Annotated in this window: 58 protein-coding genes, 1 tRNA gene and 1 riboswitch (1 of these 60 running past the window's edge); of the genes, 52 read left to right on the forward strand and 7 right to left on the reverse strand. The window is 62.6% G+C overall.

The features are described from left to right. The 3 genes from ccsB to msrQ all read left to right on the forward strand — a co-directional run. Positions 1-663 (forward strand): c-type cytochrome biogenesis protein CcsB (gene ccsB / locus P3T21_RS28550; RefSeq protein WP_429259309.1); only part of this gene is annotated, 663 nt, incomplete at its 5' end. A gap of 167 nt (positions 664-830) precedes the next feature. After that, positions 831-1,826: a protein-methionine-sulfoxide reductase catalytic subunit MsrP gene (gene msrP, locus P3T21_RS28555; protein ID WP_429259310.1), complete on the forward strand. Its 996-nt coding sequence runs from the start codon at positions 831-833 to the stop codon at positions 1,824-1,826. 11 nt (positions 1,827-1,837) lie between these two features. Beyond that, positions 1,838-2,551, forward strand: coding sequence for a protein-methionine-sulfoxide reductase heme-binding subunit MsrQ (msrQ, locus tag P3T21_RS28560; RefSeq protein WP_429259311.1), 714 nt, complete (start codon positions 1,838-1,840; stop codon positions 2,549-2,551). Positions 2,552-2,570: 19 nt separating this feature from the next. Here msrQ and lysA read toward each other — a convergent pair whose 3' ends face one another. Further along, positions 2,571-3,833 carry a diaminopimelate decarboxylase gene (gene lysA / locus P3T21_RS28565; protein WP_429259312.1) on the reverse strand — a complete coding sequence of 421 codons (1,263 nt, stop codon included), beginning with the start codon at positions 3,831-3,833 and terminating at the stop codon, positions 2,571-2,573. A 9-nt stretch (positions 3,834-3,842) separates the two neighbouring features. After that, positions 3,843-4,205 (reverse strand): LPS translocon maturation chaperone LptM, encoded by a 363-nt coding sequence (gene lptM / locus P3T21_RS28570; protein ID WP_429259313.1) that lies wholly within the window; start codon positions 4,203-4,205, stop codon positions 3,843-3,845. A 35-nt stretch (positions 4,206-4,240) separates the two neighbouring features. On the opposite strand from lptM, the gene cyaY reads away from it, so the two are divergent. Next, a complete protein-coding gene (gene cyaY, locus P3T21_RS28575) occupies positions 4,241-4,558 on the forward strand; it encodes an iron donor protein CyaY (RefSeq protein WP_429259314.1) in 318 nt (105 codons plus the stop codon). Positions 4,559-4,715: 157 nt separating this feature from the next. On the opposite strand, the gene P3T21_RS28580 is transcribed toward cyaY, so the two are convergent. After that, positions 4,716-7,112 (reverse strand): penicillin-binding protein 1A, encoded by a 2,397-nt coding sequence (locus P3T21_RS28580; protein WP_429259315.1) that lies wholly within the window; start codon positions 7,110-7,112, stop codon positions 4,716-4,718. A 241-nt stretch (positions 7,113-7,353) separates the two neighbouring features. Here P3T21_RS28580 and pilM point away from each other — a divergent pair, with 241 nt between their 5' ends. The 7 genes from pilM to P3T21_RS28615 all read left to right on the forward strand — a co-directional run bounded on the left by pilM (position 7,354) and on the right by P3T21_RS28615 (position 14,574). Then, entirely contained in the window at positions 7,354-8,328 is a 975-nt protein-coding gene (pilM, locus tag P3T21_RS28585) for a type IV pilus biogenesis protein PilM (RefSeq protein ID WP_429259316.1), read from the forward strand. Between the two features lie 5 nt (positions 8,329-8,333). Beyond that, positions 8,334-9,032, forward strand: a complete 699-nt coding sequence (locus P3T21_RS28590; RefSeq protein ID WP_429259317.1) for a fimbrial assembly protein — start codon at positions 8,334-8,336, stop codon at positions 9,030-9,032. Positions 9,033-9,035: 3 nt separating this feature from the next. Then, positions 9,036-9,932, forward strand: a complete 897-nt coding sequence (locus P3T21_RS28595) for a hypothetical protein (protein ID WP_429259318.1) — start codon at positions 9,036-9,038, stop codon at positions 9,930-9,932. Continuing rightward, positions 9,929-11,581, forward strand: a complete 1,653-nt coding sequence (locus P3T21_RS28600; RefSeq protein ID WP_429259319.1) for a type IV pilus secretin PilQ — start codon at positions 9,929-9,931, stop codon at positions 11,579-11,581. Before P3T21_RS28595 ends, P3T21_RS28600 begins: the two co-directional genes overlap by 4 nt. Before the next feature lie 95 nt (positions 11,582-11,676). Continuing rightward, positions 11,677-12,228 carry a shikimate kinase gene (locus P3T21_RS28605; protein ID WP_429259418.1) on the forward strand — a complete coding sequence of 184 codons (552 nt, stop codon included), beginning with the start codon at positions 11,677-11,679 and terminating at the stop codon, positions 12,226-12,228. 8 nt (positions 12,229-12,236) lie between these two features. After that, complete coding sequence (aroB, locus tag P3T21_RS28610; RefSeq protein WP_429259320.1) at positions 12,237-13,313, forward strand: 3-dehydroquinate synthase; 1,077 nt, start codon at positions 12,237-12,239, stop codon at positions 13,311-13,313. Between the two features lie 52 nt (positions 13,314-13,365). Then, complete coding sequence (locus P3T21_RS28615; protein WP_429259419.1) at positions 13,366-14,574, forward strand: deoxyguanosinetriphosphate triphosphohydrolase; 1,209 nt, start codon at positions 13,366-13,368, stop codon at positions 14,572-14,574. 148 nt (positions 14,575-14,722) lie between these two features. On the opposite strand, the gene P3T21_RS28620 is transcribed toward P3T21_RS28615, so the two are convergent. Next, entirely contained in the window at positions 14,723-15,106 is a 384-nt protein-coding gene (locus P3T21_RS28620; RefSeq protein WP_429259321.1) for a DUF883 family protein, read from the reverse strand. Positions 15,107-15,381: 275 nt separating this feature from the next. Then, positions 15,382-16,104 carry an OmpW/AlkL family protein gene (locus tag P3T21_RS28625; RefSeq protein ID WP_429259322.1) on the reverse strand — a complete coding sequence of 241 codons (723 nt, stop codon included), beginning with the start codon at positions 16,102-16,104 and terminating at the stop codon, positions 15,382-15,384. A 188-nt stretch (positions 16,105-16,292) separates the two neighbouring features. On the opposite strand from P3T21_RS28625, the gene P3T21_RS28630 reads away from it, so the two are divergent. From P3T21_RS28630 to thpR, 4 genes are all read left to right on the forward strand, one after another. After that, positions 16,293-17,000 carry a transposase gene (locus P3T21_RS28630; RefSeq protein ID WP_429259323.1) on the forward strand — a complete coding sequence of 236 codons (708 nt, stop codon included), beginning with the start codon at positions 16,293-16,295 and terminating at the stop codon, positions 16,998-17,000. 294 nt (positions 17,001-17,294) lie between these two features. Further along, positions 17,295-21,998 (forward strand): glutamate synthase-related protein, encoded by a 4,704-nt coding sequence (locus P3T21_RS28635; protein WP_429259324.1) that lies wholly within the window; start codon positions 17,295-17,297, stop codon positions 21,996-21,998. Between the two features lie 123 nt (positions 21,999-22,121). Next, positions 22,122-23,591 carry a glutamate synthase subunit beta gene (locus P3T21_RS28640; protein WP_429259325.1) on the forward strand — a complete coding sequence of 490 codons (1,470 nt, stop codon included), beginning with the start codon at positions 22,122-22,124 and terminating at the stop codon, positions 23,589-23,591. A gap of 219 nt (positions 23,592-23,810) precedes the next feature. Then, the gene (thpR, locus tag P3T21_RS28645; RefSeq protein ID WP_429259326.1) at positions 23,811-24,344 is read left to right on the forward strand and encodes an RNA 2',3'-cyclic phosphodiesterase; all 534 of its coding nucleotides are present in this window, start codon (positions 23,811-23,813) and stop codon (positions 24,342-24,344) included. 100 nt (positions 24,345-24,444) lie between these two features. Here the strand turns inward: thpR and P3T21_RS28650 are convergent, their stop codons facing one another. After that, positions 24,445-26,184 (reverse strand): ABC transporter ATP-binding protein/permease, encoded by a 1,740-nt coding sequence (locus P3T21_RS28650; protein WP_429259327.1) that lies wholly within the window; start codon positions 26,182-26,184, stop codon positions 24,445-24,447. A gap of 261 nt (positions 26,185-26,445) precedes the next feature. After that, positions 26,446-26,571, forward strand: a riboswitch (TPP riboswitch). 197 nt (positions 26,572-26,768) lie between these two features. On the opposite strand from P3T21_RS28650, the gene P3T21_RS28655 reads away from it, so the two are divergent. The 29 genes from P3T21_RS28655 to tatC all read left to right on the forward strand — a co-directional run bounded on the left by P3T21_RS28655 (position 26,769) and on the right by tatC (position 48,748). Beyond that, on the forward strand, positions 26,769-27,902 hold the full coding sequence (locus tag P3T21_RS28655) for an FAD-dependent oxidoreductase (protein ID WP_429259328.1): 1,134 nt from the start codon (positions 26,769-26,771) through the stop codon (positions 27,900-27,902). 36 nt (positions 27,903-27,938) lie between these two features. Then, positions 27,939-28,136, forward strand: coding sequence for a sulfur carrier protein ThiS (gene thiS / locus P3T21_RS28660; protein WP_429259420.1), 198 nt, complete (start codon positions 27,939-27,941; stop codon positions 28,134-28,136). A 57-nt stretch (positions 28,137-28,193) separates the two neighbouring features. Next, positions 28,194-29,021 carry a thiazole synthase gene (locus tag P3T21_RS28665; RefSeq protein ID WP_429259329.1) on the forward strand — a complete coding sequence of 276 codons (828 nt, stop codon included), beginning with the start codon at positions 28,194-28,196 and terminating at the stop codon, positions 29,019-29,021. Then, complete coding sequence (locus tag P3T21_RS28670; RefSeq protein ID WP_429259330.1) at positions 29,018-30,127, forward strand: thiamine phosphate synthase; 1,110 nt, start codon at positions 29,018-29,020, stop codon at positions 30,125-30,127. Before P3T21_RS28665 ends, P3T21_RS28670 begins: the two co-directional genes overlap by 4 nt. A gap of 101 nt (positions 30,128-30,228) precedes the next feature. Further along, positions 30,229-31,050 carry an ABC transporter ATP-binding protein gene (locus P3T21_RS28675; RefSeq protein ID WP_429259331.1) on the forward strand — a complete coding sequence of 274 codons (822 nt, stop codon included), beginning with the start codon at positions 30,229-30,231 and terminating at the stop codon, positions 31,048-31,050. Beyond that, positions 31,047-31,814, forward strand: coding sequence for a lipid asymmetry maintenance ABC transporter permease subunit MlaE (gene mlaE, locus P3T21_RS28680; protein ID WP_429259332.1), 768 nt, complete (start codon positions 31,047-31,049; stop codon positions 31,812-31,814). Before P3T21_RS28675 ends, mlaE begins: the two co-directional genes overlap by 4 nt. An 88-nt stretch (positions 31,815-31,902) precedes the next feature. Beyond that, positions 31,903-32,493, forward strand: coding sequence for an outer membrane lipid asymmetry maintenance protein MlaD (gene mlaD / locus P3T21_RS28685; RefSeq protein ID WP_429259333.1), 591 nt, complete (start codon positions 31,903-31,905; stop codon positions 32,491-32,493). An 11-nt stretch (positions 32,494-32,504) separates the two neighbouring features. Continuing rightward, positions 32,505-33,518, forward strand: coding sequence for an MlaA family lipoprotein (locus tag P3T21_RS28690; RefSeq protein WP_429259334.1), 1,014 nt, complete (start codon positions 32,505-32,507; stop codon positions 33,516-33,518). A 124-nt stretch (positions 33,519-33,642) separates the two neighbouring features. After that, complete coding sequence (locus P3T21_RS28695; protein WP_429259335.1) at positions 33,643-34,272, forward strand: MlaC/ttg2D family ABC transporter substrate-binding protein; 630 nt, start codon at positions 33,643-33,645, stop codon at positions 34,270-34,272. Then, positions 34,269-34,577: an STAS domain-containing protein gene (locus P3T21_RS28700; RefSeq protein ID WP_429259336.1), complete on the forward strand. Its 309-nt coding sequence runs from the start codon at positions 34,269-34,271 to the stop codon at positions 34,575-34,577. The genes P3T21_RS28695 and P3T21_RS28700 overlap by 4 nt, the downstream gene beginning before the upstream one ends. A gap of 158 nt (positions 34,578-34,735) precedes the next feature. Beyond that, on the forward strand, positions 34,736-35,662 hold the full coding sequence (locus tag P3T21_RS28705) for an ABC transporter ATP-binding protein (RefSeq protein ID WP_429259337.1): 927 nt from the start codon (positions 34,736-34,738) through the stop codon (positions 35,660-35,662). Next, entirely contained in the window at positions 35,659-36,423 is a 765-nt protein-coding gene (locus P3T21_RS28710) for an ABC transporter permease (RefSeq protein WP_429259338.1), read from the forward strand. Before P3T21_RS28705 ends, P3T21_RS28710 begins: the two co-directional genes overlap by 4 nt. A gap of 13 nt (positions 36,424-36,436) precedes the next feature. Then, positions 36,437-36,676 carry a BolA family protein gene (locus P3T21_RS28715; protein WP_429259339.1) on the forward strand — a complete coding sequence of 80 codons (240 nt, stop codon included), beginning with the start codon at positions 36,437-36,439 and terminating at the stop codon, positions 36,674-36,676. Between the two features lie 111 nt (positions 36,677-36,787). Continuing rightward, entirely contained in the window at positions 36,788-38,050 is a 1,263-nt protein-coding gene (gene murA, locus P3T21_RS28720; protein WP_429259421.1) for a UDP-N-acetylglucosamine 1-carboxyvinyltransferase, read from the forward strand. Next, positions 38,047-38,745, forward strand: a complete 699-nt coding sequence (gene hisG / locus P3T21_RS28725) for an ATP phosphoribosyltransferase (protein ID WP_429259340.1) — start codon at positions 38,047-38,049, stop codon at positions 38,743-38,745. Before murA ends, hisG begins: the two co-directional genes overlap by 4 nt. Before the next feature lie 106 nt (positions 38,746-38,851). Continuing rightward, entirely contained in the window at positions 38,852-40,174 is a 1,323-nt protein-coding gene (hisD, locus tag P3T21_RS28730) for a histidinol dehydrogenase (protein ID WP_429259341.1), read from the forward strand. A 103-nt stretch (positions 40,175-40,277) separates the two neighbouring features. Continuing rightward, the gene (gene hisC / locus P3T21_RS28735) at positions 40,278-41,348 is read left to right on the forward strand and encodes a histidinol-phosphate transaminase (RefSeq protein ID WP_429259342.1); all 1,071 of its coding nucleotides are present in this window, start codon (positions 40,278-40,280) and stop codon (positions 41,346-41,348) included. A 62-nt stretch (positions 41,349-41,410) separates the two neighbouring features. Beyond that, a complete protein-coding gene (gene hisB / locus P3T21_RS28740) occupies positions 41,411-41,998 on the forward strand; it encodes an imidazoleglycerol-phosphate dehydratase HisB (RefSeq protein ID WP_429259343.1) in 588 nt (195 codons plus the stop codon). Between the two features lie 44 nt (positions 41,999-42,042). Beyond that, a complete protein-coding gene (locus tag P3T21_RS28745) occupies positions 42,043-42,663 on the forward strand; it encodes a MarC family protein (RefSeq protein ID WP_429259344.1) in 621 nt (206 codons plus the stop codon). Next, complete coding sequence (gene hisH, locus P3T21_RS28750) at positions 42,660-43,301, forward strand: imidazole glycerol phosphate synthase subunit HisH (RefSeq protein ID WP_429259345.1); 642 nt, start codon at positions 42,660-42,662, stop codon at positions 43,299-43,301. The genes P3T21_RS28745 and hisH overlap by 4 nt, the downstream gene beginning before the upstream one ends. Positions 43,302-43,493: 192 nt before the next feature. Beyond that, the gene (hisA, locus tag P3T21_RS28755; protein ID WP_228882551.1) at positions 43,494-44,246 is read left to right on the forward strand and encodes a 1-(5-phosphoribosyl)-5-[(5-phosphoribosylamino)methylideneamino]imidazole-4-carboxamide isomerase; all 753 of its coding nucleotides are present in this window, start codon (positions 43,494-43,496) and stop codon (positions 44,244-44,246) included. Between the two features lie 135 nt (positions 44,247-44,381). Beyond that, complete coding sequence (gene hisF, locus P3T21_RS28760) at positions 44,382-45,158, forward strand: imidazole glycerol phosphate synthase subunit HisF (protein ID WP_429259346.1); 777 nt, start codon at positions 44,382-44,384, stop codon at positions 45,156-45,158. Continuing rightward, on the forward strand, positions 45,155-45,562 hold the full coding sequence (hisI, locus tag P3T21_RS28765; RefSeq protein ID WP_429259347.1) for a phosphoribosyl-AMP cyclohydrolase: 408 nt from the start codon (positions 45,155-45,157) through the stop codon (positions 45,560-45,562). Before hisF ends, hisI begins: the two co-directional genes overlap by 4 nt. Further along, entirely contained in the window at positions 45,559-45,942 is a 384-nt protein-coding gene (locus P3T21_RS28770) for a phosphoribosyl-ATP diphosphatase (RefSeq protein WP_429259348.1), read from the forward strand. Before hisI ends, P3T21_RS28770 begins: the two co-directional genes overlap by 4 nt. Positions 45,943-46,013: 71 nt before the next feature. Then, positions 46,014-46,409, forward strand: a complete 396-nt coding sequence (locus P3T21_RS28775) for a DUF4870 family protein (RefSeq protein ID WP_429259349.1) — start codon at positions 46,014-46,016, stop codon at positions 46,407-46,409. A gap of 45 nt (positions 46,410-46,454) precedes the next feature. Further along, positions 46,455-46,823 carry a histidine triad nucleotide-binding protein gene (locus tag P3T21_RS28780; RefSeq protein ID WP_429259350.1) on the forward strand — a complete coding sequence of 123 codons (369 nt, stop codon included), beginning with the start codon at positions 46,455-46,457 and terminating at the stop codon, positions 46,821-46,823. Between the two features lie 306 nt (positions 46,824-47,129). Beyond that, positions 47,130-47,366, forward strand: coding sequence for a Sec-independent protein translocase subunit TatA (gene tatA / locus P3T21_RS28785; protein ID WP_429259351.1), 237 nt, complete (start codon positions 47,130-47,132; stop codon positions 47,364-47,366). A 37-nt stretch (positions 47,367-47,403) separates the two neighbouring features. Continuing rightward, complete coding sequence (gene tatB / locus P3T21_RS28790) at positions 47,404-47,931, forward strand: Sec-independent protein translocase protein TatB (RefSeq protein ID WP_429259352.1); 528 nt, start codon at positions 47,404-47,406, stop codon at positions 47,929-47,931. A 34-nt stretch (positions 47,932-47,965) separates the two neighbouring features. After that, the gene (gene tatC, locus P3T21_RS28795) at positions 47,966-48,748 is read left to right on the forward strand and encodes a twin-arginine translocase subunit TatC (RefSeq protein WP_429259353.1); all 783 of its coding nucleotides are present in this window, start codon (positions 47,966-47,968) and stop codon (positions 48,746-48,748) included. A gap of 10 nt (positions 48,749-48,758) precedes the next feature. Here the strand turns inward: tatC and P3T21_RS28800 are convergent, their stop codons facing one another. Beyond that, positions 48,759-49,979 carry a Do family serine endopeptidase gene (locus P3T21_RS28800; protein ID WP_429259354.1) on the reverse strand — a complete coding sequence of 407 codons (1,221 nt, stop codon included), beginning with the start codon at positions 49,977-49,979 and terminating at the stop codon, positions 48,759-48,761. A 21-nt stretch (positions 49,980-50,000) separates the two neighbouring features. Here P3T21_RS28800 and P3T21_RS28805 point away from each other — a divergent pair, with 21 nt between their 5' ends. The 8 genes from P3T21_RS28805 to P3T21_RS28840 form a co-directional block, all read left to right on the forward strand. Then, positions 50,001-50,750 (forward strand): Nif3-like dinuclear metal center hexameric protein, encoded by a 750-nt coding sequence (locus P3T21_RS28805; protein ID WP_429259355.1) that lies wholly within the window; start codon positions 50,001-50,003, stop codon positions 50,748-50,750. A 218-nt stretch (positions 50,751-50,968) separates the two neighbouring features. Beyond that, entirely contained in the window at positions 50,969-51,589 is a 621-nt protein-coding gene (gene petA, locus P3T21_RS28810) for a ubiquinol-cytochrome c reductase iron-sulfur subunit (protein ID WP_429259356.1), read from the forward strand. Next, positions 51,590-52,969, forward strand: coding sequence for a cytochrome b (locus tag P3T21_RS28815; RefSeq protein WP_429259357.1), 1,380 nt, complete (start codon positions 51,590-51,592; stop codon positions 52,967-52,969). It begins immediately after the preceding gene. A 21-nt stretch (positions 52,970-52,990) separates the two neighbouring features. After that, positions 52,991-53,746, forward strand: a complete 756-nt coding sequence (locus P3T21_RS28820) for a cytochrome c1 (protein ID WP_429259358.1) — start codon at positions 52,991-52,993, stop codon at positions 53,744-53,746. 91 nt (positions 53,747-53,837) lie between these two features. Next, positions 53,838-54,449 carry a glutathione S-transferase N-terminal domain-containing protein gene (locus P3T21_RS28825; RefSeq protein ID WP_090537322.1) on the forward strand — a complete coding sequence of 204 codons (612 nt, stop codon included), beginning with the start codon at positions 53,838-53,840 and terminating at the stop codon, positions 54,447-54,449. A gap of 75 nt (positions 54,450-54,524) precedes the next feature. Further along, complete coding sequence (locus P3T21_RS28830) at positions 54,525-55,067, forward strand: ClpXP protease specificity-enhancing factor (protein WP_429259359.1); 543 nt, start codon at positions 54,525-54,527, stop codon at positions 55,065-55,067. Between the two features lie 19 nt (positions 55,068-55,086). After that, positions 55,087-55,162 (forward strand) — tRNA-Thr (locus P3T21_RS28835). Positions 55,163-55,568: 406 nt separating this feature from the next. Then, positions 55,569-56,915, forward strand: partial view of a pyrroloquinoline quinone-dependent dehydrogenase gene (locus tag P3T21_RS28840; protein WP_429259422.1) — the 5' portion only. 336 nt of this gene lie beyond the right edge of the window; 1,347 of the gene's 1,683 nt are visible here — the first part of the coding sequence; its start codon is at positions 55,569-55,571; its stop codon lies off the right edge, out of view.

The raw sequence follows: 56,915 nt of genomic DNA on the forward strand, positions 1-56,915 counted from the left end.
CTGATCGGCGCGGACGTCGGCCATATTCCTGTCTCGAACCTGTACGAAGTATTCGTGCTGTTCAGCCTGATCACGGCGCTCTTCTATCTGTATTACGAAAAGCACTACAACACGCGCGCGCTCGGCGCGTTCGTGCTGCTCGTGATCAGCGCGGCCGTCGGTTTCCTGATGTGGTACTCGATCGCCCGCGATGCGCAGCAGATCCAGCCGCTCGTCCCTGCGCTGCAAAGCTGGTGGATGAAGATTCACGTGCCGGCGAACTTCATCGGTTACGGCAGCTTCGCGCTGTCGGCGATGGTCGGTGTGGCGTATCTGATGAAGGAGCACGGCGTGCTGGTGGACCGCCTGCCGACGCTCGACGTGCTCGACGACGTGATGTACAAGTCGATCGCCGTCGGTTTTACGTTCTTCACCATCGCGACGATTCTCGGTGCGCTGTGGGCCGCCGAAGCTTGGGGCGGCTACTGGAGCTGGGACCCGAAGGAAACGTGGGCGTTGATCGTCTGGCTGAACTACGCCGCATGGCTGCACATGCGGCTGATGAAGGGCCTGCGCGGCCATATTGCCGCCTGGTGGGCGCTGACTGGTCTGCTGGTCACGACTTTCGCCTTCCTCGGCGTGAACATGTTCCTGTCGGGGCTGCATAGTTACGGAAAGCTGTAAGATTCGCCGCTTTCCGCCGACTGATAACCGCCGGGTGCTTCGCACCGGCGGTTTTTTTATGGCGATGCGGAATTTTCGCGAATCCAGACTGTTTGTCAGAGCAGGACATAGGCAGGCAAGGTCGAACGATCATCAACGTGGCCCGGACGGCCATCGAGGAGCAGCACATGTGGGTCAAGCGAAGCGACAGGATTCAGCTCGGCGGTGACGATATCCCGCGCAGCGAAATCACGCCGCGTCCGATATTCGAGAACCGGCGGCGCGTGTTGCAGGCGGCCGGGGCTGCGGCGATGGGCAGCCTGATCGGCGTCAATGGCGAAGCGCTTGCAGCGTTCGCGGCGCCCGACAACAAGGCGCAGAAGCTCGCCGCGACGACGAACGCGAAGTTCGTTGCCGCCGACAAGGTCACGCCGTTCAAGGACATGACGACGTACAACAACTTCTACGAATTCGGCACCGACAAGGACGATCCTGCGCGCAACGCGGGCACGCTGCGGCCGCGTCCGTGGCGCGTGAGCGTCGAGGGCGAGGTGAAGAACGCGAAGGTCTACGATATCGACGAATTGCTGAAGCTCGCGCCGCTCGAAGAGCGCGTGTACCGGCTGCGCTGCGTGGAAGGCTGGTCGATGGTGATTCCGTGGATCGGCGTGCCGCTCGCGGAGCTGATCAAACGCGCGCAGCCCACTGGCAATGCGAAGTACGTGGAGTTCGTCACGCTGGCCGATCCGTCGCAGATGCCGGGTCTGTCGACGCCGATTCTCGACTGGCCGTATTCCGAAGGTCTGCGGATGGACGAAGCGATGAACCCGCTGACGCTCCTGACGATGGGCGTCTACGGTGAAGTGCTGCCGAACCAGAATGGAGCGCCGGTGCGCATCATCGTGCCGTGGAAATACGGTTTCAAGAGCGCGAAGTCGCTGGTGAAGATCCGCTTCGTCGACAAGCAGCCGAAGACCAGCTGGAACACATACGCACCGTCGGAATACGGCTTCTATTCGAACGTGAATCCGAACGTCGACCATCCGCGCTGGAGTCAGGCGACCGAGCGGCGTATCGGCGAGGACGGTTTCTTCCAGCCAAAGCGCAAGACGCTGATGTTCAACGGTTACGGGGACCAGGTTGCGTCGCTGTATCAGGGCATGGACTTGAAGAAGAACTTCTGAGCATCGACGATATGGCTTCCGATACACAGGGTGTTTCTGGTTCCTCGACGCGACGCGGCGGGGTTGCGGCTTCGACTTTGACTTCGACGCGCAGGCCCGTCGCCGCTGCGGGCAACGGCTGGATCGTGCCCGCAAAGATCGCGGTGTTCGTCGCGGCGTGGTATCCGCTCGCGCGCATCGTGTTTTTCGGATTGACCGATCGTCTCGGCGCCAACCCGATCGAGTTCATCACGCGTTCGACGGGTCTGTGGACGCTCGTGTTTCTCTGCATCACGCTGGCCGTGACGCCGCTGCGTCGATTGACCGGCATCAATCCCGTGCTGCGTTTTCGGCGCATGCTCGGTCTTTTCGCGTTCTTCTACGCGACGCTGCATTTCACAACCTACATCTGGTTCGACAAGTGGTTCGACGTAGCTGAAATCCTGAAGGACATCGGCAAGCGGCCGTTTATCACCGTCGGCTTTGCTGCGTTTGTGCTGCTGATTCCGCTGGCGGTCACGTCGCCGAAAGCGATGGTGCGCAAGCTGGGGCGTCGCTGGCAGGCATTGCACCGCGCGATCTATGCAATTGCCGCGCTCGCGATCCTGCACTTCTGGTGGATGAAGGCCGGCAAACACGACCTGGTGCTGCCGAAGATATACGGCGCGATCGTTATCGCGCTGCTGGGCTGGCGACTACTCGTGTGGCTGCGTGGACGCGTGGTGAAGCGCGAGGTGCAGCGGTAACGCTGACGCGCTGTCGCTCTCAATCCGGCAGCAGGGACTCGCCGGCGAAAAGCTGCTTCACCTCTTCACGTGCTCGCGCGACGTGCACCTTGTCGCCGTCGACCATCACTTCAGCGGCGCGCGGACGCGTGTTGTAGTTCGAGCTCATCGCAAAACCGTACGCGCCTGCCGAACGGATCACGAGCAGATCGCCAGGCTCGACAGCAAGCGGCCTGTCGCGGCCAAGCCAGTCACCGCTTTCGCAAACCGGGCCGACGACGTCATACGAGTGAACCTCTCCATTGCGCTTCACGGCCGGATCGATCTGGTGAAACGCCTCGTACATCGCGGGGCGCGCCAGATCGTTCATCGCAGCATCGACGATCGCGAAATTCTTCTCCGCGCCCGGCTTCAGGAATTCAACGCGCGTGAGCAGCACGCCCGCGTTGCCGACCAGTGACCGACCCGGCTCGAAATACACTTCGCGATGACCATGGCCGCGCTGCGCGATGCGATCGAGCAGCGTGCGCACGAAGTCGCCGATGTCCGGCGGCGTCTCGTCGTCGTAGGTGATGCCAAGGCCGCCGCCCACGTCGATGTGGCGGATTTTCACGCCGTCCGATTCGATCTGGTCGACGAGTTCGAGGAGCTTGTCGATCGCGTCGAGATACGGCGCGATTTCGGTGATCTGCGAGCCGATGTGGCAGTCGATGCCGATGACGTCGAGGTTCGGCATTGCAGCGGCGGCGCGATATGTGGCGCGCGCGTCATCGAAAGCTACGCCGAACTTGTTCGACTTGAGACCGGTGGAAATGTACGGATGCGTCTTCGCATCGACGTCCGGATTCACGCGCAGCGAGACCGGCGCCTTCTTGCCCATCGATCCGGCCACTTCGTTCAAACGGTCGAGTTCGGGAATCGATTCGACGTTGAAGCATTTCACGCCGGCCGCGAGCGCTTCGCGCATTTCAGCGGCGCTTTTGCCGACGCCCGAGAACACGACGTTTTCCGCCTTGCCGTCTGCAGCGAGCACGCGGGCGAGTTCGCCGCCCGACACGATGTCGAAGCCCGCGCCGAGGCGAGCGAACACGTTGAGGACGGCGAGATTGCTGTTCGCCTTCACCGCGACGTGAACCTTCGCGCGACGTCCAGCGCATGCGCCGGCGTAGGCTTGCCACGCATCGGTGAGCGCTGCGCGAGAATAGACATAAAGCGGCGTGCCGAACTGTTCGGCAAGCGAAACGACGGACACGCCTTCAGCGTGGAGTACGCCGTCGACGTAGGTAAAGGCGGATGAAGTCATGCGAAAGTCTTATTGATCCGAGGACGCGCCAGAAGCCGGACGCGTTGTTGCGGGCGACGCGCCCTCATTGGGTGCCGTGCGAAGTTCGCTATCCGGTGACAGCGAAAGCGGCTTGCCCGACGTATCGGGTACTGTGCCGCTTATGCCCGTCGATGCCGGCATGTCGCTCGATGCGGTTTCTGCGTCAGGACGGACTTCATCGGGCGAAGGCGGTTGCGTTTGCTCGTTGGGTTTTGCCGGTAATGGCGGTACCGTAGGCAAGTAGAGCGGGCCGCGTTGTCCGCAGCCGCCGAGTGTAGCGCCTGCGAAAATTGCCAAAGCCGCTACAATCGCGCGGGGCGCCGCCGCGCTCATCCTGAATGCGACTCGCATGACTGTCCCTGAATGATTAATCGCTGGAGTTTAGCATGTCCGACAGTGAATACCTGACCCGCGCCGAGGCCGTTCTGGCCGCCGTGGAGCGTGCCGTCGACGACACCGATGCCGATATTGAATTCGAACGAAGTGGCAATGTTTTGACGCTCGAGTTCGAGAACAAAACGAAGATCATCGTGAACCTTCAGCCGCCGATGCGTGAAATCTGGATCGCCGCGAAAGCCGGCGGTTTCCATTTCCGCTTCACCGATAACGCATGGCGCGATACGCGCAATGGCACCGAGTTTTTCTCCGCGCTGTCGGACTATGCGACGCAGCAGGCGGGTGAGACGGTGACGTTTAACCCTTGAGTGTTCGCGCGCTGGCGATGGCGGTTGGGTTTGGAATGCGCCGTTTTGCGCTTGCCGTGAAATGAGAAAAGCCGCCGCACCGTCTGGTGCTGGCGGCTTCTCGAACCAGGCCAGACTTCGCGACGGCGGACGCGCCGCGAAGTCGCCAGCGCAAGCGCTAGTGTCCCTTGAACAGGTTCATGATGTCCTGCTTTTCCTTTTCGCCAACCTGCTCAGGCGCGGCACCCGACGCGCCGCCTGCTTCATCGAGCGTCGCCTGACTGACGCCAACGGTCGAAATAAACCCGTGCCCCGGCGTGAAGTCGTCGAAGTACAGTTCGTCGCCGATGGAGACGACGTCGTCCGGCATCGGCATCTTGTACTCCGGCACGCCCTTCAGCGCCCGGCCCATGTAGTCGATCCACACCGGCAACGCGAGGCCGCCGCCCGTTTCCTTGTCACCGAGACTGCGCGGGTTGTCATAGCCGATCCATGCAACTGCGGTCAGCGTGTGCTGGTAGCCGCCGAACCACGCATCGCGTGAATCGTTCGTCGTCCCTGTCTTGCCGGCGAGATCGGTGCGCTTCAGGACGTTAGACTTCGCGCCGGTGCCACGCTGCGCGACGCTCAGCAACAGGCTGTTCATCACGTAGGCATTACGCGGTTCGATGGCGTGCGGCGCGCTCTGTCCGGCAACGAGCGGCTGGGCGTGTGCAACGACGATGCCACGCTGATCGGTGACTTCAGCAATCAGATACGGGTTGATCCGATACCCGCCGTTTGCGAACACCGAGAATCCACCAGCCATCTGCAGCGGCGTAACCAGTCCTGCGCCAAGCGCCATCGGCAGATACGCCGGATGTCGATCGGCATCGAAACCAAAGCGCGTGATGTACTGCTGCGCGTACTTCGTGCCGATGTTGTTCAGGATGCGGATCGACACAAGGTTCTTCGACTTCTGCAACGCAGTGCGCATGGTCATCGGGCCATCGAAGCCGCCGCCGTAATTCTTCGGCTCCCACGCCTGACCGCCCGTTTCGGCCGCGCTGAAGAAGAGCGGCGCGTCGTTGATGACGGTAGCCGGGCCCAGTCCCTTTTCGAGCGACGCCGAGTAGATGAACGGCTTGAAGCTCGACCCCGGCTGACGCCACGCCTGGGTGACGTGATTGAACTTGTTCTTGTTGAAGTCGAAGCCGCCGACGAGCGCGCGGATCGCGCCATCCTGCGGAATCAGCGAGACGAACGCGCCTTCGACCTGCGGCAACTGCGTGATCGACCAGCCGTCGTCGTCGTTCCTGACCACGCGGATGATCGCGCCCGGCCGCACGCGCTGGTTCGGCTGCGCGCGCGTGCCGAGTGCAAACGACGCAAAACGCAGGTTGTCGCCCTCAATCGTGATCGAGTTGCCGTCGATGAACGTGGCCTGCACCTGCTTCGGGCTCGCCGACGTGACGACAGCCGCGATGATCTCACCGTTGTCCGGATGTTCGAGCAACGCGTCGTCAATGGCCTGTTCGCGGTCATCGGCGTCGGACGGCAACTCGATGAACGCTTCCGGCCCGCGATAACCGTGGCGCCGTTCGTAGTCCATCAAACCTTTCCGGAGCGCGTGATACGCGACATCCTGATCTGCGGAATCGATCGTCGTGACGACATTGAAACCGCGTGTGTACGCTTCTTCGCGATACTGCGCGTACATCATCTGCCGCACCATTTCCGCGACGTATTCAGCATGCACGCTGAATTCCTTGCCTGCGCCTTTCACGATGAGCGGCTGTTTCGCGGCCTGGTCGTACTGCTCCTGCGTGATGTAGCGCAGTTCGAGCATGCGCGTGAGGATATATTCCTGGCGCACCTTGGCGCGCTTCGGATTGACGACCGGGTTGTACGCTGACGGCGCTTTCGGCAGACCCGCAAGCATCGCCGATTCAGCGAGCGACAGGTCTTTCAGGTCCTTGCCGAAATACACACGCGCGGCGCTCGCGAAACCGTACGCGCGCTGACCGAGATAGATCTGATTCATGTAGACCTCGAGAATCTGATCTTTCGACAACTTCGACTCGATCTTGTACGCGAGCAGCATCTCGTAGATCTTGCGCGTGTAGGTCTTCTCGCTCGACAGAAAGAAATTGCGCGCAACCTGCATCGTGATCGTGCTCGCGCCCTGCGTGGCATGCCCATTCGACAGCGCGACGAAACCGGCCCGCGCGATACCGGCGAGATCGACGCCGCCGTGATCGTAGAAGCGCGCGTCCTCGATGGCGAGCACCGCTTTCTTGAGACTGTCCGGCACGTCCTGAATGCGCACGATGTCGCGCCGTTCCTCGCCGAACTCACCGATCAGCACGTGATCAGCCGTATAGATGCGCAACGGCACCTTCGGCCGGTAGTCGGTCAGCGCTTCGAGCGACGGCAGGTTCGGCGTCGCGACGACGAGCGCATAGCCCAGCACGAGCCCGGCACTGACGATGCCCGCAACGATGAGACCCACGAAGCCGAAGATGATCTTGAGCCACAGCGGACGTTTGCGCTTTGGCGGGACGGGTGGCGGGGACACAGGCGACGAAGATTGCATATGAATACCAGAAAACAGTCCCGCGATTATAGCCGCCCGGGCAGGCAGCTTTCGGCGTGCTTACGCCCGGACGGCGCGCCGCGCAGGGGATGATCTAACTTTAGCCGTTTTGCCTGCGAGCGGGTGGCGCGCCACGCCACGTTAGCCATCTGGCCGAATATCGCCCACGTTGGTCGCTGAGCAGAATCCCTCCTGTCGTCGCGTCCGAATGGTTCGGCGCACGGTTCTGAAGGGAGGCGTCATGGCGCTCAGAAATTCGTTGATGTCGGCGGTACGCCGTTTCGCAGCCGGCATCGATATTGGTCAGCAGGAAGTCAGGCTCGTCACATTGAGCCAGCGGGTACGGAGCGGCGGCCCGGTACGGCTCGAATGTGTTGCGATCGAACCGTTGTTCGCGGGTGCGATGGCGGGCGCCGAGATCGTCAACCGTGGCGCGGTCGGTTCAGCGCTGCGGGCGCTCTTCGCGCAACTGCCTCGCGAGTGCCGGACGCACGTGCTCCGCTGTGCAATGGCCATGCCTGCGTCGGCCACGATGACGATTTCGATACCGATGGCACAACTCGCTTCGACCAGTCGTTCCATCGCTGGCGATCATGCGCTTGCCGCGCTCGAGCCGGCCGTCATGGCCGAAGCGGAGCGCGTGGCGGGCATCGAGCGGCATGCGCTCGCGGTCGACTGGTTCATCGAGGAATCGCCGCGATGCAGCGGCTGCGTGACGATAGCGGCAACGACGAGGACGCATCTTGAAGCGCGTATGGAGTGTGCGGCCGCGGCGGGCATCACGCTCACCGCGATCGATGGCGAGCCGCATGCTGCGTTGCGCGCAATGCGACACGCGGCGTCGCTAGAACTCGACGTACACGAGCCTTATGCCGCGATCTGGGTGGGCGACGACGGCGTGTACGGCTGGCGCATCGCTGACGAAGTGGTTGTCGGGGACATGCGTTATCCGGCGCCCGAGCATGCCGATCTGGCCGACGCACTTCGCGACCTGGCCGACGACGGCGTGGGATGCGTGGTCCTGTGCGGTCAGGTAGCGCTGCTCGAAAGCGTGGGTTTTACGGCCGCTGATATCGGTGATCTGCTGGGCTGCCTGGTGCTGCCGTTCGAATGTGCACTTCACGGCGATGGAGGGCATCCGCTGCGGAACGATCTGCTGTGTGAGCCCGCGCTTGCTGTTGCATTCGGTCTGGCATTGCGCGGTCTCATGGAGTGATGTCCGTGCGCTTTCTTCAGATCTTCGTTGCGCAGCATCCCGTCGCGCGACGCGGGAAGCCAGGTGGCTTCAATCTGTTGCCGTATCGCGAGCGCGACAGGCGGCGCGCGAGACAACGCTGTGTCCTCGAATGGATCGGCGCGGTTTTCGTCGGTGGAATTGCTGTGCTGATGCTGGCGGGCTGGCAGACATTTCAGGGCGCGCGGCTCGAAGCGGAGCGAGCGACGATCGAACATTCGCTGGCGCAGTTTGCAGGGCCGCTTGCAGAACAGGCGACGCTTCTGCGCGATGCAAAAGAGCGTGAGGCGCGCGCGGCGCAGGCAGGGGTTTCATCCGCGTCGCTCACGCATCTGCTTGCTCTGATGGAAGCGTTGAGCGAAGACGACGCGGCCGACAGTGGTGGCGTCGTCTTGCAGGAAATGCGACATCGTCCGCACGAAACCGAATTTCGAGCAATGGCCGGCGATCACGTTGCGCCCGCTGCGTGGCTCAAGCGGCTTGCCGCTGTACCGGGTGCAGGGAACGTGGAGATGAGCGAACTGCATCGCACGCAGCCTGGCATTGCGCAGCCGGCCTCATCGCCCGCGCGCGGCCAGGTGGAATTCGCTGCGCGCCTGCGTTGGGCGGGAGCTTCGGACGAGCCGAAACGACCGCCTGTCCCGGCGGGTACGCGCTCAACGCAGGCAAACAAACAGGCGAGGTAAAAGATGAATGGTGCGATTGCTGGCCGAATGGCCGGAATGGATGGAGGCGGTATTGTGGCGACGTTGCTCTCGCACGCGCGCGTGCCGCCTGAAGTATGGAGCGTGCGGCGTCGGTTCGCTGTCGCGTCCGTTATCGCGGTTGCCGTTTTCGTCGCGGGTGACAACGCATGGCTCGCGGCCGATCTGGGCGGCGTGCAGGCGAGCCGCACGCGACTGGAGGAAGCGCGACGACATCTGGCCGACGCCCGTCAGGCCGTCGCGCGATTGCCCGCGTTGCGCGGTGCGGCCGCGAAGGCACCCGCGCTGCGTGATGCAACGAAATGGACAACCGCGGACGATCTGCACGCCGTATCGCAGCTAGCGGGCAATCACGGGGTCGAATTGTTGACGCTTGCGCCCCAGCCAGCGAGCGGAACCGGGACGACCGCAATGCGACCACTCCGTCTCACGGCACGTGCTGATTTCGCGGAGTGGCTGGGATTTCTCCGTGGCTTGCCGAGCCTGCCCACGCTTGTCGTTCCGGCCGACGTGACGATCAGGCGGCAGGGCGGAATGCTGACCATCAACGCGACGCTTGACTCCTTTTCCGCATTGCATCCCGCGCCGACACAGGTTGCCGGGACGTCGAGTCGTGACGAGGACGAAGACATCCTGTTCTTCGACCCTTTTTCGCCTGTGAATCCACCGATCCTGTCAGATGATGCTTCGTTGCGCCTCGTCGGCCTGTTGCGCGATTCTTCGCGCGGTCTTGCGCTGGTCGAGACGCCGGATGGCGTTGCCGCTGTGACGGTCGGCGAGCGCCTTGGCGCGGAGCGTGTGGTACGTATCGATCCGCTGGGCATCTCGCTGACGGGAAACGACCGCACGCACACGCTGATGCTTGCCGAGGTGGCGTCATGATCGCGAGGGCGCCGGTGCGCGGCGTGCTTCGCTGCGTCTGCCTGTGTCTTTGCCTCGGTACGACGCTGGCGCAGGCGTCTTTGCCGCCGTTACCAGAGCGCATGCCGATCGATGACACGTTGACGCCATACGGCTTGCCCCCTTTGCCTCGCAGCGCGAACGCTGACATGGTTAATCCGCCCGACGACGGGGCTGCGACGGGAAACCCGTCATCGGCGGATACGGGAGAAGCGTCCGTAGCCGGGGCACTGTTGAACGAAAAGGGGCCCAATGGCGAGGCATCGGAAGAAACGGCAGCCACGGGCAATCAGCCGTCGGCTGCGACATCGTCGCCCGTCGAAGCCAGTTCTCACGCAACGCTGGAAGGGCCACCGGTCCCACTCGCGCCGCAGCAGCGGATGAGCGGCCCGACGCTCGCCTATCAGGGGGACGCCGAAGAAGCCGTTCGCCCGATCACGCTCAACTTCCAGCACGCTGAACTCGGCGCGGTACTGAACGCGTTTGCGCAGTTCACGGGGCTCAATATTGTCGCGAGCGAGCGCGTACGGGGCTTCGTTTCGCTTAGGCTCAACAAGGTGCCGTGGCGCGCCGCGTTCGATACATTGCTCGACGTCAACGGACTCGCGATGGAGCGGCGCGGCAACGTGATCTGGGTCGCGCCGTTGGCCGATCTCGCCGCACGCGAAAAGCAGCGCTTCGAAGCGCACGCGAGAGCCGCGGACCTGGAGCCGCTCGCGAGCCGCATGTTCGAGTTGCACTACGCGCACGCCGAAGACATCCGCAAGCTTTTGACCGCTTCCGGCACGCAGCGCGTGCTGTCCAAACGCGGAGCGGTGATGGCCGATCCACGCACGAATCTGCTTTTCGTCACCGACATCGAGGGGCGCCTCGCGCAGATCGCCGACCTGCTGGCGTCGCTCGACCGGCCCACGCGGCAGGTGTTGATCGAGGCGCGCATCGTCGAAGGCGAGCAGGGCTTTTCGCGCAATCTGGGCGTGCGGCTCTCGATGAACGCCACCAACACCGATGGCACCTCGCGTGGATTGAGCGGCGGCAAGGAGGGCGCCGTCTACGACCTGTCCGCGCGACCGATCGCGGGTTTTGACGCGGCGACCGCCGGACTGACGTTGTTCGCCGCTCACGCTACCCGCCTTCTGAACATCGAGTTGAGTGCGCTCGAGGCTGAGGGGCGCGGGCAGATCGTCTCGAGCCCCCGCGTGGTGACGGCGGACCGCATGAAGGCGGTTGTCGAACAGGGAACCGAGTTGCCGTATCAGGCTAAAGTCGGGCAGGGCGTCTCCGGCGTGCAGTTTCGCCGCGCGACGCTCAAACTGGAGGTCGAACCGCAGATTACGCCCGACGGCCGGGTGATCCTGGACCTCGACGTCGCGAAAGACAGCGTTGGCGAGCAAACCGATGCAGGTCCCGCGATCAACACCAAACACGTGCAGACGCGGGTCGAAGTGGAGGACGGCGGGACGGTGTCGATCGGCGGCATTTACGCGTCCGACGACCGCAGCGATGTGACGCGGGTGCCGCTCCTGGGCAAAATACCGCTTTTGGGCGCACTTTTTCGCCATACCGCGCACCGCGACCAGCGCAGCGAACTGGTCGTTTTCATCACGCCGCGCGTTGTGCAGACAAATTGAAGGTCTGCCGAAGCGTCTGGCCGCAGGCTCGACAAGGCAGTCGCTTTGCCTTTAAGCTGCGGCACGAACCATACCGGAATAGCCAGAGGACACCGTTGCAACCGCGGGACGCAAACGCCAATGTATTTTTTGTAGGGCTCATGGGGGCGGGTAAAACCACCGTGGGCCGGGCGGTGGCGCGCCGGCTGGACCGCCCGTTCTTCGATTCGGACCACGAAATCGAGGCGCGCACGGGCGCGCGCATCGCCACCATCTTCGAACTCGAAGGTGAAGCGGGTTTCCGCGACCGCGAAGCGCACACCATCGCCGAACTGTCCGGCCGTGACAATATTGTGCTGGCTACGGGCGGCGGCGCGGTTCTGCGCCCCGAAAACCGGGAACTGCTGAGCAGTCGCGGCCTCGTCGTCTATCTGCGGGCCAATCCGCACGATCTGTGGCTGCGGACCCGCCGCGACAAGAATCGCCCGCTTTTGCAAACCGAAGATCCGAAGGGGCGGCTGGAAGCGCTGTATGCCGTGCGCGATCCGCTTTACCGCGAATGCGCCGATTTCGTGATCGAAACGGGGCGGCCATCGGTCAACGGGCTCGTCAATATGGTGCTGATGCAACTCGAGATGGCCGGCGTCGCCAGACATCCTGCGTCATAATGGCAAGCATGATTACCGTTAACGTTGAACTGGGCGACCGCGCCTATCCCATCCATATCGGTGCCGACCTGATCGGCCAGACTGCGCTTTTCGCGCCGCATATCGCGGGTGCGTCCGTCACGATCGTTACCAACACCACTGTCGATCCGCTTTACGGCGATGTGTTGCGCCGCGCACTGGCGCCGCTCAGCAAACACGTTTCGACGGTCGTTCTGCCGGACGGCGAAGCGCACAAGAACTGGGAAACGCTCAACCAGATTTTCGACGCGCTGCTTACCGCGCGCGCGGATCGCAAAACGACGCTGATCGCACTTGGCGGCGGCGTGATTGGCGACATGACGGGTTTTGCCGCTGCCTGCTACATGCGCGGCGTGCCGTTCATTCAGGTGCCGACAACGTTGCTGTCGCAGGTTGATTCGTCGGTTGGCGGCAAGACGGGCATCAATCATCCGCTCGGCAAGAACATGATCGGCGCGTTCTACCAGCCGCGGGCTGTGATCGCGGACATCGGCGCGTTGCGTACGCTACCGGCACGCGAACTGGCGGCCGGTGTCGCTGAGGTCATCAAGACGGGCGCGATTGCCGACGCCGCGTTCTTCGACTGGATCGAAGCGAACATCGACGCGCTCAACCGGTGCGAACCGCAGGCGCTCACCGAGGCGGTCAAACGTTCGTGCGAAATCAAGGCATCCGTGGTGGCTGCCGACGAGCGCGAAGGTGGCCTGCGCGCGATCCTCAACTTTGGTCACACGTTCGGCCATGCAATCGAGGCGGGCCTTGGCTACGGCGAATGGCTGCACGGTGAAGCGGTTGGCTGCGGCATGGTGATGGCGGCGGATCTGTCAGTGCGCCTCGGCCATCTCGACGCGTCCGCGCGCAAACGTCTTGTGGATGTCATCGTCGCTGCGCACCTGCCGACCCGCGCCCCGGCGCTCGGCGATTCGCGCTATATCGACCTGATGAAGGTCGACAAGAAAGCGCAAGCCGGTGCAATCAAATTCATCCTGCTGAAGCGTTTCGGCGACACGCTGATCAGCGAGGCACCTGACGACACCGTCCGCGCAACACTCGCGGCGGCAGTCTGACCGCCGCCCGCGTGGGCTTGCAACGCGGTCGTCCATGAATATGGAGAAACCGGTGAGCGAAACGCGCAGCGATAGCCTGACCCATCCCCGCGGCACCCAGGCGGCGGACGGGGCGTCGATTCCCTCGCTTGCTGCGCTCGAACGCCATCTTGCGCCCTACGCGGCGCATTCGGCGCAGTCGCGCGGACGTCGCCATCCTGAACCTCCGCCCAGCGCGCGCACCGAATTCCAGCGCGATCGCGACCGGATCGTTCATTCCACTGCGTTCCGCCGCCTCGAGTACAAGACACAGGTTTTCGTGAACCACGAAGGCGACCTGTTTCGCACCCGTCTCACGCACAGCCTTGAAGTCGCGCAGATCGCGCGCTCGGTCGCGCGCAACCTGCGCGTGAACGAAGATCTGGTCGAGGCCATTTCGCTGGCGCATGACCTCGGGCACACGCCGTTTGGTCACGCAGGTCAGGACGCGCTCAACGAATGCATGCGCGAGCATGGCGGCTTCGAACACAACCTGCAAAGCCTTGCTGTCGTCGACGACCTGGAAGAACACTACGGCGCCTTCGATGGCCTCAACCTCTGCTTTGAAACACGCGAAGGCATCCTGAAGCATTGTTCGCGCGAGAACGCGCGCAAGCTCGGCGCGCTCGGCGAACGTTTTCTCGAAGGGCGTCAGCCGTCGCTCGAAGCGCAGATTGCAAACGTGGCCGACGAGATCGCGTACAACAATCATGATGTCGACGATGGCCTGCGCTCCGGCCTGCTGAGGATCGCGCAGCTCGCTGAAGTCGCGCTATGGCAAACACACTACGAAGCGGCGCGGGATGAGTATCCGGATATCGAAGGCCGGCGGCTCGTCCACGAAACGGTTCGCCGCATCATCAACACACTGATTGTCGACCTGATCGACACTACGACGCGCAATCTCGCTGAGCATTCGCCCAGTTCGCTCGATGATGTGCGGGCAGCGCCGCCGCTGGTTGCGCACAGCGAGCCCGTCGCTGCGCAGGCGGCCGCTCTCAAGCGGTTCCTGTTCAGGAATCTGTATCGTCACTATCGCGTGATGCGGATGGCGAACAAGGCGCGTCGCGTCGTAGCCGGCCTTTTTGATGCATTCACTGAAGACCCGCGCCTGCTACCACCGGCGTACCAGGCGAAGAGCGAGGCGATGCAGCCGCGGCTGATCGCTCACTACATCGCGGGCATGACAGATCGCTACGCGTTGAAGGAATATCGCCGGTTGTTCGTGATCGACGATAACTAGGCGGCAGGGCGTCGCTGCCTCTAGCTGCCTCGGTCAGTGCCACGAGCCCGATCAGCTGGCGGACATTGCGGACCAGTCCGCAGTGAGAGTTGTCACGATGCGGTACACGCGACCTGCCAGGCCGCGGGCCCAGCGACTCAGCCTGGTTCTAGCGGCTATTGCTCCTTCCGAGCAACGCGCCCGCGATGAGCGCGATCGCGCCGACGATCACAATCGTCTTCCACGCGTTTTCGTGCACGTAGTCGTCGGCATCGGCCATCATGACTTCGGCGCGTTCGCGGACGGCTTCGCGCGTGCCGTCGAGGCGGGCGCGTGCCGCGTCGAGCTTCTTGCGCATTTGCGTGCGTAGCGCCGCAGCATCCGCCGACGTGCCTTCGGCCAGTGCTTCTTCAAGTTCCGACATCAGTAAGCGCAATTCGGTGGCAATGTCTTCAGCAGCATGGCGACCGTGCCGCGCGATGCGTCGCGCCCGGCGGCCCGTCGAGTTCAGCGAATCTCCAATGGCGTCTCGCGTATTCGGTAGTGCGTTCATTGTGGCTCCCTCGATGTGGATTGGCAGAAACCCGCTCCTTCGTGCGGGAAATACCATGTCACGCAACTTCGGTGCCAAACGGCGGAACGCCTTCCCGCAGACGATTTCCTGAATAAACAGAAAGCGGATTCGGGTCGACACTGCACGGCGCCAGTCAAAATTACAAACCCTGCGGCTGCACGCCAGGCCGTTGATCATGCAAACAAAAAACGCCGTCACGTATAAATCGTGACGGCGTTCCTTGTTCAAGCCCCCAAATCTCGACTACGCTTAGCCTAGAAGCGGTAGCCGACGTTGATGTACGTAACGATCGGGTTCAGCTTGATTTTCGTTTCCGAAGTGACGTTGAGCTTGCCAACTGGCGTGTTGGCCACCGTATTGAGCTTGGCGGTGGTGGTCAGCGGCACGTAGGAGATCGAGACGCCCGCGAACCAGTGCTGGTCGATGGCGAACGTAAAGCCGGCATTGAACACAGGTGCCCACGAACTATCCGTAGTAACCGATGTCGGACCATGCAGCACGGTTTGTTCGAACTGGGCATTCGTGATCTGCTCGTTGGTGAACCAGGTGCGGGTCACGCCGAGCCCGAGGTACGGACGGAACCTCGACTCAGGCGCCCGGAAGTAGTACTTGAAGAGCAGCGTCGGGCTCCATTGTTTCGCGTCACCGAGTTTGCCGAAGCCTGCAAACTGTCCCGTACCGTTCAGGTCGAATTTGGGCGGAATGCCCATGACCAGTTCGGTCGCGATGTGGTCGGTGACGAAGTAACCGGCGGTGAAGCCTGCTGTGTCGGCGTCGCTAAGGCTGGCGCCTGTGTTAGGAATTTCGATGCTGACGGGACGGCCACCAATACTTGTCTCCTTAAGCGGATTACTGCTGTCTTGAGGTGCGAGGTGAAACCAACCCGTTGTGACGTAAAAAGTGCCGGCCGATTGCGCATGTGCTGTTGTGATGCAGGCAAGCGCAGCCATCCCCGTTATGGCTTGTTTTAATTTCATCTGTGCTCCTCCTGAAAAAGCCCGCTCATTATGACCACAACGTTTCAAACAAACCATATGCGCCAGTTAGAGGCTTCTCCCTAAGCGCCGCGCGGTTTCTGCCTGAGCCGCGCTGCGCCGAACCCCGCGCCTGTGCGGCTTTACGGACCCCTCGGGTAATCACCAACGCGTCTAATGGATAATCCAGCATGGCACGGCTAGCACGTCTTTATGTCCCCGACCAGCCGCAGCACGTGATCCTGCGCGGACTCGACCAGCAGCCCGCATTTGTCGACGACCAGGACTACGAGCTCTTTATCGATTGCCTCAAGGCAGCGTCGCGCGATCATCGCCTCGCGATACACGCGTACGTCCTGATGCCGGGCGCGGTGCAACTGCTCGTCACACCTTCGGAAGAGTCGAGTCTGCCGAAGGCGATGCAGGCAGTCGGTCGCCGCTACGTGGCGCACTTCAACCGTCGTTACGCGCGACGCGGCACGCTGTGGGAAGGCCGCTATCGCGCGACCGTCATCGAAGGCGAGCGATACTTTCTGCTCGCGAGCCGCGTCGTGGAAATGTGCCCGGTACGCATGCAGCTGGTGAGCGCGCCAGAGGACTATCGGTGGTCGAGCTACCGGCATCACATCGGTCTGACGCTCGACAGTCTCATCACCGATCACCCGTTGTACTGGTCACTCGGCAACACGCCGTTCGAACGGCAGCGCGCGTATCGCGAACTGTGTGAACAACCGCTCGATGAACGCGAGACGAACCAGCTTCAACAGGCCACGTTGAAGGGCTGGGTGCTCGGCAGCGAGACCTATCGCGAGTGGGCGGCGCGCGCGGCTAACCGACGTGTTTCGCCGTTGCCCCGAGGTCGGCCACGCAAGGTCCGCGAAACGCCGCAGACGCAATAAGCCTTTCGGATCAATGCTCTGCAAAACCGACGGCATCTTCGCATGCCGTTTTCTTTTGCACCTTTATGATATGGCACCAATAAAAAAGCATCGCAATGCACCAATCTGATAATAGGGGTCTTACCATCGTGTTTTATTTGCTATTCCTTTGATTCGTCGCGTATATTTCGATTTCCGGCGATTCCCGAGCGTGCACCACTCTGGAAACTCGACCGGCCACGCGGTTGCAGTGCACACCGCGGGCAACAGAAAAATGGTTAAACGGCCGATCGGCCCCCTACAGACGGTGTCCCCATGAACGACCACCTGCAACCGACGTCTTCGGTTCCCGCCGCGCAAGGTCTCTACGACCCGCAAAACGAACATGACGCCTGCGGCGTCGGCTTCGTCGCCCACATCAAGGGCAAGAAAAGCCACGAGATCGTCCAGCAAGGCCTGAAGATCCTCGAGAACCTCGATCACCGGGGCGCCGTCGGCGCCGATCCGCTGATGGGGGACGGCGCGGGCATTCTGATTCAGGTGCCGGACGGTTTCTATCGCGAGGAAATGGCAAAGCAGGGCGTGACGCTACCGCCGGAAGGCGAATACGGCGTCGGCATGATTTTCCTGCCGAAGGAACATGCGTCGCGCCTCGCGTGCGAACAGGAACTCGAACGTACGGTGAAGGCGGAAGGCCAGGTCGTGCTGGGCTGGCGCGATGTGCCGGTCGACCACACGATGCCGATTTCGCCCACCGTCAAGGCGAGCGAGCCGCTGATCCGCCAGATCTTCATCGGCCGCGGCAAGGACATCATGGTGACCGACGCGCTGGAGCGGAAGCTGTACGTGATCCGCAAGACCGCGAGCCACCGCATCCAGGCGCTCAAGCTCAAGCACGGCAAGGAATACTTCGTGCCGTCAATGTCGGCGCGCACGGTGGTGTACAAGGGTCTGCTGCTGGCGGGCCAGGTCGGTGTGTATTACCGCGACCTGCAGGACGACCGCACGGTTTCGGCGCTCGCGCTCGTGCACCAGCGCTTCTCGACGAACACGTTCCCGGCATGGGAACTGGCGCACCCGTACCGGATGATCGCTCACAACGGCGAAATCAACACGGTGAAGGGCAACGTCAACTGGCTGAACGCCCGTACCGGCGCGATCGCGAGCCATGTGCTCGGCGACGACCTGCCGAAACTGTGGCCGCTGATCTATCCGGGTCAATCGGATACGGCTTCGTTCGACAACTGTCTCGAACTGCTCGTGATGGCCGGCTACCCGCTCGTCCACGCAATGATGATGATGATCCCGGAAGCGTGGGAACAGCACACGTTGATGGACGACAACCGCCGCGCGTTCTACGAATACCACGCCGCGATGATGGAGCCGTGGGACGGCCCCGCTGCAATCGCATTTACCGACGGCCGCCAGATCGGCGCGACGCTCGATCGTAACGGTCTGCGTCCGGCGCGCTACATCATCACCGACGACGATCTCGTGATCATGGCGTCGGAAGCCGGCGTGCTGCCGATTCCTGAATCGAAGATCGTCAAGAAGTGGCGTCTGCAGCCGGGCAAGATGTTCCTGATCGACATGGAACACGGCCGCATCATCGACGACAAGGAACTGAAGGACAACCTCGCGAACGCGAAGCCGTACAAGAGCTGGATCGACGCCGTGCGCATCAAGCTCGACGAAATCGAGCCGAAGGCCGAAGACGTCGTCACGGAACGCCGCGAACCCGCTGCCTTGCTGGATCGCCAGCAGGCGTTCGGCTACACGCAGGAAGACCTCAAGTTCCTGATGGCGCCGATGGCGCAAGCCGGTGAAGAAGCCGTCGGCTCGATGGGCAACGACTCGCCGCTGGCCGTCATGTCCAACAAGAACAAGACGCTCTACCACTACTTCAAGCAGCTGTTCGCGCAGGTCACGAACCCGCCGATCGATCCGATCCGCGAAAACATGGTGATGTCGCTGGTGTCGTTCGTCGGTCCGAAGCCGAACCTGCTCGACACGAACAACATCAACCCGCCGATGCGTCTCGAAGTGTCGCAGCCGGTGCTCGACTTCCGCGACATCGCGAAGATCCGCGCGATCGATCAGTACACGGGCGGCAAGTTCAGTTCGTATGAACTGAACATCTGCTATCCGGTGGCATGGGGCAAGGAAGGCATCGAGGCGCGTCTCGCGTCGCTGTGCGCAGAAGCAGTCGACGCCGTGAAGTCCGGCTACAACATGCTGATCGTGTCCGATCGCCGCACCGACCGCGACAACGTCGCGATTCCGGCGCTGCTGGCTACCGCCGCGATCCATACGCACCTCGTGCAGCATGGTTTGCGCACGAGCACGGGTCTCGTCGTCGAAACCGGTTCGGCGCGTGAAACGCACCACTTCGCGCTGCTCGCGGGCTACGGCGCGGAAGCCGTGCACCCGTACCTCGCGCTGGAAACGCTCGCGCAACTCGCACAGGGTTTGAAGGGCGACCTGTCGGCGGATAAGGCGATCTACAACTTCACGAAGGCAGTCGGCAAGGGCCTGCAGAAGGTCATGTCGAAGATGGGCATTTCGACGTACATGTCGTACACCGGTGCGCAGATTTTCGAGGCTGTCGGCCTCGCTGAAGATCTGGTGCTGAAGTACTTCCACGGCACGTCGTCGAAGGTCGGCGGCATTGGTCTCTTCGACGTGGCTGAAGAGGCGATCCGCCTGCATCGCGAAGCATTCGGCGACAGCCCGGTGCTCGCGACGATGCTCGATGCCGGCGGCGAGTACGCGTACCGCGTGCGCGGCGAAGAACACATGTGGACGCCGGACGCGATCGCGAAGCTGCAACACTCGGCGCGCAGCAACTCTTATCAGACGTACAAGGAATACGCGCATCTGATCAACGATCAGACGAAGCGTCACATGACGTTCCGCGGCCTGTTCGAGTTCAAGTTCGATCCGACGAAGGCGATTCCGCTCGACGAAGTCGAATCGGCGAAGGACATCGTCAAGCGCTTTGCAACGGGCGCGATGTCGCTCGGCTCGATCTCGACCGAAGCGCACGCCACGCTGGCGGTCGCGATGAACCGCATTGGCGGTAAGTCGAACACCGGCGAAGGCGGCGAGGACGAAAACCGTTATCGCAACGAACTGCGCGGCATTCCGATCAGGAACGGCGACACCATGAAGTCGGTGATCGGCGACGAAGTGATCGTCGATATTCCGCTGAAGGATGGCGATTCGCTGCGCTCGAAGATCAAGCAGGTGGCGTCGGGCCGTTTCGGCGTGACGGCGGAATACCTCGCTTCGGCCGACCAGATCCAGATCAAGATGGCGCAGGGCGCGAAGCCGGGTGAAGGCGGCCAGCTGCCGGGTCACAAAGTGTCCGAGTACATCGGCAAGCTGCGTTACTCGGTGCCGGGCGTCGGCCTGATTTCGCCGCCGCCGCACCACGACATCTACTCGATCGAAGATCTGGCGCAGCTGATCCACGATCTGAAGAACGCGAATTCGGCAGCGAGCATCTCGGTGAAGCTCGTATCGGAATCGGGCGTCGGTACGGTTGCCGCGGGTGTCGCGAAAGCAAAGGCCGATCACGTCGTGATCGCGGGCCATGATGGCGGCACGGGCGCTTCGCCGCTGTCGTCGATCAAGCATGCCGGCACGCCGTGGGAACTCGGTCTCGCTGAAACGCAGCAAACCCTGGTGCTGAACCAGCTGCGCGGCCGTATCCGCGTGCAGGCCGACGGCCAGATGAAGACCGGCCGCGATGTCGTGATCGGCGCGCTGCTCGGCGCCGACGAATTCGGCTTCGCGACGGCGCCGCTCGTCGTCGAGGGCTGCATCATGATGCGCAAGTGTCACCTGAACACGTGCCCGGTCGGCGTCGCGACGCAGGATCCGGTGCTGCGTGCGAAGTTCAAGGGCCAGCCGGAACACGTCGTCAACTTCTTCTTCTTCGTTGCTGAAGAAGCGCGCGAAATCATGGCGCAACTGGGCATCCGCAAGTTCGATGACCTGATCGGTCACGCCGAACTGCTCGACATGAAGAAGGGCGTCGAGCACTGGAAGGCGAGGGGTCTCGACTTCTCTCGCGTGTTCTACCAGCCGCAGGTTTCGGCGGAAGTGGCGCGCAAGCACGTCGACGTGCAGGACCACGGCCTTGACCGCGCGCTCGATCACGTGCTGATCGAGAAGTCGAAGGCGGCGATCGAGAAGGGCGAGCACGTCTCGTTCATCCAGCCCGTGCGCAACGTGAACCGTACGGTCGGCGCGATGCTGTCCGGCACAATCGCGAAGAAGTACGGCCACGACGGCCTGCCTGACGACACGATCCACATCCAGCTGAAGGGCACGGCCGGTCAGAGCTTCGGCGCGTTCCTCGCGAAGGGCATCACGCTGGATCTCGTCGGCGATGGTAACGACTACGTCGGCAAGGGTCTGTCGGGCGGCCGCATCATCATCCGTCCGACGAACGATTTCCGCGGCAAGTCCGAAGAAAACATCATCTGCGGCAATACGGTGATGTACGGCGCGATCGAAGGCGAATCGTTCTTCCGCGGCGTGGCGGGCGAGCGCTTCTGCGTGCGTAACTCGGGCGCGACGGCGGTTGTCGAAGGCACCGGCGACCACGGCTGTGAATACATGACGGGCGGTACGGTCGTCGTGCTCGGCGAAACGGGCCGCAACTTTGCGGCGGGTATGTCGGGCGGTATCGCGTATGTGTTCGATCCGGACAATACGTTCGCCGGCAAGTGCAACAAGTCGATGGTCGCGCTCGAACCGGTGCTGCAACAGGCCGAACAGGAACGCACGGTCGACCGCGCACTGTGGCACACCGCTCAGACCGACGAAGCGCTGCTCAAGGGGCTCATCGAGGGGCACTTCCAGTTCACGGGTTCGCCGCGTGCGAAGGCGCTGCTCGAAAACTGGGACGCGTCGCGACGTCAGTTCGTGAAGGTATTCCCGATGGAATACAGGCGCGCACTCGGCGAGATGGGCGCGAAGAAGGCAGCGAAGGAAGTACTCGCCGCTTGATCTTCGCAGCGCAAAAAGCCAGCTAAGGCCCTCTACAGCCAGCGAAAGTAGAAACAGGCGCCTGCCGCTTCAGAGCGGCGGGCGCGGATCACCCCACCTGATAAAGATAGAGAAGAGAACCATATGGGCAAGGCAACCGGTTTTCTCGAGTTCGAACGCCGCCATGAGGCGTACGAAGCTCCGCTCACGCGTGTGAAGCACTACAAGGAATTCGTCGCGGCACTCGCCGACGACGAAGCCAAGATTCAAGGCGCGCGTTGCATGGACTGCGGCATTCCGTTCTGCAACAGCGGCTGCCCGGTGAACAACATCATCCCGGACTTCAACGACCTGGTGTTCCATCAGGACTGGAAGAGCGCGATCGAAGTTTTGCACTCGACGAACAACTTCCCCGAGTTCACGGGCCGCATCTGCCCGGCGCCGTGCGAAGCGGCGTGCACGCTCGGTATCAACGACGATCCGGTCGGTATCAAGTCGATCGAACACGCGATCATCGACAAGGCTTGGGCCGAAGGCTGGGTCGCGCCGCAGCCGCCGAATCACAAGACGGGCAAGAAGGTCGCCGTCGTCGGTTCTGGCCCCGCCGGTCTGGCCGCCGCGCAGCAACTCGCGCGAGCGGGGCACGATGTCACCGTGTTCGAAAAGAACGATCGGATCGGTGGTCTGCTGCGTTATGGCATTCCTGACTTCAAGCTGGAAAAGTGGCTGATCGACCGCCGCATGCGCCAGATGGAAGCGGAAGGCGTGACGTTCCGCGCGAACGTGTTCGTCGGCAAGAAGGATTCGCTGCCGGCGTACATCGGCAACACGGCGAAGGACACGATCACGCCGGACGAGCTGAAAGAACAGTTCGACGCCGTCGTGATTGCTGGCGGTTCGGAAACGCCGCGCGATCTGCCGGTGCCGGGACGCGAGCTCGAAGGCATCCATTACGCGATGGATTTCCTGCCGCAGCAGAACAAGGTCAACGCTGGCGACAAGGTTACCGATCAGCTGCTCGCAAAGGGCAAGCATGTGGTCGTGATCGGCGGCGGCGATACGGGCTCGGACTGTGTCGGCACCTCGAACCGTCATGGCGCGAAGAGCATCACGCAGTTCGAACTGCTGCCGCAACCGCCGGAAGAAGAGAACAAGCCGCTCGTGTGGCCGTACTGGCCGGTCAAGCTGCGCACGTCGTCGTCGCATGACGAAGGCTGCGAGCGCGATTGGGCCGTGGCGACCAAACGTCTTGAAGGCAAGAACGGCAAGGTCGAGAAGCTGGTCGCGGCGCGCGTCGAATGGAAGGACGGCAAGATGCAGGAAGTGCCAGGTTCCGAGTTCGAAATGAAGGCCGACCTCGTGCTGCTCGCGATGGGCTTCACGGCGCCGGTTTCGCCGGTGCTCGAAGCGTTCGGCGTCGACAAGGATGCGCGCGGCAATGTGCGTGCTTCGACCGAAGGTGACAAGGCGTATTACACGTCGGTGGACAAGGTGTTCACGGCGGGCGATATGCGTCGCGGGCAGTCGCTGGTGGTGTGGGCGATCCGCGAAGGCCGTCAGTGCGCGCGTTCGGTCGATGCGTACCTGATGGGGCATTCGGAACTGCCGCGTTAATTTATTCCACTTCGGCGCGGCTGGTATGCTGCGGCATCGCGTCGATGCAGCTTTTGCAGGAAGAGGTGGAGACGACAAAGCGGTAACGGAAAGCCGGGCGCCCGACAGGGTGACCCGGCTTTTTTACGTCTGTGATCCAGCGATGGGCCGGGGTAGAGTGGAAGGCGCGCCTAACCCCGCTTGCTGCCTGCTTGCTCGCGACGACGACGGAACACGCCCATGACCGAAGGCTGGCAACGCTGCTTCATCGCACTCGCCCCGGACGTAGCGACGCGCGACGCGCTCGCTGCCGTGCCGCTTGTTTCGACGGCACGTCGCGTGCCTTATGAGCAGTTGCATCTGACGGTGACGTTCATCGGCGCACTTTCTATCGAGCATGGTGAGGCGCTGGCCGAAGCGTTGAAGGCCAATGCCGTACCCATGACGCCTGCCGCTGTCACCCACATCGAACACTGGCCGAGCGCAAACCGTCCGCGTTTGACCGTAGCGACGCTGGAGATGTCGGATGAGTTCGTTGCACTCGACTGGCGGATCCGCTCGTTGATGCTGGAACTCGATTTACCCGTCGACGCGCGCACGTTCCGGCCGCACATCACACTGGCCCGCTTCAACCGGGAGGCGATCGCGATCGACGGCACGCCTCAAGCGCCACCGCCGATCACCGCGCATTTCGAATCTCTGGTGCTGTATTCCAGCACGCTCGCCCGACACGGCGCGCGTTACAGCGCGCTGGCGAGCGTGCCGCTGGCGTAGTCCAGCTTCGACGTGAGCCAGGACGCGACAGCGAGCGCGAGCGCCGCGCCGATTCCCGAACCGGCGCCGGTGATCAGCACGACGCGATCGAACGATGCCGTTATGCCGCCGCGCGTTCCAGCGCGCGCTCGACGAGCAACGTCTGGGTGTGGAACGCCTCGAGTGTCTTGCGATGCGCGACGCTCACAATCGCCGTCTCCGGCAGACGCTCGTTGAGTACCGTGTAGATCACCGACTCATTATCGGGATCGAGCGCGCTGGTGGCTTCGTCGAGGAACAGGTAGTCGGGCTTTTGCAGCAGCACGCGAGCGGCAGCCAGACGCTGCTGTTCACCCGGCGACAGCGTGCGTTCCCAGTGCGTCGCTTCGGCGAGACGATCCGCGAGCTCGGGCAGATTGCAGGCGGTAAGCGCTTCGCGACAGGCTTCATCGGTGAACACGCTTTCGTCGGACGGGTAGGCGAGCGCTGCCTTCAGCGTGCCGATCGGCAGATAGCTGCTTTGCGGCACGAACATCAGTTTTGCGCCGACCGGCACGTCGATCGTGCCTTCGCCGAACGGCCAGAGGCCGGCCAGCGTGCGCATCAGCGTGCTCTTGCCGGAACCCGACGGTCCACGCACGAGCCAGCGCGATCTCGGCGCAATGTTGAACGAGCCGATATTCGACAGCGGCGTGCCATCCGGATGCTGCAGAAGCAGATCGTCGACCGCGAGCGTCTTCGTGTCCGTCATGCGCACGTTGATGCCACCGTGAAACGTGCCACCCGAAACGGATTCGCGCAGATGCTGGTCGCCCATTACGCGGTGGAATTCCCGCAGACGGTTCACGGTAGCGCGCCATTCGGCGAGCGAATCGTAATTGTTGATGAACCACGAAAACGAATCGCTGACGGTGCCGAACGCGCCCGTCACCTGCTGGTACATACCGAACGTGATGCTCTTCGAAAAGTACTTCGGTGCAGCCGCGATATAGGGAAACACGACCGCCAGCTGCGAGTAGCTGATCACGACGATATTGAAGCGCCGCGTGAAACGCATGACGAGACGCCAGTTATCGCGGATGTGTCCGAATACGCCCTTCAGCGCGCGTTCTTCGGCGGGCTCGCCCTGATATAGCGCGATCTGGTCGGCGTTTTCGCGGATGCGGATCAGCGAGAAACGGAAGTCGGCCTCGACGCGCTGTTGCTGATAGTTGATCGATACCAGCGGATGGTTGACCTTGTGCGTCACGTACGAGCCGAGCGCCGCGTAGACGAGCGCCGCCCACACCATATAGCCAGGAATGTTGAACGCGACACCGAACAGATGAAACGCCAGCGCGCCGGACAGGTTCCACAGGATCACGATGAACGAGAACAGCGTGACGGTGGTCGACAGCAGGCCAAGCGCCAGATTGAGCGTCGCGCTCGCGAGCGCCTGCAGATCGACGGACACCCGCTGGTCGGGGTTGTCCGCGAGGCTGTCGCGCTCGATGCGGTAGTAGGCGCGATCGCCGAGCCAGTCGTGCAGATACTTCGTGGTGAGCCACTGTCGCCAGCGGAACTCGAGCATCTGCCGGAAGTACGTGCGGTACGACCCGAGCAGGATCAGCGCCATCGCGATGACGGTGAACTGCAGCAGCGAATATTTGAAGACGGGGAAGTTGTATTGCTGGATCGCATCGAAGAAGGTGCGCTGCCAGCTGTTGAACCAGACGTTGGCCGCGACCATTGTCATGTTCATCGCGATCACGATCGCGAGAAGTCCTCGCGCGCGCCATCGGTCCTCGGACACCCAGTATGGCTTGATGAGACCCCATGCGGTGATATCGGTATCCGCGGAGCCCGTTGGTTTTTCAGTCATAAGCGTCCTTTAATACGGAGTGGCGCTACGCACGGGCACGTCCAGTGACGCCGTCGCGCACGTTCGCTCTCGGGCCGGATTGTCCTGACCCAGGCTTAACCTGAACTTAAATGATCGAAGGCGCGGCGTGTCGTGACGCGCTGCGCATCCCCGTTGACGCGTCATTGTGCCAGACCACCGTCCGTGGCCGTATTGATTTGCCCCGGACACTGGCCATCCGGCCGGTTTGCGGCTGCCGCGCCTTTTATGGTCTAATGACTTTTGACGAAACAGGGGTGCTTCGCGTGCGGGCTGCATGGGCTTTCCATGGAGTTGTGGCGAGGCTGAGAGAGACCCTTCGCACCCGATCCGGGTAATACCGGCGCGGGAAGTTTCCGGAAGTTTCCACTTCTTCCATTCCCCGCCGGGCGCCGTCCGTCACTGGATGCGCTTTACGCCCGGCCGGCCTCGCCCGCCGGTTTCGTCCTTGGGTACGTGCGCTTTCTGCCGTACGGAAAGGATTCGATGACCGCTTATTCTTCAGTTTTTTGCATCATGTACGTCACCGTTACTGGCAACGCTTTGTGCGCGCCGGGAGCGTGGCGATGAATGCCCGCGCTCAACAACCCGATTTTGCCGTGATCGGCGGCGGCTTGTGCGGACGCCTCGTTGCGTGGCGGCTGGCTGGCGCCGGGCATCGCGTCGCGCTGTACGAGCGCGGCGACGCGGCGGGCACGCAGGCTGCCGCGTGGGTGGCGGCCGCGATGCTCGCGCCGCTCGCCGAAGCCGCCAGCGCCGAACTGCTGATTACCAGGCTGGGCGAGGCGTCGCTGGAAAGGTGGCCGCGTTTGCTGGCCGAGTTGCCGGAGCCGGTGTTTTTCCAGCGCAATGGCACGCTCGTCGTCTGGCATCACTCGGATCGCAATGAAGCGCCGCTGTTCGAACGTCGGGTGCGCGCGAATGCGCCCGCGGAAATGGTGGAGGGCGGATTTCTGAAGCTGTCGGGCGCGCAGGTCGGCGCCGCCGAGCCCGCGCTGGCCGGCCGCTTTACGCAGGGCTGGTTGTTGCCCCATGAGGGCCAGCTCGACAACCGCCAGGTGCTCGCCGCGCTGGCGGCCGGGCTGGCAGAACGCGGCGTCCAAACGCACTGGAACACGCCCGTCGACGATCACGCATTTCCGGCCGCGCGCGTGACGATCGATTGCCGCGGGCTTGGCGCGAAGCCAGCATGGCCGACGCTGCGTGGCATTCGGGGCGAAGTGGCGCGCGTTCACGCGCCGGGCATCGCGCTCACGCGGCCGGTGCGCTTGCTGCATCCGCGTTACCCGCTGTATATCGCGCCGAAGCAGAACGACCTGTACGTGATCGGCGCGACGGAAATCGAAGGTGAGGATATGTCGCCGGTCACCGTGCGCTCGGCGCTGGAGTTACTGAGCGCGGCGTTTTCGGTGCATCCGGGTTTCGGCGAGGCGCGCATTCTCGAGCTGAATTCGCAATGCCGGCCGACTTTGCCGGATCACCGTCCGGCGCTCGTCTGGGACGGTGCCACCCTGCTGCGCGTGAACGGACTGTACCGGCATGGCTACATGATCGCGCCCGAAGTCGCTGAAGAGGCCGTGCGTCTCGCCGGCGCGCTGCTCGACGGACGCGTCGCCGATACCGACGCTTTCGAGGACTGGCGGCGCGATGCGCGCTGGACCGACCTTTTTCACCTGGATACCCGGCAGGCGCTGGCCTGATCGAAGCCGCGCTGCCATCGATTGAACCTGAACATCATGGATATACACATCAACCAGAGGCCGCTCTCGCTGCCCGAAGGCGCGACGGTCGCTGACGCGCTGACCGCCTTCGGCGCCCGCCCGCCGTTTGCCGTCGCGCTGAACGGTGATTTCGTCGCGCGGACGCAGCACGCGGCCCGCGCATTGCAGCCCGGCGACAGGCTCGACGTCGTGCAACCCGTCGCGGGCGGCTGATCTCGCCGCCAGAGCCGCCACCGCTCAGCGCACATTGCCAGACGCAAGGATTCCAACATGACTTCCCTTTCCCTCGCCCCCGCGCCCGCCGACGCGCTCACGCTCTACGGCCAGACCTTCGCGAGCCGCGTGCTGCTTGGCACGTCGCGTTATCCCTCGCTGCAGTCGCTGTCCGATTCGATCGACGCCGCCCGGCCCGGCATGGTCACCGTCGCGCTGCGCCGGCAGATGAACGAAGGCGGCGCGGAAACGGGTTTCTTCGATCTGCTCAAACGCCACGGCGTGCCGCTACTGCCGAACACAGCCGGCTGCCAGACCGTCAGCGAGGCGGTCACGACTGCGCACATGGCGCGCGAAATCTTCGAAACCGACTGGATCAAGCTTGAACTGATCGGCGACGATTACACGCTGCAGCCCGATCCGGTCGGCCTGATCGAAGCAGCCGCGCAACTCGTCAAAGATGGCTTCAAGGTGCTGCCGTATTGCACGGAAGACCTCGTGATCGGCCGGCGTCTGCTGGATGCCGGCTGCGAAGCGCTGATGCCCTGGGGCGCGCCGATCGGCACCGGCAAGGGCGTCGTGAATCCGTACGGCCTGCGCGTGCTGCGCGAACGGCTGCCGGACGTGCCGCTGATCGTCGACGCCGGGCTCGGCGTGCCGTCGCATGCGTGCCAGGTGATGGAGTGGGGCTTTGACGGCGTCCTGCTCAACACGGCGGTATCGCAGGCGACGCACCCCGAAGCGATGGCGCGCGCGTTCGCGCTGGGCGTCGAGGCCGGACGCAGCGCGTATGTTGCGGGTCCGATGGCCGAACGTGAGACCGCGCACGCGAGCACGCCGGTCGTCGGCATGCCGTTCTGGCATCAGGATGGGAGCGCCGCATGACGCGGACGCTGACGCTGGCGGGGCGCGACCCGGGCCGCGAGCTCTTCTGGCCGCCGGCCGACGAGCTCACCGAAGCGGCCGAGCGCATCCGCGCCCGTCTCGGCGACTGGCCGCCGACGCACGCGCCGTGGCGCCTCTGCCTGACTGCGCCCGACGAGCCGAACGGCGGCGACCTGATCATCGTCGCCGATCTGCAGCACCACGGCGAGCATGTGGCGAAATGGCTGGTGAAGGGCGCCGGCGTCATCGAGGCGTCCGACAATAACGCCACGCTGCATCTCGGCGGCGAGCGCTATCCGCTCGAAGGCCATCTTTCGGAAGACTGGATCGCCGCGCTGGCCGCGTTCCTCGACTGTGGGTTCGAGCCGCACAACGCGCTGGTGCTCGCCATGGCGTGGCGCGACGGCGATGAAGCCGCCAGCGCCGATGCCTGGCCGGTCGAGCTGACGCGCTTCCCTCGTGTTCTGGGCTTGCCGGAAGCGCCCGCACAGCCGTTCCCGCGCTGTCCGGACCGGCTTGGTCTGTATCCCGTTTTGCCGACGGCCGAATGGGTCGAGCGCGTGCTGGATTTCGGTGTGAAGACGGTTCAGTTGCGTCACAAGACCGCCGATGCCGCCCTGAAAGGCGAAATCGAACGCAGCGTCGCGGCGGGCCGAAAGCACGACGCGCAGGTTTTCATCAACGATCACTGGCAGGCCGCGCTCGAAGCCGGCGCGTACGGCGTGCACCTCGGCCAGGAAGACGTCCACGCCGCCGGCCTCCACAAACTCGCTGCCGCGGGTATCCGCGTCGGTCTGTCGACGCACGGCTACTACGAAATGCTCATCGCGTTGCATTTCCGTCCGAGCTATCTCGCGCTCGGCGCCGTGTTCCCGACGACGACCAAAACGCTGCCGACCGCACCGCAAGGCCTCGCCCGGCTGGCCCGCTACGTCAGGCTGCTGGACGGCGTCGTGCCGCTGGTCGCGATTGGCGGCATCGACGGGCAGGTGCTGCCGGACGTGCTGGCGACGGGCGTCGGTTGCGCCGCCGTGGTCCGCGCGGTCACCGACGCCGCCGATCCGGCCGCGGCGGTTTCTGCACTGCAACACGCGTTTCTGCAATAATTGGGGGATACCCTTAAGGGGGACAGGGCACGTCACGGCAGCTTTTTCACGATGGCCCTATAATCCGGCCTTCCGCGTACCGTAAAAGGACTGTCAGTTTCGTGCCTTCCTCTTCCGAGACCCTTCTCGAGCTCCGCGACGTCGCCTTTGGCTATGGCGACCGGCTCGTCCTGTCCGGCCTGAACCTGCGCTTTCAGCGCGGTCAGGTGGTCGCGGTCATGGGCGGCTCGGGTTGCGGCAAGACCACCGTGCTGCGCCTGATCGGCGGCCTTGTGCGCGCGAACCGCGGCCAGGTGCTGTTCCACGGCCAGGACGTCGGCGCGCAAACGCGCGAAGGCCTGTACGCACTGCGCCGCAAGATGGGCATGCTGTTCCAGTTCGGCGCGCTCTTCACCGATATGTCGGTGTTCGAAAACGTCGCCTTCGCGCTGCGCGAACACACCGATCTGCCCGAAGAACTGATCCGCGACCTCGTGCTGATGAAGCTCAATGCGGTCGGCCTGCGTGGTGCCCGCGATCTCGCGCCGTCGGAGATTTCCGGTGGTATGGCGCGCCGCGTCGCGCTCGCACGCGCCATCGCGCTCGATCCCGAACTGATGATGTACGACGAACCGTTCGCCGGTCTCGATCCGATCTCGCTCGGCATTACCGCCAATCTGATCCGCGCGCTGAACAGCGCGCTCGGCGCAACGTCGATCCTGGTGACGCACGACGTGCCCGAATCGTTCGCCATCGCCGATTACGTCTACTTTCTCGCCAACGGCGGTGTTCACGCCGAAGGCACGCCGGACGAACTGCGCGCGTCGACCGATCCGACCGTTCGCCAGTTCATCGACGGCGCGCCCGATGGCCCGTTCAAATTCCATTACCCGAGCAAAGCGCCGCTGGCGGCGGACTTCGGCATCGGCGGAGGTCAGTCATGATCAGCACGGTTGGACGCTCGGTGCTCGGCGGCCTTGGTACCGCCGGCTATGCGACGCGGATGTTCTTTCGTCTCGTGCTCGAATTCTTCCCGCTGCTGCGCCGGCCGCGGCTTGTCACGAAGCAGGTCCACTTCGTCGGTAATTATTCGCTGGTGATCATTGCCGTGTCGGGGCTCTTCGTCGGCTTCGTGCTCGGGCTGCAGGGGTATTACACGCTCAATCGCTATGGTTCCGAGCAGGCGCTAGGGCTGCTCGTCGCGCTGTCGCTCGTGCGTGAACTCGGGCCGGTGGTGAGCGCGCTGCTGTTTGCGGGTCGCGCGGGCACGTCGCTGACCGCCGAGATCGGCCTGATGAAAGCGGGTGAGCAACTCACCGCGATGGAGATGATGGCGGTCGATCCGCTCAAGGTCGTCATCGCGCCGCGCATGTGGGCGGGCATCATCTCGATGCCGATCCTCGCTGCGATTTTCAGCGCGGTCGGCGTGATCGGCGGGTATGTGGTGGGCGTGCTGATGATCGGTGTCGACGCCGGCGCGTTCTGGTCGCAGATGCAGGGTGGCGTCGACGCCTGGCGTGACGTCGGCAATGGCGTGATCAAGAGTATCGTGTTCGGCTTCGCGGTGACGTTCATCGCGCTGTTCCAGGGCTACGAAGCACAGCCCACTCCGGAAGGCGTCTCCCGCGCGACCACGAAAACGGTCGTGTACGGGTCGCTCGCCGTACTCGGCCTCGATTTCCTGCTGACCGCACTGATGTTCAGCTAAGACCGCGCGGGTTGCATCCGCGAGGCGGCGCGCGTTCGTCGCGCCGCACGGATGCGTCACCCGGCGGCGGATTCTCTTTGGGATGACGATGAAAAAAACTGCTCTCGACTTCTGGGTCGGCCTGTTCGTGGTGCTGGGTTTCGTGGCGCTGCTGTTTCTCGCGCTGAAGGCCGGCAACATGAGCTCGCTGTCGTTTCAGGCGACGTACCCGCTCAAGCTCAAGTTCGACAATATCGGCGGCCTGAAGCCGCGCGCGCCGGTGAAGAGCGCGGGCGTATCGGTTGGCCGGGTCGCATCGATCGGCTTCGACAGCAATGCGTATCAGGCGGTCGTCACAATCGATATCGACAGGCAGTACCAGTTCCCGAAGGACAGCTCCGCGAAGATCCTGACGTCGGGCCTGCTCGGTGAGCAGTACATCGGGCTCGAACCGGGCGGCGACAGCGAAATGCTGAAAGCCGGCGACACGATTTCGATGACGCAGTCGGCGATCGTGCTGGAAAACCTGATCGGACAGTTCCTGTATAGCAAGGCGGCGGACTCGGGGGCTTCGAAAGCCGGTTCGTCAGCAGGCGCGGCTTCTGCAGCGCCCGCACCTGCGATGCCCGTGGCGCCAGCCATTGCGCCCGCATCCGCATCGGCACCGACATTGCCCGCCTCTGGCGCGGCAGGCCAATAAGGAGAATAAAAATGAAGACCATGCGTGCGCGCACCATCACGCTTGCGCTGACGGCTGCGACGCTGGCGGGATGCGCAACTGTCCAGACGCCGACGAAGGAAGACCCGCTGGAAGGTTTCAACCGTACGATTTTCACCTTCAACGACAAGGTCGATCAGTACGCGCTGAAGCCGGTGGCGCAGGGCTACGTGTACATCACGCCGCAGCCCGTGCGTGACAGCGTGACCAACTTCTTCTCGAATATTGGCGATGTGTACACCGCCGCGAATAACTTCCTTCAGCTGAAGATCACCGATGGTGTCGAAGACGTCATGCGGATCGTGATCAATACAATTTTCGGTGTTGGTGGTCTGTTCGACGTCGCGACGCTCGCGAACCTGCCGAAGCACAACCAGGATCTCGGCCTGACAATGGGGCACTACGGTGTGCCGCCTGGCCCGTATCTCGTGCTGCCGCTATTCGGTCCGAGCACCGTGCGTGACGCGGTCGGTTCAGTCGGTAATTACTATGTGAATCCGCTGTCGTACATTCATCCGGATGGCCTGAGCTGGGCGCTGTACGGTCTGAACATTGTCAGCACGCGGGCCAATCTGCTTGGCGCCAGCGACGTGCTCGACAACGCCGCGCTCGACAAGTACTCGTTCGTGCGTAATGCATACCTGCAACGCCGCCGGTATCTGATCTCTGACGGCTCGTCAGCGGCAGGCGCAGGCTTGCCGGATTACGGCGATGGCGCGCCGCTGCCCAAGTACGAAGATGTCGACGAAGGTGCGGCAGGCGCCGCGAAAGCGCCCGCAGCAGGTCCAGCGCCCGCGCCCGCCAGTGGTGCAACAGCCGCAGGGACGCCGGCGCCGGCGGGCGGCGCGGCGCTCAACGGCCTTGCGCCGAACGCAGCATCGCCGACGCCCGCCTCCGGCACGGAAGGCGAAGAGCAGCCTCAGGGTCAGGGCGGTCAGGAAACCCAGGTGCCGGCAGGCCAGATCGTGCCGCCGAAGTTCAACTTCCCGTCGTTCAAGTTGCGCTGAGCCACAAGAGTCGAGTCCCGTAACACCTGGAAACGACTCTCGCAGTTTCGCGATGGATTGCGGATGAACTCGCGTGCTATCGTGGGCTCAAAAGGTTGTCGTAATTTTTAACGCAGGGCTTGAAATGAAAAAATTCTTTCTGATTCCGTTGTTTGCTGCATTCTTTTCGTTCAGTACGGGCGCATTTGCGCAAGCTGTCGATAGCAGCTCGCCGGACGGCATGATCAAGACCGTGACCGACCAGGTCATCAGCGCCGTACGCAGTGACAAGTCGATTCAGGCTGGCGACATCAGCCACATCACGAAGCTCGTCAACGAAAAGATCCTGCCGTACACCGACTTCCGCCGCACGACGCAGCTCGCGATGGGCCGCAACTGGCGCACCGCCACGCCCGAGCAGCAGGCTCAGGTCGTCGAGCAGTTCAAGATGCTGCTGATCCGCACGTATTCGGGCGCGCTTGCACAGGTGAAGGACCAGCAGATCCAGTACAAGCCGTTCCGCGCGAATCCGGACGATACCGACGTCGTGGTGCGCTCGGTCGTGATGAACAACGGCAACCCGATCGAACTCGACTACCGTCTGTACAAGACGCCGCAAGGCTGGCGCGTGTATGACATCAACGTGCTCGGCGCATGGCTGATCCAGGCGTACCAGCAGCAGTTCAACGAGCAGATCCAGCAGCACGGCGTGGACGGCCTGATCCAGTTCCTCACGCAACGTAACGAGCAACTGGCTGCGGGCAAGGCGTCGTGAGCGACACGGTGAGCAACGCGGCAAACCGTACTACGGCGAGCCGCTTCGAAACCGGCACGACGCTGACCCACGCGAGTGCGAACGCCGCGCTCGCGGCGGGTCTGGCGCGCATCGCCGGCGGTGCGACGGGTGTCGACTGCGCACCACTCGCGCAGTTCGACTCGTCCGCGCTGGCCGTGCTGCTCGCGTGGCAGCGTGCGGCAAGCGCCCGTGGCGCGTCGCTCGATATCATCAATCTGCCGGCTGGTCTCGCCAGTCTCGCGCAAGCCTACGGCGTCGATACCCTCCTGTCGGCGCGACATTGACGCTCCACGCGTCCCTTCTGCCTCTGCAGGGCCAGGTTGGTTCACCCGACTTTGCCCTATAATCAAACGTTTTTTGGGGCTTTCACCCGGCCCCAATTCCGCATCTCCCCGCATCCGTAAGCACCTATACGGCGCCGTTACTCAAGCGGCGCACAGTCATGCCAGCCATAGAAATTCGTAACGTCAAGAAACGCTACAAGGATCTGCAGGCGCTCAAGGGCGTCAATTTCACAGTCGAAGAAGGTGAGTTTTTCGGGCTGCTCGGTCCGAACGGCGCGGGCAAGACGACGCTCATCAGCATCCTGGCCGGCCTCGCCCGTGCCGACGAAGGCAACATCGCGGTGCGCGGCCACGACGTGGTCGACGACTTCCGGGAAGCGCGCCGCGCGCTCGGTGTGGTGCCGCAGGAACTCGTGTTCGATCCGTTCTTTACCGTGCGCGAGACGCTGCGCATCCAGTCCGGCTACTTCGGTCTGCGCAACAACGATGCGTGGATCGACGAAGTGATGCACAACCTCGATCTCACCGAGAAAGCTGACGCCAACATGCGCGCGCTGTCCGGCGGGATGAAGCGTCGCGTGCTGGTCGCGCAGGCGCTGGTGCACCGGCCGCCCGTGATCGTGCTCGACGAACCGACCGCCGGCGTCGACGTCGAACTGCGCCAGACGCTGTGGAAGTTCATCTCGCGCCTGAACCGCGAAGGTCACACGATCGTCCTGACCACGCACTATCTGGAAGAAGCCGAATCGCTGTGCGACCGCATTGCAATGCTGCGTCGCGGTGAAGTCGTCGCGCTCGAACGCACGAGTACGCTGTTGCAGCGCTTCGCTGGTTTGCAGCTGTTCGTGCGTTTTGCGCAGGGCGCGTTGCCGGCTGACCTCCGGTCGCTCGAAGTCGATCCGCACAACGTGCAGGGACGTCAGCATCTGCTGCGACTCGCGAGCTATGACGACGTCGAGCGGATTCTTGCGCAGTGTCGCACGGCGGGTTGCACATTCGAAGAAATCGAGGTCCGCAAAGCCGATCTCGAAGACGTATTTGTTCAGGTGATGAACGGTACGGAAGTGATCGAGGGGCTGGCATGAGGGGCTATAGTGGATTCGGTACGCTGTTCTACAAGGAAATCCTGCGTTTCTGGAAGGTGTCGTTCCAGACCGTGCTCGCACCGGTCGTGACCGCGCTGCTGTATCTGACGATCTTCGGTCACGCGCTGCGCGATCACGTGCAGGTCTATCCGGGTGTCGGCTATACGAGCTTCCTGATTCCGGGTCTCGTGATGATGAGCGTGTTGCAGAACGCATTCGCGAACAGTTCGTCTTCGCTGATCCAGTCGAAGATCACCGGCAACCTGGTGTTCGTGCTGCTGCCGCCGTTGTCGCATGGCGAGATGTTCGGGGCCTATGTGCTGGCCGCGCTCGTGCGCGGGCTCGCGGTCGGCTTCGGCGTGTTCATCGTGACGGTCTGCTTCATTCCCGTCAGCTTTGTTGCGCCGTTCTACATCGTCGCGTTCGCGCTGCTGGGCGCGCTGATTCTCGGCACGCTGGGCCTCATCGCCGGCATCTGGGCCGAGAAATTCGACCAGCTCGCAACGTTTCAGAATTTCCTGATCACGCCGCTCACGTTCCTCTCGGGCGTGTTTTACTCGACGCACACGCTGCCGCCGGTGTGGCGCGAAGTATCGCGGCTGAATCCTTTTTTCTACATGATCGACGGCTTTCGCTACGGTTTCTTCGGGATGTCGGATATCGATCCGCTCGTGAGCCTTGCGATTGTCAGCGGTTTCTTTTTGGTGCTGGCCGTGCTGGCGTTGCGCATGCTCGCAACCGGCTACAAGCTGCGCCACTGACGAGGAGCATTCCATGTTACCGACTCCCGAACAGGTCAAGGACTACATCGCCAACGGGCTCGCCTGCGAGCATCTCGAAGTGGAAGGCGACGGTCAGCATTTCTTTGCGACGATCGTTTCGCCCAGCTTCGAAGGCAAGCGTCTGATTCAGCGCCATCAACTCGTTTATGCGGCGCTCGGCGATCGCATGAAACAGGAAATTCACGCGCTCAGCATGAAAACGCTGACGCCCGCCGAATGGCAAAACGCGTAATCTGGAAAGTCAGTGCGAATTACTCAAGAAACACGCGGCGCCGGTAGCGGCGCCGCCATCATCAACCAGGCAGTTCCGGCGCAGAGCCGGGCAGATCAGGAACAGACAGGCATGGACAAACTCGTTATCGTTGGGGGCCAGCGGCTCGCGGGTGAGATCGTTGTCTCAGGTGCAAAGAACGCTGCATTGCCGATTTTGTGCGCGGGTTTGCTGAGCGCCGATCCGGTTCATCTCGACAACGTGCCCGACCTGCAGGACGTGCGCACGATGTTGAAGCTGCTGCGCCAGATGGGCATGCGTACCGAAGAAAGCGGCGGCCGCGTCGCGCTCGACGCATCGAATCTGAACAACCTCGTCGCGCCGTACGAGCTCGTGAAGACGATGCGTGCGTCGATCCTCGTGCTCGGTCCGCTGCTCGCGCGTTTCGGCGAAGCGAAGGTGTCGCTGCCGGGCGGCTGCGCGATCGGCGCGCGTCCGGTTGATCAGCACATCAAGGGTCTGCAGGCGATGGGCGCCGAGATCAACATCGAGCACGGCTTCATCGAAGCGCGCGCGAAGCGTCTGAAGGGCGCACGCATCATCACCGACATGATTACCGTTACCGGCACGGAAAACCTGCTGATGGCAGCGGTGCTCGCCGAAGGCGAAACGGTGATCGAGAACGCGGCGCGTGAACCGGAAGTCGGCGATCTGGCGCAACTGCTGGTAGCGATGGGCGCGCAGATCGAAGGCATCGGCACGGACCGTCTGGTGATTCAGGGCGTCGACAAGCTGCACGGCGCGAAGCACACCGTCATTCCGGATCGCATCGAAGCGGGCACGTTCCTGTGCGCGGTCGCAGCGGCGGGTGGCGATGTGGTGCTGCGTCATGTTCGTCCGCTGATTCTCGAAGCCGTGACGGAAAAGCTGCGCGAAGCGGGCGTCACGATCGAGGAAGGCGAGGATTGGATGCGCGTGAAGATGAGCCAGCGTCCGCATGCAGTGAGCGTGCGCACGTCGGAATATCCGGCGTTCCCGACCGACATGCAGGCGCAGTTCATGGCGCTCAACACGATTGCGAACGGCACGTCGCAGGTCGTCGAAACGATCTTCGAAAACCGCTTCATGCACGTGCAGGAGCTGAACCGCCTCGGCGCGAACATCACGATCGACGGCAACACGGCGCTGGTGAATGGGGTTGGCGAACTGTCGGGCGCGAAGGTGATGGCGACCGATCTGCGCGCGTCGGCGAGTCTCGTGATCGCGGGTCTGCGTGCAGAAGGCGAAACGCTGATCGACCGTATCTATCACCTGGATCGCGGCTACGACCGGATGGAAACGAAGCTGACGGCCGTCGGCGCGAAGGTGAGCCGTATCAGCGGGAGCCAGGCATGAGTTCAGTGCCGCAGACGTCGTCGTCGCCGGCGGTGAATGCGCCGCTCACGCTCGCGCTGTCGAAAGGGCGTATCTTCGAAGAAACCGTGCCGCTGCTCGCCGCAGCGGGCATCGAGGTCACCGAGGATCCCGAAACGTCGCGCAAGCTGATCCTGCCGACCAACGACCCGAACGTGCGCGTGATCATCGTGCGTGCCACCGATGTGCCGACGTACGTCGAATACGGCGCGGCCGATTTCGGCGTGGCCGGCAAGGACGTGCTGCTCGAACACGGCGGCAGTGGCCTGTACCAGCCGATCGATCTCGATATCGCGCGTTGCCGGATGTCGGTGGCGGTGAAGAGCGGCTTCGATTACGCAACCGCCGTGCGCCAGGGCGCGCGGCTGCGTGTCGCAACGAAATATGTGGAAACCGCGCGCGAGCATTTCGCTGCGAAGGGAGTGCACGTCGACCTGATCAAGCTGTATGGATCGATGGAACTTGCGCCGCTCGTAGGCCTCGCCGATGCGATCGTCGACCTGGTCAGTTCGGGTGGCACGTTGCGCGCGAACAATCTGGTCGAAGTCGAAGAGATCATGCAGATCTCGTCGCGACTCGTCGTGAATCAGGCGGCGCTGAAGTTGAAGCGCGCGGCGCTACGGCCGATTCTCGATGCGTTCGAACGTGCGTCGCAAAGCCACAACGCGGCCGCCTGACATCACTGAAGTCACCGAAGTAACGCAACACTACGCGCAGCAGCATCCCGCAGTACCTGAAGAACCCGCACAGCAGCACGCGCGCTTTACCGAAACGGATACCCGTATGTCTATCAAGATTCGCAAACTCGATTCCAGCGCCGCCGATTTCCGGAAGGCGCTGCACGCGGTGCTCGCGTTCGAGGCGAGCGAGGACGAAGCGATCGAGCGCTCGGTCGCGCAGATTCTGGCCGACGTGAAGTCGCGCGGCGACGCCGCCGTGCTCGACTACACGAACCGCTTCGACCGGCTCGATGCGAAGAGCGTCGAGGCGCTGGAACTGCCGATGTCAGAACTCGAAGCCGCGCTCGAAGGCCTCGAACCGAAGCGTCGCGCGGCGCTCGAAGCGGCAGCCGCACGGGTGCGCGGGTATCACGAGAAGCAGAAGATCGAATGCGGCAGCCATAGCTGGCAGTACACGGAAGCCGACGGCACCGTGCTGGGCCAGAAGGTCACGCCGCTCGATCGCGCGGGTATCTACGTGCCGGGCGGCAAGGCAGCGTATCCGTCGTCGGTGCTGATGAATGCGATTCCGGCGCGCGTCGCCGGCGTGCGCGAAATCGTCATGGTCGTGCCGACGCCGGACGGCGTGAAGAATCCGCTGGTGCTGGCGGCGGCGCTTCTGGGTGGCGTCGATCGCGTGTTCACGATCGGCGGCGCGCAGGCCGTGGCCGCGCTCGCGTACGGCACGGAAACCGTGCCGGCCGTCGACAAGATCTGCGGTCCGGGCAACGCGTATGTCGCTTCGGCGAAGCGTCGCGTGTTCGGCACGGTTGGCATCGACATGATCGCTGGCCCGTCGGAAATCCTCGTGCTGTGCGACGGCACCACGGATCCGCGCTGGGTCGCCATGGACCTGTTCTCGCAGGCTGAGCACGACGAACTCGCACAGTCGATCCTGCTCTGCCCGGACGACGCCTTCATCGCCCGCGTGAAAGAAGCCATCGACGAACTCCTGCCGACGATGCCGCGTCAGGACGTGATCCGTGCATCGCTCGAAGGTCGCGGCGCGCTGATCAAGGTCCGCGACATGGCCGAGGCCTGCGCGATCGCCAACGAGATCGCACCGGAGCACCTGGAAATCTCCGCGCTGGAGCCGCACCAATGGGGCAAGCTGATCCGCCACGCCGGCGCGATCTTCCTTGGCCGCTACACCAGCGAAAGCCTCGGCGACTACTGCGCGGGGCCGAATCACGTGCTGCCTACGTCTCGTACCGCACGGTTCTCGTCGCCGCTCGGCGTCTATGATTTCTTCAAGCGGTCGAGCGTCATCGAGGTCAGCGCGGAGGGCGCGCAGACTTTGGGCGAGATCGCGGCTGAACTGGCGTACGGCGAAGGCCTCCAGGCTCACGCACGCAGCGCCGAATACCGGATGCGACATAACGGCTGAGCGCAATACCCGCGGGTAACACAACAAGAACACTGGCCAACCAGGGCGGCGCACACGCCGCCCGTGTCAGGCTGACGCGCCGTGCGCGCCGGCCCACCTCATCATGACGACACCACAAGACATCATTCGCCGCGACGTGCTCGCGATGACGAGCTATCCCGTGCCCGACGCCACCGGCTTCATCAAGCTGGACGCAATGGAAAATCCGTTCCCGTTGCCGCCGGTGCTGGCAGCGCACCTCGGCGAGCACCTGGCTGGCGTCGCGCTGAACCGCTATCCGGCGCCGCGTCCGGAAGCGCTGATCGAGAAGATCAAGCGCGTGATGAAGGTACCCGCCTCTTGTGACGTGCTGCTCGGCAACGGCTCGGACGAAATCATCAGCATGATTTCGATGGCGTGCGCGAATCCCGGCGCAAAGGCGCTGGCGCCGGTGCCGGGCTTCGTCATGTATCAGATGTCGGCGAAGCTGGCGCATCTGGAGTTCGTCGGTGTGCCGCTGAAGCCTGACTTCACGCTCGATGCCGAAGCGATGCTTGCTGCGATCGCTGAACATCAGCCGGCCATCATCTATCTGGCCTATCCGAACAACCCAACTGGCACGCTGTACGACGACGCCGACATGGAGCGCATCATCGCCGCGGCGGACAAAAGCCTGGTGGTGATCGACGAGGCATATCAGCCGTTCGCACAGCGCAGCTGGCTGCCGCGCGCTGATCAGTTCGATAACGTCGTCGTGATGCGGACCGTGTCGAAGCTGGGCCTCGCCGGAATCCGCCTTGGCTATCTGGCGGGCCGCTCCGCATGGCTTAACGAAATCGACAAGGTGCGTCCGCCGTACAACGTGAATGTGCTGACGCAGGCGGCCGCGAGCTTCCTGCTCGACCATATCGACGTGCTCGACTCGCAGGCTGCCGAACTGCGCGCCGAACGCGCGAAACTGGCCGATGCGGTTGCCGTCTTGCCGGGCGCCGAGGTGTTCCCGAGCGCCGGAAATTTCCTGCTGGTGCGCGTGCCGGACGCATCGATCCTGTTCGAGACGCTGCTGACCGCACGGGTATTGATCAAAAACGTGAGTAAAATGCATCCATTGCTGGCGAATTGTGTGCGTTTGACAGTCGGATCGGCCGAAGAAAACGCCCAGATGCTCGCCGCATTGAAGCTCGTGCTGCATTGACCGTCGGCGTCAGGCGCACATATTTTCAGCACCCATTTTCTAGCTCGATTCAAGGAATTCCCATGCGCCAGGCGGAAGTCGTTCGCAACACCAGCGAAACGCAGATCCGTGTGAAGATCAATCTGGACGGCACCGGCGTGCAGAAGCTCGCCACCGGCGTTCCGTTTCTCGACCACATGCTCGACCAGATTGCACGGCATGGGTTGTTCGATCTCGACGTCGAGGCGCATGGCGACCTGCATATCGACGACCATCACACGGTCGAAGACACCGGTATCACGCTCGGCCAGGCCGTCGCGAAGGCGATCGGCGACCGCAAGGGCATCCGCCGCTACGGCCATGCGTACGTGCCGCTGGATGAAGCGCTGTCGCGTGTCGTGATCGACTTTTCCGGTCGTCCCGGCCTCGAATTCCACGTGCCGTTCACGCGTGCACGCATCGGCACGTTCGACGTCGATCTCTCCATCGAATTCTTCCGCGGCTTCGTCAACCACGCAGGCGTGACGCTCCATATCGACAACCTCCGCGGCCTGAACGCCCATCATCAGATGGAAACGGTTTTCAAGGCCTTCGGTCGCGCGCTGCGGATGGCGTGCGAACTGGACGAACGCGCGGCGGGGCAGATTCCGTCGACCAAGGGAAGTCTGTAAGCAGACACACCGGACCGGTCGCGCCCCCCGCGCGCCGGCTTGCGATGGATATCATCAAGTCGTTTATTTCGCTGCTGGCGCTGATCAATCCGGTCGGCGCCATCCCGTTCTTTTTGAGCCTCACCGCGCAGCAGTCCGACGCCGAGCGGCGCCGGACGATCCGTATCGCATCGATTTCGGTGTTCTGCGTGATCGGTGTGACGACGATGCTCGGGCAGCAGATCATCAGCTTCTTCGGCATTTCTGTGGGTTCGCTCGAAGTGGGGGGTGGCATCATCATGTTGCTGATGGCGATCAACATGCTGAACGCGCAGATCGGCAACAGCCGCTCGACGCCGGAAGAACGTGACGAAGCCGAGCTGAAGGACAACATCGCGGTCGTGCCGCTGGCGATTCCGCTGCTCACGGGACCGGGCTCGATCAGCACGGTCATCGTCTATTCGGCTAGTTCACATCACTGGTACGACCGGGTTAGTCTTGTGGCTATCGGCGCGGTGCTCGCGGCGATCTGCTTCTTTTCGCTGCGTCTTGCTGAACCGATCGCGCGCTGGGTCGGTCGCACGGGTATCAATATCGGTACGCGGCTCATGGGTTTGATGTTGTCGGCGCTGGCGGTGGAATTCATCGTCGACGGATTGAAGGCGTTACTGCCGAACTTGAGATGAAAACTTCAATTGCAATTGTGGATTACGGCATGGGCAACCTGCGCTCGGTGGCGCAGGCGCTGAAGAAGGCGGCCCCCGAGGCGGACGTGGCGATCGTCGAGCGTCCGGAAGCGATCCGTTCGGCTGACCGGGTCGTGCTGCCCGGCCAGGGCGCGATGCGTGACTGCATGCGCTCGCTCGGCGAATCCGGTTTGCAGGAAGCCGTGATCGAGGCGTCGCGTACGAAACCGTTGATGGGCGTGTGCGTCGGCGAGCAGATGCTGTTCGACTGGAGCGCCGAAGGCGACACGCGTGGCCTCGGGCTGATGCCGGGCAAGGTGGTGCGCTTCGAACTGGAAGGCCAGCTGCAGGACGACGGCTCGCGCTTCAAGGTGCCGCAGATGGGCTGGAACCGCGTGCGTCAGGCGCAGCCGCATCCGCTGTGGGACGGCGTGCCGGACAACAGCTTCTTCTACTTCGTGCACAGCTATTACGTGGTGCCGGACAATGCGGCACATATGGCGGGCGAAACCGTGTACGGTGTGCCTTTCACGTCGGCGGTGGCGCGGGACAACATTTTCGCGACCCAGTTTCACCCGGAAAAGAGCGCCGACGCGGGTCTGCGTGTGTACCGCAACTTCGTGCACTGGAACCCGTGAACCCTTTTGTCCTCCCTGCCGTCCAGCGCGCCTTATCCGGGTGCGGACGTCGTGACATTGACCGGACCCCGGCCGATACCAGCAAGGGCGTCGAAAGACTTGTACTAAACTAGCGAGACGGCGCCGGTCCGGGCTTCCTGCCTGCATGCCAGCGCCGACATTCAACTTCTTCCCAGACAACACCCGATTGCTATGCTGCTGATTCCGGCCATCGACCTGAAAGACGGTCAGTGTGTACGCCTCAAACAAGGCGATATGGACCAGGCGACGATATTCTCCGAGGAGCCGGCGGCGATGGCCCGACATTGGGTCGACCGTGGCGCACGGCGTCTGCATCTCGTCGATCTGAACGGCGCGTTCGCCGGCAAGCCGCGAAACGAAGACGCGATCCGCGCGATCATCGAGGAAGTCGGCGGCGAGATTCCCGTCCAGCTGGGCGGCGGCATCCGCGACCTGAACACGATTGAGCGCTATCTCGACGACGGTTTGTCCTACGTCATCATCGGTACGGCGGCCGTGAAGAATCCGGGCTTCCTGCAGGACGCCTGCACGGCGTTCGGCGGCCATATCATCGTCGGGCTGGATGCGAAGGACGGCAAGGTCGCCACCGACGGCTGGAGCAAGCTGACGGGCCACGAAGTCGTGGATCTGGGCCGCAAGTTCGAAGATTACGGCTGCGAATCGATCATCTACACCGACATCGGCCGCGACGGCATGCTTCAGGGCATCAATATCGAAGCGACGGTGCGCCTTGCGCGCGCGGTCAAGATCCCGGTGATCGCTAGCGGCGGGCTGTCGAATCTCACCGATATCGAATCGCTGTGCGAAGTGGAAGACGAGGGCATCGAAGGCGTGATCTGCGGTCGCGCGATCTATTCAGGCGATCTCGATTTCGCGGCTGCGCAGACGCTCGCGGACCGGCTGCGCGAATCCGACGACGCCTGATGGCGGCGCGGTTCTCCGTGTCGTTGCTGGCGTCGGGGCGCACAGGAAACGCGCTGTGGGACGATCAGGTTTCAGGCACCCAGCCGCTCGCGGCGAGCGGCTTCACCAGCGGCATTGGCAAGAATTTGCAAGATCATGGCTCTAGCTAAACGCATCATCCCCTGTCTCGACGTCACGGCTGGACGCGTGGTCAAGGGCGTCAACTTCGTCGAGCTACGCGATGCGGGCGATCCGGTCGAAATCGCGCGTCGCTACGACGACCAGGGCGCCGACGAACTCACCTTCCTCGACATCACCGCCACGTCCGACCAGCGCGATCTGATTCTGCCGATCATCGAAGCGGTGGCGTCACAGGTGTTCATTCCGCTGACGGTCGGTGGCGGCGTGCGCGCCGTCGAAGATGTGCGGCGCCTCTTGAACGCGGGCGCGGACAAGATCAGCATGAACTCGTCGGCGGTCGCGAATCCGCAGCTCGTGCGCGATGCGACGGAAAAATACGGCTCGCAGTGCATTGTCGTCGCGATCGACGCGAAACGTGTGTCTGCGGAAGGCGAAGCGCCCCGCTGGGAAGTGTTCACGCATGGCGGCCGCAAGGCCACCGGGCTGGACGCGATCGAATGGGCGCGCAAGATGGCCGAACTCGGCGCGGGCGAGATACTGCTGACCAGCATGGACCGCGACGGCACGAAAAGCGGCTTCGATCTGGCGCTCACGCGCGCCGTGTCGGACGCGGTGCCGGTTTCGGTGATCGCGTCGGGCGGCGTCGGTTCGTTGCAGCATCTGGCTGACGGCATCACCGATGGCCACGCAGACGCCGTGCTGGCCGCCAGCATCTTTCACTATGGCGAACACACCGTCGGCGAAGCCAAGCGCTTCATGGCCGATCGGGGCATTTCGGTGAGGTTGACGTGAAGGCGTCCGCAGAAAGCTGGCTCGATAAGGTCAAATGGGACGCGAACGGCCTGGTGCCGGTCATCGCGCAGGAAGCGACGACGAACGACGTGCTGATGTTCGCGTGGATGAACCGCGAAGCGCTCGCCAAAACCATCGAACTCGGCCGCGCCGTGTATTTCTCGCGCTCGCGCCAGCGTCTGTGGTTCAAGGGTGAAGAATCCGGTCACGTCCAGAACGTGCATGAGGTGCGGCTCGACTGCGACGAAGATGTCGTGCTGCTGAAGGTCGAGCAGGTGTCGGGCATTGCGTGCCACACCGGCCGCCACTCGTGCTTTTTCCAGAAATTCGAAGGCTCGGCAGACGACGGAGAGTGGGTTGCCGTCGAGCCGGTGCTGAAAGACCCCGAACACATCTACAAATGACGCAATCCCCGGCATTCACTTCATCGACGACCGATACGCTGCTGCGCCTCGCGGCCATCATCGACAGCCGCAAGGGCGGCGACCCGGACGTTTCTTACGTCTCGCGCCTGTTCCACAAGGGCGACGACGCCGTGCTGAAGAAGATCGGCGAAGAAGCGACCGAAGTCGTGCTCGCGGCCAAGGACGCGCGTCACGGCGGCGCGCCGAAGGCGCTCGTCGGCGAGGTGGCCGATCTGTGGTTTCATTGTCTTGTGATGCTGTCGCATTTCGATCTGGGCCCGGCTGAAGTGCTCGCCGAACTCGAGCGTCGCGAAGGCACGTCGGGCATTGAGGAAAAAGCGCTGCGCAAGAGCCGCGAGCGCGAGCAGAACGGCGACTAGTCTGTAGCCAGACCCGCCGTGCGTTTGTGCGCACCAGCGCCGGCCAGTTGGACTGTCAAGGAGACGCAGAGATGGAACAGTCGCAGGGCGGATATCCGCCTCCGTCTTATCAGAGCGCGACCGAAATCGATCGCCAGCGCAGCCTGCGCACGCTCACGCATATCCTGTACGGCCTCTACGCGATCTACTGGCTGACTGGCGGTCTCACCGCGCTGGTCGCTATCATCATCAATTACGTCAAACGGTCTGATGTGGCCGGGACGCCATACGAGGCGCACTTCGACTGGCAGATCCGCACTTTCTGGTGGGGCGTGCTCGGTCATGTGATCGGCATGGCGCTTTTCATCGTGCTGATCGGCGTGCCGATCCTGTGGGCAGTCGCGATCTGGATGTTGTACCGTATTATCAAAGGCTGGCTGTATCTGTATGACAACAAGCCATTAACGAATCCGCGCGCGTGGTTCTGACTGTATCCATCTTGAGGCCACCCGCGTAAGCGTTTCACTGAGACCATGAGCCACGACACTTCTAGCTGCCTTTTCTGCCGGATCGCTGCTGGCGCTATTCCCTCGACCAAAGTGCATGAGGACGACGAATTCGTCGCGTTCCGCGATATCCGTCCGGCGGCCGAAACCCATGTGCTTGTGATTCCCCGCAAGCACATCGACACGCTGTCGAACTGCACGGAAGACGACGCAGCCCTGCTTGGTAGAATGCTGGTGCTGGTCGCGCGGCTGGCGGACAAGCTGGGCGTGGCCTACACGGGCGGTGCGACCGGCTTTCGAACGGTCATTAATACCGGTCCCGGCGGCGGGCAGGAGGTGTATCACCTGCACGCGCATATTCTGGCGGGGCCGCGTCCGTGGCTGCGTATGGGTTGATGCTGGCAGAGCGTTGGCCAGAGCGGGTAACGTTGCCGGGTTGCCGGGACCAGCCGGCCGCAAACGTGCTTCGCGGCAGGATTTTGACCGCACACAATAGCGGCCGGGCAAAGGTAGCGTTCAGCATGCCGGAATGTAATAACGCCGACGTGCTGATCCATTCATAATGAAGCGCATGTGCTGCTGCCGGTTTCGGCGGTATCGTAGATGTGAGGCGCGAGCGCTTCGAATTATGCCGAGAGGCAGACGATGTTTGCCGCGGATGAGCATACAGACGACGCGGCGACGGGGTTAAGGAGAGTTTTCATGGGTTCGTTAAGTATTTGGCATTGGCTGATCGTGTTGCTGATTGTGGCGCTGGTGTTCGGCACGAAGAAACTGCGCAACATCGGCAGCGATCTGGGCGGCGCGGTAAAGGGCTTCAAGGAAGGCGTGAAGGACAGCGAAACGCCGGCCGACGCGCAGGCACGCGAGTTGCCGCGCACGGGCACCGTTGATGTCGACGCAAAGGAAAAAGCGCCGCATTCCGGCGACTCCCGCTAAATCCGCGGCAGCCCCGCACTGACGGAAAGCTCATCCCATGCTGGACCTCGGTCTAACCAAGATGGCGCTGATCGGCGTCGTCGCGCTGGTCGTTCTCGGGCCGGAGCGCCTGCCGCGCGTTGCACGCACGGCTGGCGCGCTGTTCGGGCGTGCGCAGCGTTACATCAACGACGTGAAGTCCGAAGTCACGCGTGAGATCGAGCTGGACGAGCTGCGTCGCATGAAGACGGAGTTCGAATCGGCGGCGAGCAGCGTCCAGACCACTATTCACGACAATCTGCGCAAGCACGAAGCCGAAGTGAATGACGCGTGGAACGCCGGTACGTCGGTGTCGCCGAGCATTGCGGGCGGCGCGTCGGAATACGATGCAACTTCCGCCGACGGCACGTCCTGGCGCAGCAGCATCGCCTCCGCACCGAAGCGCAAGAACTGGCGCGTCAAGCAGACGGCCGCGCCGACGTGGTACAAGCGCGCCACGCTGCGTCGCACGCGCGTGCAGTCGGGCGCGGCGCGTGTCGCGCGGCATACACCGGTGAGCCTGCGTCGTCCGACACGCTTCTTCTGATGTCCCCTGCGAAACACTCCAACCGAGGGCCGGCGTGAGCGACCCCCAGCAAAACCAGGGCGATGCCCCTGAAGAAACCTTCATCTCGCATCTCGTCGAACTACGCGACCGCATCATCCGGGCAGGCATCTCGGTCATCGTCGTGTTTCTCGGGCTCGTCTACTGGGCGCCGGATATTTTCCGCCTGCTCGCGCGTCCGCTGATGCAGAACCTGCCGAAGGACGGCAAGATGATCGTCACCGACGTCACCGGCTCGTTTTTCGTGCCGATGAAGGTGACGATGCTCGTCGCGCTTGTGATCGCGCTGCCGGTCGTGCTGTATCAGATCTGGGCGTTCGTCGCGCCCGGGCTGTATCAACACGAGAAGAAGCTGGTGGTGCCGCTCGTCGGGAGCAGCTATGCGCTCTTTCTGTGCGGCATGGCGTTCGCGTACTTTGTCGTGTTTCCGACGATTTTCCGCGTGATGGCGCACTACAACGCGCCGCTCGGCGCGGAAATGACCACCGATATCGATAATTATCTGAGCTTCGTGCTGACGATGTTCATCGCGTTCGGCGTGACGTTCGAGGTGCCGATCGTGGTCGTGCTGCTGGTGCGCATGGGCATTCTCTCGGTCAAGAAGCTGAGGGAGATCCGTCCGTATGTGATCGTCGGCGCGTTTGTCATTTCGGCTGTTGTGACGCCACCAGACGTGTTTTCGCAGCTGATTCTGGCGATTCCGCTGATCATTCTCTACGAAGCCGGGATCATCGCCGCGCGGTTGATTGTCGGCAAGCAGCCGGTCGTGAAGGAAGAAGAGAGTACGCCGACGAGCTAGGCGGCGGGGCTCAACCCCCCTCGTCGCCCTGATCATCGCCCTGGTCCGCGGGCTGCTTCGGCGGCGGGCGCTTGCCGATCATCACGTCCAGATCGAGCTCCCTGTTCTTGCGTACCAGATGAACCTTCGCGCTCGTACCCGGCTTGATCTGCGCGATCACGTTCAGAAGACGCGTCGTATCCGTGATGTCCTCACCGTTCACGCTCAGCAGGATGTCACCCGGCTTGACGCCAGCCTTGTCGGCCGGGCCGCCCTGCAGCACGCCCGCGACGATCGCGCCCGACTTCTGCTGCAGCCCGAACGACTCCGCGATCTCCGGCGTCACGTCCTGCGGCTCGACGCCGATCCAGCCGCGCGTCACCGAACCCGTCGTGATGATGCTTTCCAGCACGCTGCGCGCCGTCGAGACCGGGATCGCGAAGCCAATACCGAGCGACCCGCCCGAGCGCGAGTAGATGGCCGTATTGATGCCGAGCAGGTTGCCGTTTACGTCGACCAGCGCGCCGCCCGAGTTGCCCGGGTTGATCGCCGCATCGGTCTGGATGAAGTTTTCGAATGTGTTGATGCCGAGGTGATTGCGCCCCAGCGCGCTGACGATGCCCATCGTCACCGTCTGGCCGACGCCGAACGGGTTACCGATGGCGAGCACCACGTCGCCGACGCGCGTCTGGTCCATGCGGCCGAGCGTGATCGTCGGCAGATTGGTCATGTTGACTTTCAGCACGGCCAGATCCGTCTCGGGATCGACGCCGATCACCTTCGCGTTAGTCGTGCGGCCGTCGGCGAGCGCAATTTCGATCTGATCCGCGCCGTCCACGACGTGCTGGTTCGTTAGAATGTAACCTTCCGAACTCACGATGACACCCGAGCCAAGATTGGCCGCGGGCTGTTCCTGCTGCTTGCGGTTATTGTTCTTGTCGCCGAAGAAATAGCGGAAGAGCGGATCTTTCGCGCGCGGGTCGGGCGGAAGCGAGCCGTCCTTGCTGGAGAACACGTTGACGACCGCCGGCATGGCCTTGTACGCCGCGTCGGCGTACGAAGCCTGCGCGGAGCCACTGCCACCGCCGATGCCTGGCGCTACTTCACGCAGGGCAACGATCGGTTCGGCGAGCTGCTTGCCAAACTGGCCCTGGCGCTGCAGCCATTGCGGCTTGAGCGTCGCAATGATGAACATCAGCGCCAGCAGTACCGTTACCGCCTGGGCGAAGAACAGCCAAAAGCGTCTAAGCATCTGAAGATATTAGAGGTTTATATGGATCGGATCGAACTGGAATTGTACTTGAACAATCTTCTGCAAACCGCGAGGTTCAAGGACTATTGCCCTAATGGTCTGCAGGTTGAAGGACGCCGCCGGATAAAAAAGATCGCGACCGGCGTGACCGCCTCCGCGGCCTTTCTGGAGGCGGCGATCGAGTGGGGCGCGGACGCCGTGTTCGTGCATCACGGCTATTTCTGGCGCAACGAAGCACCGCAGATCACGGGCCGTAAACATGGCCGCATCAAGCTGCTGATCCAGAACGACCTGAACCTGTTCGCCTACCATCTGCCGCTCGACGACCATCCGGAATTCGGCAACAACGCGCAACTCGGCGCAAAAATGGGCTGGATCGCCGACGACGCCCGCTTTGGCGACACCGACCTCGGCTGGCTGAGCACGCTACCTACGCCCGTCACGCTCGCGCACTTCACCGCGCAGGTCGAGCAGACGCTCGGCCGCACGCCGCTTGTGCTTGGCGACCCGGACCGCGAACTGCGGCGCGTCGCGTGGTGCACGGGCGCCGCACAAAGCTATTTCGACGCCGCGATCGACGCCGGCGCCGACGTGTTCCTCACGGGCGAAGTCTCCGAGTCGACCACGCACACGGCAGCCGAAAGCGGCGTGGCGTTCCTCGCGGCCGGCCATCACGCGACCGAGCGTTTCGGCGTCCAGGCAGTCGGCGCGCATTTGTCCGAGACATTTGATCTCGAGCATCTCTTTATCGATATCCATAATCCGGTCTGACATTTCAGGCAATTAGTGAACAAAAAGGCTGGATAACGGAGGGAGCGCTTAAGAAACCGCATAAAAAAGTTTGCGATTCGTGCGGGAATACCCTGAGTTATCAAAGACTTCGCACGCTTTTTGGTATTCGGCCCTTGTAAATGCCGACTCCATTCGAGCAAACTAGCGGCGGTAGAACCGGCTTGACGGAAAAATCCAACTCAGAAGTGGGGCGTGTGATGCGAGACAAGGAAGATGAACGCGTCGACGGCAGCCGTCGTACCTGGCTGATTGCGACGACCGTAGCAGGTGGCGTAGGAGGAGTTGCCACTGTAGTGCCCTTTGTTAGTTCGTTTGCACCATCTGAAAAGGCCAAGGCGGCTGGCGCCCCGGTCGAAGTCGATATCAGCAACCTGAAGCCCGGCGACATGATGACCGTGGCATGGCGTGGCAAGCCGGTGTGGATCATCAACCGCACCGACAAGATGCTCGCCGACGTTAAAAAAGCCGATCAGGAAGTCGCTGACCCGGACAGCAAGAAACCCTTCACGATGGCGGAGCCGGATTACTGCAAGAACGAATTCCGCGCCCGCGCTGACCGCAAGAACATCTTCGTCGCCGTCGCTGTGTGCACCCATCTGGGCTGCACGCCGACGCCACGCTTCCAGGAGGGGGCGCAGCCCAATCTTCCCGACGACTGGCCTGGTGGCTTCCTGTGCCCGTGCCACGGCTCGACCTATGACATGGCCGGCCGCGTCTTCAAGAACAAACCTGCTCCGCAAAACCTCGACATTCCGCCCTATATGTTCACGTCGGCGAATCAGCTCGTGATCGGCAAGGACGAGAAAGGAGAAGCGTAAATGGCGATCGAACACGAAGTGGGGACGACCGGGCTGGCCGGCTGGATCGACCGCCGTTTTCCGATGACGGCGGCATGGAAGAAGCACGTCTCCGAGTACTACGCGCCGAAGAACTTCAACTTCTGGTATTTCTTCGGCTCGCTGGCGCTGCTGGTGCTGGTGAACCAGATTGTCACGGGTATTTTCCTGACGATGAACTACAAGCCCGACGCGACGCTCGCGTTCTCGTCGGTCGAGTACATCATGCGCGAGGTGCCGTGGGGCTGGCTGATCCGCTATATGCACTCGACGGGCGCGTCGATGTTCTTCGTCGTCGTGTATCTGCACATGTTTCGCGGGCTGCTTTACGGCTCGTACCGCAAGCCGCGCGAACTCGTGTGGATCTTCGGTTGCGCGATTTTCCTGAGCCTGATGGCCGAGGCGTTCTTCGGCTACCTGCTGCCGTGGGGCCAGATGTCGTTCTGGGGCGCGCAGGTGATCGTGAACCTGTTCTCGGCGATTCCGTTTATCGGGCCGGATCTGTCGCTGTGGATTCGCGGTGATTACGTCGTGTCGGACGTCACGCTGAACCGTTTCTTCGCGTTTCATGTGGTCGCCATTCCGCTGGTGCTGATCGGGCTGGTGATCGCTCACATCGTGGCGCTGCATGAAGTGGGCTCGAACAATCCGGACGGCATCGAGATCAAGGCGAAGAAGGACGCGAACGGCAAACCGATCGACGGCATCCCGTTCCATCCGTACTACTCCGTCCACGATTTTCTTGGCGTCGCCGTGTTCCTGTTAATCTTCGCCGCGATCCTCTTTTTCGCGCCGGAGATGGGCGGGTACTTCCTCGAGGCGAATAACTTCGTCCCGGCGAATCCGCTGCAGACGCCGCCGGAAATCGCGCCGGTGTGGTACTTCACCGCGTTCTACGCGATGCTGCGCGCCACCACCGACCCGTTCAAGATCGTCCTGATGGTCGTGATCGCGTTGCTCGGCCTGCTCGCGCTGGTGCGGGCGCGCGGCAAGTGGAAGCTCGGTCTGCCGGTGCTCGCCGTGCTCGTGATTCTGGCGATGGCGTCCACCGAGTCGAAGTTCTGGGGTGTCGTGGTGATGGGAACGGCGGTGGTGTCGCTGTTCTTCCTGCCGTGGCTCGACCAGTCACCGGTGAAATCGATCCGCTACCGGCCGTTCTTCCACAAGGTGTTTTACGGGATCTTCGTGCTGGCGTTCCTGACGCTGGGCTTCCTTGGAACGAAGCCGCCATCGCCCGCATCGACGCTGATCGCGCAGATCTGTGCACTGATTTACTTTGCGTTCTTCCTCGGCATGCCGTTCTGGACACGGCTCGGACGGTTTAAACAGCCGCCCGAACGGGTCCGGTTCAAGCCTCACTAACGCGCGCCAGGAGAACCCACAATGAAAAAACTGCTTTCGACGCTCGCGCTGATCGGCGCGGCGACCTTCGCGCTGATGGTGAGTCCGGCGCACGCGGACGAGAATTTCCCGCTCGACCGCGCGCCCGATAACGCGGACAATTTCGCCTCCTTGCAGCGTGGCGCGCAATTGTTTGTAAACTATTGCCTGAATTGCCATAGCGCGAACCTGATGCGATACAACCGCCTGCAGGATCTGGGCATTTCGCAGAAGGAAATCGAGAAAAACCTGTTGTTCACGACCGACAAGGTGGGTAACACGATGTCGGTGGCGATGCGGCCTGACGACGCGAAAGCGTGGTTCGGGGCGCAACCGCCGGATCTGTCGGTGGAAGCGCGGGCGCGCAACAAGGATTGGCTGTACACGTACCTGCGCAGTTTTTACCGCGATGACACACGGCCGACAGGCTGGAACAATATGGTGTACGACAATGTGAGCATGCCGCACGTGTTGTGGCAGCTCCAGGGCCAGCGAACCGCGAAGTTCGAGGACGACATCGACGAAAAGACGGGCGAAAAGCTCCGCAAGTTCGTCGGCTACCAGCAGGTCACGCCGGGGACGATGTCGCCAGTAGATTATGATTCTGCTGTTGCCGACCTCGTGTCGTACCTGTCGTGGATGTCCGAACCCGCGCAGCAAACGCGCAAACGGCTGGGCGTGTGGGTGCTGCTGTTCCTTGGCATCCTGAGCTTTTTCGCCTGGCGATTGAACGCCGCGTACTGGAAAGATATCAAATAATCACGCCGTAACCGGCGTGGGGCCGGCGCAAGGAGAAACCGCGAGGCGGATTTTCCGCGCTGGCCCTTCAGCTTTTTGAGGAAATGTAAACATGATGGTTCTGTACTCTGGCACGACTTGCCCCTTCTCCCAGCGCTGCCGGCTGGTGTTGTTCGAAAAGGGCATGGACTTCGAGATCCGCGACGTCGATCTGTTCAACAAGCCGGAAGACATCGCCGTGATGAATCCGTACGGTCAGGTGCCAATCCTCGTCGAACGGGATCTGATTCTGTACGAATCGAACATCATCAACGAGTACATCGACGAGCGCTTCCCGCATCCGCAACTGATGCCCGCCGACCCGGTGCAACGCGCCCGCGCGCGCCTCTTCCTGCTCAACTTCGAGAAGGAACTGTTCGTGCACGTCGGCACGCTGGAAAACGAAAAGGGCAAGGCGGCCGAGAAGAATCACGAAAAGGCGCGTATCGCGATTCGTGACCGTCTGACGCAGCTCGCACCGATCTTCCTGAAGAACAAGTACATGCTCGGCGAAGAGTTCTCGATGCTCGACGTGGCGATCGCGCCGCTGTTGTGGCGTCTGGATCACTACGGCATCGAGCTGTCGAAGAATGCTGCACCGCTGATGAAGTACGCCGAACGCATTTTCAGCCGTCCGGCCTATATCGAAGCGCTGACGCCTTCGGAAAAGGTGATGCGTCGTTGAGTCTGGCTTTGGGGTGAGGGCGTCGCGCGGGTTGTCTTGATCGCGTGATGCTTTCGCCCGGTAAGAGGAATGTTGATGCAAGAGATTTCCACGAAGCCTTACCTGCTGCGCGCGCTGTACGAGTGGTGCACGGATAACGGCTACACACCGCACATCGCGGTACGGGTCGACAACCAGACACGCGTGCCGCGCCAGTTTGTGCGTGACAACGAAATCGTGCTGAACATCAGCTTCGAGGCGACGAGCCAGTTGCAGATGGGCAATGAACTCGTCGAGTTCAACGCGCGTTTCTCGGGGAAGTCGCACCGGATCGAAGTGCCGGTCGCGAACGTGCTCGCCATCTACGCACGCGAGAACGGTCAGGGCATGGCGTTCCCGGTTGATTCTCCGGGTGGTGAGGCGGCGGATTCGAGCGAAGAAGACGACGCGTCGACGGGCGTTGACACGAGGGGTGTCGGTACGCCGACGGCCATCGGTGGAAACGCGCCGGCGGCGGTTGAGGCTGACTCGCGCGCTTCAACTACAGCGCAAAAGCCCGAAGACGCAGGCGACGCTCCGAAACCTGACGACGATGGATCAAAAGGTGGTGGAAGAGGTCACCTCAAGGTCGTGAAATGAAGTAAAATCGCCGTCCGATGCCCCCTTAGCTCATTTGGTAGAGCACTTGACTTGTAATCATGAGGTGGTCTGTTCGAATCAGACAGGGGGCACCAAAGCATGAACGACGGGCTACGCGGAAACGCGTAGCCCGTTTTGTTTTGGTGGGTCTCTTCTCATGTTCGCTCACATTCCTTCACGCTTTCTCACGTTCGTCCTGCTTCCGGCCCTTACCGCGTATAACCGGGTAGAAAAGAGGGTCATCATCGCCTACGCTTGGTAGGCCGGCTCTGATGAGAGAGCGCTCACCGGCTCCCATCCCCCGCACATCAACCCCCTAAAGAAGCAATCCAGATTTTCGGACGTTTTCGCGACCGAAAGGGTTGTGCCATCCGGCACCCGACGCATCCGCTTCATCGCGCAGCGTCGCATTTGCATGCAAATACCCTAAGCAAAAAAGTCGAGGAGACATCCATGCATCCATCCCGCTATACCCGGTCCCTTTGCGTCTCAATTGCGCTGATGATTAGCGCAACCGCAGCATTCTCCGCCGACGAAGTAGAGAACAGCGCGACGACCACCACTACGCCGATGCCGCCCGTCCTTCAGCCGGTCTCCCAGCAGCAGCTGGATTCAGCGAACACGCGCGCTGGAGACTGGATTCATCCGAACGGTTCGTACGCGCAGACGCGTTATTACCCCGGCACCCAGATCAATACCACCAACGTCGCAAAGCTGAAGCCAGTTTTCATTGTCCAGACGGCCGTGAACGAATCGATGGAAACCGCGCCGATCGTGTCGAACGGCATCATGTTCCTGACGACGTCGTTCAATCACGTGTACGCGGTCGATGCGGTGACCGGCAAGGAATACTGGCATTACAAGCACAAGATGGGGCCGATCACGACATTCTGCTGCGGACCGAACAATCGCGGCGTGGCGATCTCGGGTGATCGCCTCTTCATGGGCACGCTCGATTCGAAACTCGTCGCGCTCGATGCGAAGACCGGCAAGCTGCTATGGGAAACGCAGATCGCCAATCCGGACCAGGGCTACTCGGAGACGATGGCGCCAACGGTCGTCGAAAACAAGGTGCTGATCGGTACCAATGGCGGTGAGTACGGTATTCGCGGCTTCGTGAAAGCCTTCGATGCCGCCACCGGCAATCTGCTGTGGACCTTCTACACGATTCCCGACAAAGGTCAGGAAGGCGTCTGGGCCACCGACGACGCAACCGGCCGCAACATGAAACGCGACATCGCCGCGGAACAGAAGCAGCTTGCCGACAAGGGCGGCGACTTCTACAAGACGCTCGGCGGCGGCGTGTGGATGACGCCGGCGGTCGACCGGCAGTCGCGCACGGTGTATTTCGTGGTCGGCAATCCGTCGCCTGATCTGTATGGCGGGATCCGTCCGGGAGACAACCTCTATACCGATTCGCTCGTCGCGGTGAATCTCGATACCGGCGAATACAAGTGGCACTTCCAGTACATCGCGCATGACATCTGGGACCTCGACGCTGCAAGCCCGGCGATTCTCGTCGACGTCCGTGACAAGGACGGTCACATGGTGCCGGGCATTATTCACGGTGGCAAAACCGGCCACGTCTACGTGAACGATCGCCGCACCGGCAAGCTGATCCGCTTCTCGAAGGCGATGATCCCGCAGGAAGACATGTGGACGTTGCCGACGTCGACCGGCGCGCGGATGTTGCCGGGCGCGAATGGCGGCGTCGAATGGTCGCCAATGGCCTACAGCCCGAAGACACATCTCGCGTATGCCGCGAATCTGCATCAACCGATGACCTATCAGGTCGAAGACGTCGCCTATCCGGGCGGCAGCAAGCTGTGGCTCGGCGGCGCATTCAAG

Origin of the sequence: Paraburkholderia sp. GAS334 (assembly GCF_050436625.1) — a bacterium.
Classification (GTDB): Bacteria; Pseudomonadota; Gammaproteobacteria; order Burkholderiales; family Burkholderiaceae; genus Paraburkholderia.

Coding starts and splice junctions, on each gene's coding strand:
- msrP (WP_429259310.1), top strand. CDS start 831: ATGTGGGTCAAGCGAAGCGACAGGATTCAGCTCGGCGGTGACGATATC.
- msrQ (WP_429259311.1), top strand. CDS start 1,838: ATGGCTTCCGATACACAGGGTGTTTCTGGTTCCTCGACGCGACGCGGC.
- lysA (WP_429259312.1), bottom strand. CDS start 3,833: ATGACTTCATCCGCCTTTACCTACGTCGACGGCGTACTCCACGCTGAA.
- lptM (WP_429259313.1), bottom strand. CDS start 4,205: ATGCGAGTCGCATTCAGGATGAGCGCGGCGGCGCCCCGCGCGATTGTA.
- cyaY (WP_429259314.1), top strand. CDS start 4,241: ATGTCCGACAGTGAATACCTGACCCGCGCCGAGGCCGTTCTGGCCGCC.
- P3T21_RS28580 (WP_429259315.1), bottom strand. CDS start 7,112: ATGCAATCTTCGTCGCCTGTGTCCCCGCCACCCGTCCCGCCAAAGCGC.
- pilM (WP_429259316.1), top strand. CDS start 7,354: ATGGCGCTCAGAAATTCGTTGATGTCGGCGGTACGCCGTTTCGCAGCC.
- P3T21_RS28595 (WP_429259318.1), top strand. CDS start 9,036: ATGAATGGTGCGATTGCTGGCCGAATGGCCGGAATGGATGGAGGCGGT.
- P3T21_RS28600 (WP_429259319.1), top strand. CDS start 9,929: ATGATCGCGAGGGCGCCGGTGCGCGGCGTGCTTCGCTGCGTCTGCCTG.
- aroB (WP_429259320.1), top strand. CDS start 12,237: ATGATTACCGTTAACGTTGAACTGGGCGACCGCGCCTATCCCATCCAT.
- P3T21_RS28620 (WP_429259321.1), bottom strand. CDS start 15,106: ATGAACGCACTACCGAATACGCGAGACGCCATTGGAGATTCGCTGAAC.
- P3T21_RS28625 (WP_429259322.1), bottom strand. CDS start 16,104: ATGAAATTAAAACAAGCCATAACGGGGATGGCTGCGCTTGCCTGCATC.
- P3T21_RS28630 (WP_429259323.1), top strand. CDS start 16,293: ATGGCACGGCTAGCACGTCTTTATGTCCCCGACCAGCCGCAGCACGTG.
- P3T21_RS28635 (WP_429259324.1), top strand. CDS start 17,295: ATGAACGACCACCTGCAACCGACGTCTTCGGTTCCCGCCGCGCAAGGT.
- P3T21_RS28640 (WP_429259325.1), top strand. CDS start 22,122: ATGGGCAAGGCAACCGGTTTTCTCGAGTTCGAACGCCGCCATGAGGCG.
- thpR (WP_429259326.1), top strand. CDS start 23,811: ATGACCGAAGGCTGGCAACGCTGCTTCATCGCACTCGCCCCGGACGTA.
- P3T21_RS28650 (WP_429259327.1), bottom strand. CDS start 26,184: ATGACTGAAAAACCAACGGGCTCCGCGGATACCGATATCACCGCATGG.
- P3T21_RS28655 (WP_429259328.1), top strand. CDS start 26,769: ATGAATGCCCGCGCTCAACAACCCGATTTTGCCGTGATCGGCGGCGGC.
- thiS (WP_429259420.1), top strand. CDS start 27,939: ATGGATATACACATCAACCAGAGGCCGCTCTCGCTGCCCGAAGGCGCG.
- P3T21_RS28665 (WP_429259329.1), top strand. CDS start 28,194: ATGACTTCCCTTTCCCTCGCCCCCGCGCCCGCCGACGCGCTCACGCTC.
- P3T21_RS28670 (WP_429259330.1), top strand. CDS start 29,018: ATGACGCGGACGCTGACGCTGGCGGGGCGCGACCCGGGCCGCGAGCTC.
- mlaE (WP_429259332.1), top strand. CDS start 31,047: ATGATCAGCACGGTTGGACGCTCGGTGCTCGGCGGCCTTGGTACCGCC.
- mlaD (WP_429259333.1), top strand. CDS start 31,903: ATGAAAAAAACTGCTCTCGACTTCTGGGTCGGCCTGTTCGTGGTGCTG.
- P3T21_RS28690 (WP_429259334.1), top strand. CDS start 32,505: ATGAAGACCATGCGTGCGCGCACCATCACGCTTGCGCTGACGGCTGCG.
- P3T21_RS28695 (WP_429259335.1), top strand. CDS start 33,643: ATGAAAAAATTCTTTCTGATTCCGTTGTTTGCTGCATTCTTTTCGTTC.
- P3T21_RS28705 (WP_429259337.1), top strand. CDS start 34,736: ATGCCAGCCATAGAAATTCGTAACGTCAAGAAACGCTACAAGGATCTG.
- P3T21_RS28710 (WP_429259338.1), top strand. CDS start 35,659: ATGAGGGGCTATAGTGGATTCGGTACGCTGTTCTACAAGGAAATCCTG.
- P3T21_RS28715 (WP_429259339.1), top strand. CDS start 36,437: ATGTTACCGACTCCCGAACAGGTCAAGGACTACATCGCCAACGGGCTC.
- murA (WP_429259421.1), top strand. CDS start 36,788: ATGGACAAACTCGTTATCGTTGGGGGCCAGCGGCTCGCGGGTGAGATC.
- hisG (WP_429259340.1), top strand. CDS start 38,047: ATGAGTTCAGTGCCGCAGACGTCGTCGTCGCCGGCGGTGAATGCGCCG.
- hisD (WP_429259341.1), top strand. CDS start 38,852: ATGTCTATCAAGATTCGCAAACTCGATTCCAGCGCCGCCGATTTCCGG.
- hisC (WP_429259342.1), top strand. CDS start 40,278: ATGACGACACCACAAGACATCATTCGCCGCGACGTGCTCGCGATGACG.
- hisB (WP_429259343.1), top strand. CDS start 41,411: ATGCGCCAGGCGGAAGTCGTTCGCAACACCAGCGAAACGCAGATCCGT.
- P3T21_RS28745 (WP_429259344.1), top strand. CDS start 42,043: ATGGATATCATCAAGTCGTTTATTTCGCTGCTGGCGCTGATCAATCCG.
- hisH (WP_429259345.1), top strand. CDS start 42,660: ATGAAAACTTCAATTGCAATTGTGGATTACGGCATGGGCAACCTGCGC.
- hisA (WP_228882551.1), top strand. CDS start 43,494: ATGCTGCTGATTCCGGCCATCGACCTGAAAGACGGTCAGTGTGTACGC.
- hisF (WP_429259346.1), top strand. CDS start 44,382: ATGGCTCTAGCTAAACGCATCATCCCCTGTCTCGACGTCACGGCTGGA.
- P3T21_RS28770 (WP_429259348.1), top strand. CDS start 45,559: ATGACGCAATCCCCGGCATTCACTTCATCGACGACCGATACGCTGCTG.
- P3T21_RS28775 (WP_429259349.1), top strand. CDS start 46,014: ATGGAACAGTCGCAGGGCGGATATCCGCCTCCGTCTTATCAGAGCGCG.
- P3T21_RS28780 (WP_429259350.1), top strand. CDS start 46,455: ATGAGCCACGACACTTCTAGCTGCCTTTTCTGCCGGATCGCTGCTGGC.
- tatA (WP_429259351.1), top strand. CDS start 47,130: ATGGGTTCGTTAAGTATTTGGCATTGGCTGATCGTGTTGCTGATTGTG.
- tatB (WP_429259352.1), top strand. CDS start 47,404: ATGCTGGACCTCGGTCTAACCAAGATGGCGCTGATCGGCGTCGTCGCG.
- P3T21_RS28800 (WP_429259354.1), bottom strand. CDS start 49,979: ATGCTTAGACGCTTTTGGCTGTTCTTCGCCCAGGCGGTAACGGTACTG.
- P3T21_RS28805 (WP_429259355.1), top strand. CDS start 50,001: ATGGATCGGATCGAACTGGAATTGTACTTGAACAATCTTCTGCAAACC.
- petA (WP_429259356.1), top strand. CDS start 50,969: ATGCGAGACAAGGAAGATGAACGCGTCGACGGCAGCCGTCGTACCTGG.
- P3T21_RS28815 (WP_429259357.1), top strand. CDS start 51,590: ATGGCGATCGAACACGAAGTGGGGACGACCGGGCTGGCCGGCTGGATC.
- P3T21_RS28820 (WP_429259358.1), top strand. CDS start 52,991: ATGAAAAAACTGCTTTCGACGCTCGCGCTGATCGGCGCGGCGACCTTC.
- P3T21_RS28825 (WP_090537322.1), top strand. CDS start 53,838: ATGATGGTTCTGTACTCTGGCACGACTTGCCCCTTCTCCCAGCGCTGC.
- P3T21_RS28830 (WP_429259359.1), top strand. CDS start 54,525: ATGCAAGAGATTTCCACGAAGCCTTACCTGCTGCGCGCGCTGTACGAG.